Genomic DNA, 56,121 nt, shown 5'->3' with positions numbered 1-56,121 from the left:
CTGGACCAACAGGTGCGCGACACACTGGAAGAAGGCGCGACCTTGCTGCTGGGTGGAAAGAAGGTCGAAGGCACCGGCAACTACTACGAACCCACTGTACTGGGCGACGTGACCGATCAGATGACATCCTTCAGACAGGAGTTGTTTGGTCCCGTGGCTTCAATCATCACGGCCCGCGACGCCGCCCATGCGCTGGCGCTGGCCAATGACAGCGAGTTCGGCCTCACCGCCACTATTTATACGCGCAATGGCGAACTCGCCCGGCAGATGGCTGGCGAACTTGAAACCGGCGGAGTGTTCATCAACGGCTATAGCGCCAGCGATCCGCGTGTCAGTTTTGGTGGCGTGAAGAAGAGTGGCTTTGGCCGGGAACTTTCGCACTTCGGAGTGCGCGAATTCTGCAATGCACAGACGGTTTGGCTGGATCGGCGTTAAGGGCAATGCAGTGCTTTGAACTGGCTCAATCTGGCTCAACGAACGCAGCGCAGCAGTCAGCCTGACATCGCGATCCTCAGCGCCACTGCTGCTTCAAGCAGCTTGTTCGCCTGGGTCGAGACAGCTGCAGCCATTTCTTCATCCCCTGCTTCTCTGAGCGTTGCAGCCAGATCGAGCAGCTTCCCCACCTCGGCCTCGATAGTGCGGACGGATTCGCCTATTTGGTATTTAAGTGAATGAGCCATCTCGATCAGACCTCGGACCGGATTAAAGACAAATCCCACCTGGGCGAATACTCAAGCCATTCAGTGGCGCTTCACTGACCGCCATTCGATTGCCCCAAAACCATTGTGGAGTACTGAGCAGAGAGTATCGAAAGTTTTGATGTCGTGTCGTGCTCCAGCAGCACTTGGCCCAACGGTGACGCCACGGTATTTCGCATTCAGCTGTCACGCCTTCGTCATACCTATCAAGCACAATACGGTCAGCCAAAGGGATTTGGCCCATCTACAGAAAGCCCGGCCCAGCGCCGGGCTTTTTACTTTCTGGCCCATGTTCCCCAAGCCGGACGACTGATTCAGAGCGCAGGGTGGTTCGCTGGCTCAGCGCGGCTCTTTACACACCAGCCTAATGAGCAGCAAAACCAACAACACATTCAATACGGCCAGCGAGCTCAGGCCCGCAAGCACACCGCCAGCGCCCCAGGCCTGCAACAGGTAACCGCCCGCGAGCGGGGTCAAGGCTTGTCCAATGAGCGAAGGCCGAGCCATGCGCCCCATCAGCAACACATAATGGGTAGGCGACATGAGGGCCAGTGGAAGCAGGCCTCGAACGATCGCCCGCAAACCATTACCCGCGCCGTAGATCACCAGCCCCAGAGCGGTCATTGCCGGCGCGATAGTCACAAACAGCAGACCGATGGCCACGAACACCACGGAGATCAACGTCGTCCAGATCGGGTGACGCTTTCGTGAAAACACTTGTAGAACACGTGAACCGACCTGGCTCGGCCCCAGTAAAGCGCTCAGCCCGATGGCGGTTGCAAGCGAGTACCCCTGCCCCTGCAACAGTGAAATCAGCTGGACCGACATCGCCGTCATGATCACTGCACCCAACGCGAAAATCAGTGTGAGCAACAGGTAGATCCGCCGATCGATCAAGAGACTTTCATCACTCACTGCCTGGCTTTTTGTGAGTGCTCCCGCGCCCCGCGCCAGCACCCAGAGATATAGCGGTGCCACGGCAACGACCAATAACACCCCATAAGCCACGCACGTCGCGCGCCAGCCAAGGTGTTCGATGACCAGCGCAACCGCGGGCCATGACAGTGTTGTCGCAAACCCTGAAATGAGCGTAATCCCGGTAATCGCACTGCCCGCGCGCTCTCCATAGAGAGAACCTAAAGCGGCGAAAAGCGCTTCATACAGCCCCAGCGCCATACCGACGCCAATCACTGCCCACGACAAAAGAAACATCGGCAACGAGGTCGAACTGGCCATCAGAAACAACCCAATGGCGACGCCCAGGCCGCTACTGGCCAGGATGGGGCGGCCGCCGTACCGGGCGATAAGCCGGCTAGTCAACGGTGCCAGCATCGCGGAAACCAGGATGCTCAGGGACAGTGCGCCATACACCCATTGGCTGGCCCAGCCGGTCTCTTTCATGATCGGATCGGCCATGACGGCCATCAGGAAGAACGAACCTCCCCAGACCAGAACTTGCAGCATCCCCAAAATGAAGATGCCGAATACGCCAGGCAGTCGCGTTTGTTGGTTCAAGACAATGTCATCAGTAATCAGAAAAAAGCGGAAGTCGTGAGCAACCGCGCAACTGCGGATAATTGGGCGATTTGCACGGGGACGGGGCACTCGCAGCTAACAGATTCGCCGTTGACTCAAAGCATGTGTCCAGCCCAGATTTTGCGATTGACCAGATCGGCGGCAATTTCGATGAAGGCATCCCCGACAAATTTGGCGGCCGGACTGACACGCCTGTCGGCCGGGAAAACCTGAACAAGCTTGCGCATGGGAACGGGGTCGACCAAGGGGGCCGCACTGAGCACGCCTGCTTCGATTTGCGCGTAAATCGATGCCAAAGGCAAAGCGGTCAAACCGAAGCCATTACGGACCAGGTCGATCATGGCGCCGAAGGAGTCGGCTTCAACGCTGGTCTTGAGCTTGATCCCGACTTGACGCGCACAATCATCCAGAATCACGCGAAGGCTATGTCGAGCGCTTGGCAATACCAATTGCTGCTCAGCCAATGACTCGAACGACACCGGCGTATCAAGACGCAGGTTGGCGCTGGCGGGACCCACCAGCAGCAGATTTTCCATCATCACCGGCACGATACGCAGCGTATGCAGGGGTTGGGGATCGTAAGAAATCGCCAGCTCCAGTTCGCCACGCTGAACCCAATCGAGCAGATAGCCGCTGAAGGCCGAGGAAAACCTGACGGCGAGATTCGGATGCGCCTCCTTGATCTTGCGTACCAACGGAACGGTGATGATTTGCGCGACCGTCGGCGTCGTGCCGATGACGACCGTTCCCCGAAAAGACGACTTTGCGCCCACGACAGAACTTCTAATGGACTCCATTTCCTCCATGATTCGGGTGGCATGTGCCAGCACTTCACGGCCGGCATCGGTGATCTCCATGCCTCGCCCATGTCGGTCAAACAGGTAGGTGCCAAGCTCCTTTTCCAACAATCGAATTTGCCGGCTAAGTGCCGGTTGCGCGATGTGAAGACGATCCGAGGCCTTGCTGAGACTGCCCAGTTCGGCAACATGAATCAGGGTTTTGAGTTGAACGACATCCATTACCAGGCCAGTCAGCATCGGGCTCGACGCGTTATGCGGCGAAAGTGCTCTGAGTGTAATCGCATTTGTGCACCTTGGAATGACCCGCAACCCCCGTGTCGTGCGGCCCCGGGACTTTCAAGCCGGCTGTAACCCCCGGCCCGCCGGGGCTGTACGCCAAGCTATATAATTCAGGTATATCAGTTAGGCCTGCCTGACGGCTTATTACCCTCCCGACTCTGCGGTAGCGTGCAATCAACGTCGACGCCACAGAGCGCTCGACTCACTACAAGAATAAGATTCGAGGGTTCGCGCCATGATGTTCAATGCTTCGTCTCACCCGTCCGATTTCCCCGGGTCACTACCGCTCGCCACGCTCGTGCCTCCACCCTCCCCCTTCTCTACGGAAAACCGGCCGTGAGCGGGTTCACGCCTTTTCGTTAAACCCAAAACCCAACGAGTCAGTCTCGGACGCGCATCAGCGCGCTCCTCGTCTCTCCTCGCCTTGAAAAAAGGGTGAATCACATGTCCGCATCAATCCCAGACGCCAAAGACCACTCAGCCGAAACCGCTGCGATGAGAGCGCCGAACCGCGTCAAAGCCATCATGGGTGCCTGCTCGGGCAATCTGGTGGAGTGGTACGACTTTTTCATTTACGCCTATACCGCCATCTACTTTGCCGCTTCGTTTTTCCCCAAAGGCGACACCACCAGCCAGCTACTGGCGACCGCGGGCGTCTTCGCCGTCGGTTTTTTCATGCGCCCGCTCGGTGGCTGGATTTTCGGCTGGATCGCTGACACTCGTGGTCGCAAGGTCTCTATGATTATTTCGGTATTCATGATGTGCGCCGGCTCGCTGCTGATCGCCGTCATGCCGACCTACGCAACCATCGGCGTCGCGGCGCCGATCCTGCTGGTGGTTGCCAGGCTGATTCAGGGCCTGTCGGTCGGTGCGGAATACGGCACCGGCGCCACCTACATCAGCGAAATCGCGACACCGGGCCGCCGCTGCTTCTATGGCTCATTTCAGTACTTCACCATCATTGCCGGTCAGTTACTGGCCTTGATGACCGTAGTCATTCTTCAACAAACCCTGACCGGCGAAGAGTTGCGCGAGTGGGGCTGGAGGATTCCGTTCTTCATCGGCGCGCTGAGCTCGATCGTGGTGGTGTATCTGCGGCGCGCCATGCATGAAACCGCCAACAAGAAAGACATGAGTCGCAAGGATGCCGGCTCTCTGCGCGGCATGTTCAAACACAAACGCGCAGTTGCCCTGGTGGTGGCGTTCACCATCGGCGGTTCGCTGTATTTCTATACCTTCACTACCTACATGCAGAAGTTCCTGGTGATCTCCGCCGGTTTCAATCCGGAAACGGTCAGCTTCATCATGACGGCGGCCCTGATCGGCTTCATGCTTTGCCAACCGTTGTTCGGCTTGCTCGCCGACCGCATCGGTATCAAGGCGCACATGCTGATGTTTTCCGGGCTGGCCATGTTGCTGGTGATCCCCCTGCTCTACTCGCTACAGTCGGTCAGCAACCCGTTCATGGCATTCGTGCTGGTGTTTGGCGGCCTGGCCATTGCGTCGCTCTATACGCCGATTGCCGGGATCGTCAAAGCCGAACTGTTCCCGCCTGCCGTACGTGCATTGGGGGTTGGATTTCCCTATGCGGTGGGTAATGCCGCATTTGGCGGCACTGCCGAATACGTGGCCTTGTCGCTTCGCTCACAGGGCATCGAGGCGTATTTCTTCTTCTACGTAGCGGCGGTCGTGAGCATCACCTTCATTGCCGCGATGCTGATGCCAAACCTGTCGCGTTACGGCTATATCAGTGGCTCAGGCGAGATTGAAGAACGTACCGGCCTGAAGGGATGTGTAAAGCCGCATGCTGCGCGAGTCTGATTGACGGAGCATCCCCAGACGACCTTCAAGGGCCCATGATTTGTCATGGGCCCTTTTTTCATCATCGTATGGAAGGTGCAGGTGCTACCGGCGTTACAGATTCGGGGAAGCTGTTGCCGACCTTTTCTCGACGGGGCCATGCCTGCAAATCAAGATCAAGATCCGTGAACTGGCTGGAGTCGAAGATCGGCGTCTTGATGCCGGCCTTGCGCTGCCGGTCATAGTCACGCAGCAGGCGCATGCCGACATTGAACAACAGCGCCAGGGCGATCAGATTGACGAAGGCCAACAGCGTCATGGTGATATCGGCAAAGGCGAAGACCGTACCCAGGTTTTGCACGGTGCCCCAAAGGATCAACAGCAACACCAAGCCCCGATAGGCCATCACCGCCGCGCGATTATCACCCAATAGAAAGCGCAGGTTGTTTTCGCCCAGATAGTAGTTGTAGAGGATCGACGTGAAGACAAACAGCGCCAACGCCACGCTGATGAACGTGCGCCCCCAGTCCCCGACCACAGCTGCCAGTGCGTTCTGTGTCAGTACCAGGCCGTCGCCTTCGAAGCCTGGCGTGTAAAAACCCGACAACAGGATCAGCAGCGCCGTGCAGGTACAGATCACAAAGGTATCCAGGAAGACGCTGAACGCTTGAACCACCCCTTGGGCCGCCGGGTGATCGACTTTCGCCACGGCGGCTACGTTGGGCGCACTGCCCAGGCCCGCCTCATTGGCAAACACCCCGCGCTTGACGCCCATGACGATGGCACTGCCAACCAGACCGGCGAACGCTTGGTCCAGGCCAAAGGCACTTTTGAAAATGGTCACCAACATGCCGGGCACATGATCAAACTGAAGCACGATCACATAAACGGTCACGCCAATGTAAGCCAGTGTCTTGACCGGTACCAACAGGTCCGAAACGGCAGCGATGCGCTTGATGCCCCCCATGAATACCAGGCCGAGCAATACGGCAATCGCAATGCCGGAGTAAGTCGTAGAGAAGCCGAACGCATTGTTCAGCGAGTGAGTCACGGCATGGGACTGCAACCCGTTGAAGGCAAAACCGAAAGTCACCAGCAGCAACACGGCCATGACCTTGCCCAGCCACGCCTGTTTCAGTCCGTACTGGATGTAATACGACGGCCCACCCCGGAACTGTCCCTTGGCGTCGCATCGTTTGTACAACTGCCCCAGGCTGCACTCAAAGAAGCTGGTGGACATGCCTACCAGCGCGGTCACCCACATCCAGAACACCGCACCGGGCCCGCCCAACGTCACGGCCAACCCGACCCCGGCGATATTGCCCGCCCCTACGCGACCCGCCAGGCTAAGCATCAAGGCCTGGAACGAGCTGATCTGACCGGCGCTCTTCTGCACGCTATCGCGAAAGGCTCCGAACATGTGCAGGAAATGGCGAAACTGGACAAAGCGTGAACGAATCGTGAAATAGCCACCCAGGCCTACGATGAGCACGATCAGAAGCTTTCCGGAAAGAAAGCCGTTTATGACTTCGAGCATGATTTGCACCTCTTGTTGTTATGGATTACAGGCATGCACGCGCTCTCACACATCGCCGTGGCAGGCATGTGGGATGAAGCGCGTTGAATAGCAAGCGCGAGCCCCCCTGTCAGGCTCGCGCGATACATCGGGGAGCACTCGGGGCGATCGGACTTACCCGGTTCGACTGCCGGTCTGGAAATCGGCGATCTGTTTCCACATCGCAATGGGGTTGGAGTACATGGGGAAGTGGCCGCAGGCCGGAATTGGCGCCAAACGCACGCCTCGGGCCTCGATGTGCGAAAGGTAGGACAGTGAAGCGTTCTGCTCGCCGTACATGAACATTCGCGGGCACTTCAAGCCGAGAAACTTGCTCATCAGGTCGGCGTTATCGGAAAGGTCGACCATCGACTCGAATATCCCCCGCACGGCCCCGGCACGCACCTTGTGCCTGAGACTCGCCGAATAGAGTGCGCTGGCGTATGCCGGGGCCTGCCGGGCACGCTCGATGAAAGCCGTGAAGAATTTTTCTGGATCATCGCTTGGAAAATCGACGATCTGCCGGCTGAGAAAACAGTCTTCCGGGGCAATATTGCCCTCTATATCGACGAAACTGATTACCCGTTCCGGGAACTGATGGGCCAGCATCAGCGCAGTCAGTCCGCCCATGGAGTGGCCGACCAGATGGAAGCGCTCGATACCGAAATGCTCCAGCATCTGTAATGCGGTCTGCAGCAGAAAAGGAATAGAAATACTGGAAAGGTCGCTGCACTGGCTCTCACCGCAGCCCGGTGCGTCGTAGGCGAGGAAGGGATGCCCGGCGAATTCCGCGTGCTGCACGATGTCGGCGTAGTCCTCTTTGGTGGAACCAAAACCATGCAGAAACACGATCGGCGTCAGGTTGCCATCTCGATGAATGGCGGCGACGTTCAGCTGGACGCCCTCGACGGTCAACGGGACCTGCGTATGAGTGAACGTTTCGGATGCGGTCACGTAAATGACTCCTTGGACGATAAGTCTGCCGCCGAAACAGGTCATCGGCGACAGGCCCAATTTCAGCCGGTTGGAGTCTTATGTAAATTCCTAATTGTGGAAGGTTTCCATACGCCAAACCTATCGTTGATCGCCCACTCGCCGCCCTCGCCCGTCTCAGGCCTTTTTCCGCAATCGGGCAATGACTTCGGCTATGAGCGGATTGGGCCGATCCGCATTCCAGGCCACCGCCGTCGTCACCACGTTGAGCTTCTGACTCAATGATCGAAAGACCACGTTATCCGGTGCCATTTTTTTCAAGGATGCCGGTACCAGGGCGATGCCCTGCCCATAGCTGACAAAGGCGATTTGCGAAGCGACAGAACGCACTTCGTGCAGCACGCGAGGGGAAAATCCGCTGGCTCGGCAGGTTGCAATCAAGTTGTCGAAATACACCGGGCTGACCTTTCGCGAAAACATCACCAAAGGTTCGTTGGCCAGGCTGGACAAACTGATACGCGTGCGCGCAGCCAATGGGTGGTCACTGGGCAACGCCACTACCAGGCGATCTTCCAGCAATGGCAGTGACTGGATCGAGGCGCCCAGATCACCGTCCAGGCGGGCGAAGGCCAGGTCGATATCACCGGCTTCCAGCGCCGGAACGGCCTCTACGCTGTCGATTTCCCGCACGGATACGGTCAGGTTCGGGTAATCGACCTTCATCTGTTCGATCAGACCGGGCAGTACGTCGAACATGGCTGTGGAGATGGCGCCGATGGTCAACATCCCCGACTGTCCCGCTACCGCCTCCTCAACCGCCAGTTCCAGGCGCTCGAGTTGCTCGGCGAATTTACGCACCGCCGGCAGAATCGCCGCCCCCACGGGGGTCAGTTTCGCCCCGCGTCGCGAGCGCTCGAACAGTTGGACCTTGAGTGCCTGCTCCAGCACCTGAATCTGTTCGCTCAGGGGAGGCTGAGACATGCCAAGCCGCTTGGCTGCACGGCCGAAATTCTGCTCTTCGGCGACGGCCAGGAACAGCCAGAGGTGACGGATCAGACGGAAATTGATCATGATTTTTCCATAGGTTTAGCGTATCTAACGCTTCTGTGATTAGTAATATACCTATCAAATCGCCTCGTCGACACTGGTCGCCTCCGTCATCGCAGGGGCTACCCCATGAACAAAAAGAGTGTGCTCGATCGCTTGGCGGCGCTGGATACCAACACGGTATCCGACGCCCTAGACTTCCTCGGCCTGGCCGGTGCCACCGTGGGGCTACGCCCACTGTGGAACTGCCCGAAGATCGTCGGTCGCGCCAGCACCGTGTTGCTGGCGCCAAAAACCGACAGCGCACCCACCGTGCATCTGATCACCCCGGTAGTGGAGCAGATCGACAGCAACGACCGCGTGCTGGTGATCGCCGGCGGTATCGAGGGCATTTCCTGCTGGGGCGACATTCTTGCCAACGCCGCGGCCGGCAAACAGGTGCGCGGCACCGTCATCGACGGCTTCAGCCGCGACATCGATGGCAGCGAGTCGATTGGCTATCCGGTCTATGGCCGTGGCGTCACCATGATCAGCGCGCGCAATCGGGTAGTGCAGATCGATGCCGCCGTGACGATCAATGTGGCGGGTGTCGACGTCAGCGAAGACGACTATGTCATCGCCGATCGCTGCGGAACGGTGTTCGTGCCCCACGCGTACATCGAGAAGGTCGTCGATCTTGGCGAGCGTATTACCCGTCGCCAGGACGGCATGGTGGAAGCTGTTCGCAGCGGCCGCTCAGTGGCCGAAGTGATGCATGACACCCAATTCGAAGCTATCCAGGTGGAGCGTTCCTGATGAATCCTGAAGACCAAGCACTTGTGGCCCTGTTTGAAGGCCTGGACACCCCTGGCGTCTCCGATGCCCTGGACAAACTCGGCCTGCCAGGCCAATGCCTGGGCGTGGCACCGCTGGACAACTACTGCAAGGTCATCGTCGGACCGGCGTTCACCGTGCAGTACGTTTCGGCCAGCGTGCCGCCAGGGACCGTGGGCGATTTCATCGAAGACGTGCTCCCCGGTGACGTCGTGGTGATCGACAACAGTGGCCGCACCGACTGCACGGTATGGGGCGACATCATGACCCAGTACGCCGGCAGCCGGCAGATCGCCGCAACGGTCATCGACGGTGTATGCCGTGACGTGAACAAGGCGCTGGGTGACGGCTATCCGATCTTCAGCAAAGGCCGGTTCATGCGCACCGGCAAGGACCGCGTGCAGGTTCAATCCGTCAATCAGCCAGTGTCCGTCGGCACGGCCCGGGTGTGTGCCCGTGACATCGTGGTAGCCGACGCCAACGGCGTGGTGATTGTGCCTCGCGCCCGGGCAGCTGAGGTGGCCGCGTGCGCCCGCCAGATCGAGTCGGTCGAAGCCGATATCCGGGCCCTGATCGCTCAAGGAAAAACCCTCAAGGAAGCCCGGACCGCACTGGGTTACCACAGCCTGCAGAGGAAAGTCTGATGACCACGCTCCCCCTCCCGTTGAATTTCCACGAACGAGCAAAAGTCCTGGGCAGTTCGACGCTGTATGAAGCATCCCATCTGCCCTGTGCAGTCGACAGCGCGATCCGTCCCGTCTGGGACGGTGCTTTCATTGCCGCGCCGGCCTACCCGCTGGAATGCTCGCCGGGTGACAACCTGGCGTTGCACCTGGCCATGGAACGCGTGCCTCGCGGCAGCGTGCTGGTGGTGGGTACCGGAGGTTTCATCGCCGGTTACTGGGGCGAAGTGCTCACTGTGGCCGCCGAAGCGGCGGGTGTTGTCGGTTTGGTCATAGACGGCGGCGTTCGTGACATCGCCGCCCTGAAAAAACGCCACTTTCCGGTGTTTGCCCGAGGTATCTCGGTCAAAGGCACCGTAAAGGTCAGCGCTCCCTCGGTCGGGCAGGCATTCAATTTCAACGGTGCACACGTCTCGCCCGGTGATCTGGTAGTGGCGGACGATGATGGTGTGATCATCATTCCCAAGGAAGATGCGGCCCGTACCCTCGCTGAAGGTGAAGCCCGCGCAAGCAAGGAAGCACAGATGATGCAGGCGCTGACCGAAGGTCGTTCGACGCTCGAACTGATGAACCTGACAGCGTGGAGGACCCGGGCATGACCGCCGATATCCAACGACTCAATCAACGCCTGGCCAGTGCACAGCCGTCGGCGACCTATCGGATAATCGATCGGGTGGCTGAACGCCGGGCGCAAGGTGCGAAGATCATTTCGCTGTGCGCCGGCGAGCCAGACTTCGATACGCCCGGACATGTACGTGAAGCGGCTATTGAGGCCATCGAGAACGGGCACACGCGCTACACCCAGGTCGCCGGTGTACGCTCACTGCGAGAAGCGGTGGCCACCAAGTTCCGTCGCGAAAACGGCCTGGACGTCACCTGGCAAGACACCCTCGTCTGCAACGGTGGCAAGCAGGTGATCTACAACGCCCTGGCCGCGACCCTCAACGAGGGGGATCAAGTCATCATCCCGGCACCCTACTGGGTCAGTTATCCGGAGATGGTTCAGCTGTGCGGTGGCGAAGCCCGGATCGTGACCTGCGAGGCCAATACCGGCTTCAAATTGACGGCCGCGGCGCTGGCCGAGGCGATCACACCCCGGACGCGCTGGCTGATCCTCAACTCGCCGTCCAATCCGACCGGTGCGGTGTACAGCCGAGAGGAACTTCAAGCCCTGGCTGAAGTGCTATTGGCCAATCCTCACGTGTTGATTCTGGCCGATGACATCTACGAACACCTGATCTTCGACGATCAAGCGTTCCATACCCTCGCCCAGGTTGAACCACGGCTCGCCACGCGAACCCTGACCATGAACGGTGTTTCCAAGGCCTATGCCATGACTGGCTGGCGCATCGGTTTTGCCACCGGGCCACGCTGGCTGCTGGAAGCCATGGAAAAACTGCAAGGTCAGCAGACCTCAGGTGCAAGCTCGATCTCGCAACAGGCCGCACTCGCCGCGCTGGAGGGGCCCAAGGACTTCATCCGCGAAAGCCGTGCCGCGTTCCAGGGCCGTCGCGATTTGATGGTGGAGCTTTTGAACGCCACACCTGGTCTTGAATGCGTCAGCCCAGCCGGGGCGTTTTACGCGTTCGCCTCCTGCGCGGGGCTGATCGGTCGTGCCTCCGCGGGCGGTCGAGCGCTACTCACCGATGAAGATGTCGCCCACGCATTGCTTGACGAAGCGAATGTGGCGGTGGTGCATGGCAGCGCCTTTGGCCTTGGCCCCTACATTCGCATCGCCTACGCCCTGGATGACGCTTCATTGCGCAAGGCCTGCGAGGCCATCAGCACGTTCTGTAGCGCCCTGCGTTAACCCAAGTGTGTTTGAACGAACCCGGCCATTGCCGGGTTTCGTTTTTTCGGCACGGGTCAGACAGTCAGCGGTTTCTCCCCCACCTCACCCGAAGCGTCCAGCGCGGCGGCGTCTCGCTCGGCCTCATCCTCACTCATCAACTCGCCCTCCCATTTCGCCACCACTGCCGTGGCGATGGAATTGCCCACCGCGTTAGTGGCCGAGCGGCCCATATCGAGGAAGGTGTCGATCCCCAGAATCAGCAGCAAACCGGCTTCAGGAATATCGAACTGGGTCAGCGTCGCGGCGATGACCACCAGCGAAGCGCGCGGCACGCCGGCCATGCCTTTGGAGGTCAGCATCAACGTCAACAACATAGTGATCTGCGTGCCGATCGACATCTCGACGCCATAGGCCTGAGCGATGAACAGCACGGCAAACGTGCAGTACATCATCGAGCCGTCGAGGTTGAAGGAATACCCCATGGGCATGACGAAACTGGAGATCCTGCGCCTGACTCCGAAACGGTCCAGTGCGTGAAGAATCTTCGGGTAAGCCGACTCGGAGCTGGCTGTGGCGAAAGAAAGAAGGAAAGCCTCCCTGATCAGCACCACCAGCTTGAATACACGCCGCCCCAGGAACATCCAGCCGGCAAAAATCAACATCGCCCAGAGTACGATCAGGCCGAAATAGAAGTCTCGCATGAAGACGGCGAACTTGACCAGAATGGAGAGTCCGTTAATGGCCACGGTCGCGGCCATGGCTGCCATCACAGCCAGCGGCGCGAGTTTCATCACATAACCGGTGACTTTCAGCATCGCCTGGGACAGCTCCTCGATGACATTGATCAGCCCCTCGGCTTTCTTACCCAGGGAAGCTAATGCCACGCCGAAAAAAAGCGAGAACACCACGATCTGCAAAATCTCGTTAGTGGCCATGGCCTCCGCGAAAGACTTGGGCACCAGATGCGTCATAAAGTCCTTGAGGGTGAACACAGACGTTTGCAGATTGGTGGCGCTAGTGACGTCTGGTAACGGCAACCCCAGGTTGTGCCCTGGCTGCAGGATGTTGGCCATGACCAACCCCACCGACAATGATATCAATGAAGCGGTGACGAACCAGCCCAGCGCTTTGCCAAATACACGACCGACAGCGGATGCATCCCCCATGTGTGCGATGCCCACCACCAATGTCGAAAACACCAAAGGACCTATGAGCATCTTGATCAGGCGTAGAAAAATGTCAGAGATGATCGAGATGTACCCGGCGATCCGGGTCGCCGCCGCTTTGTCTGGAAAGTTCAGGAAAATCATGTAGCCGATAGCGATCCCCAGCAGCATGGCGATCAGAATGCCTGCCGCGGCCGGTAGCCTGTTTTTCATAACGCACCTGTTGTCGTATTTTCTGGAAAGTAGCTTGGGCAAACGCCCGCGTAATCACGCGATAACGTTGAAAAGCGCAAGGACAGCCACGGTGCTACGGAATGAAAAAGGCAAGTGCAAAGTGCCTGTAATGGCAGGCCGAGGATGGATGCGGGTGGAACAGGTCATGGACAGCGGACAGGACGGGGCAAGCCAACTGCAGGAGGCTGTCATACATAGGTGCAATCCTCGGATCTTATAGTTGTGGTTGCGTCGGTTACTTGCTGTACCGACGTGTCCCGAAAACTACGCTAGTCATGCTCCCCCAATAAGAGCCGATCACGCTCTACCAGATATGCCCAAATGCTATGACAGCGCGCTCAAGCCCGGCGCTTTCGTGAACGACGACTTGTCGGTTTCCCGCTGCCCATATTTTGTGGTTATCGCCGCTCACCACTGCGCCACGCATTCACCATCCAGCTATATAAAACGGGCATATCTCAAAGACAAAAACGGTAGTCGTCGTTCTCCTTCAGCGCTCCCAGAATGTGTGAAAACACAAAAGCAGCACTGCTTGGGAGATGGGCATGTCAACAGAAGCTGAACAAACCGCGGGACAGGATTGGCAGGAGGACGTATTCCGCGTGCTCAAGGCCCACGACGTCAAACACGTGGTCTTCGTACCGGATGCAGGTCACTCGGCGGCCATCCGCATGTCGTATGCCGACCCGGACATCAAGGCCGTAGTCCTCACCACCGAAGAAGAAGGCATCGGCTACCTCGCCGGCGCCTGGCTCGGCGGTGAGCGTGGCGCCCTCCTGATGCAATCCAGTGGTGTCGGCAACTGCATCAACACCCTGGCACTTCAGGTGTGTGCCGGTTTCCCGCTGTTGATGGTGGTCACCATGCGCGGCGACTGGGCCGAATTCAACGCGTGGCAGAACCCGATGGGCCAGGCCACCGAAGCTTCTTTGAACCTGATGAAGGTCATGACCTGGCGTGCGGACGTGCCTACAGATGTCGCCCCGCTGCTGCACGGTGCCGCGACCATGGCGTTCAACGGTGATTGCGCCACTGCCTTGCTGCTCGGCCAGCGCCTGATTGGAGAAAAGAAATGGGTCAAGTAAGCGCAAACCACACCCTGTGTCGCCGCGAAGTGGTCAAGGCCTTGCTGGCCGACCGCAAAGACGTGCTGGTCGTGACCGGCCTGGGCTCGGCGTCCTATGACGTCATGGCGGCCGGTGACAACGATCTGAATTACTACCTCTGGGCCGCCATGGGCAGCGCCATCACGGTCGGGCTGGGCCTGGCCAACGCTCAGCCGGACAAGTCTGTGGTGGTGGTCACCGGTGACGGTGAGTTGCTCATGGGCTTCGGCGCACTGGCCACGGTCGCGCTGCAAAAACCCGCCAACCTGACCATCGCCGTACTCGATAACGGGCACTTTGGCGAAACCGGCATGCAAGTCAGCCACGCCGGTTTCGGAATTTCCCTGGACCAGGTGGCGAAGACCTGCGGCTTCAGCTGGACCGACGAAATTCGCGACATGGAAGGCGTACACAACCTGCGCGAACGCTTCGCTACCCGCGACGGCGTCAAGCTAGCAACGATCAAGATCAAAGCGCAAAACCCGCCACGTGTACTGCCGCCACGTGATGGTCACTACATCAAGAATCGCTTTCGTGCCGCGCTGGGTTTCAACCCGATCTGATTGCGCCCTACCCGGATCCGGTCACGCAGGGCCGATGCCATGCGTGACGCGTTGAGGAAAATAATAAAATGACCGACCGCAACTCTGAAGAACTCAATGCCATCCGCGAGGGCGTACGCGCCCTGTGCGCTGAATTCGATGCCGCTTACTGGCGCAAAGTCGACGAAGAAAAAGGCTTTCCGGAAACCTTCGTCAAGGCACTGACCGACGCCGGCTGGCTGGCCGCGATGATTCCTGTCGAATATGGCGGCTCCGGCCTCGGGCTGGCCGAGGCGTCGGTGATCCTCGAGGAAGTGAACCGCTGTGGCGGTAACTCCGGCACCGTTCACGGCCAGATGTACAACATGTTCACCCTGCTGCGTCATGGCAGCGATGCACAGAAAAGCTACTATCTGCCGAAACTGGCCAGCGGTGAACTGCGTCTGCAATCGATGGGGGTGACCGAGCCCACCACCGGTACCGACACCACCAGGATCAAGACCACCGCGATCAAACGCGGCGACAAGTACGTGATCAACGGGCAGAAGGTGTGGATCTCGCGAATCCAGCATTCCGACCTGATGATCCTGCTGGCACGTACTACGCCCTTGGCCGAAGTGAAGAAGAAGTCTGAAGGCATGTCGATCTTCCTCGTGGATCTGCGTGAAGCCATCGGCAATGGCATGACCGTGCAGCCGATCGCCAACATGGTCAACCACGAGACCAACGAGTTGTTCTTCGACAACCTGGAAATCCCTGCGGACAGCCTGATTGGCGAGGAAGGCAAAGGCTTCCGCTACATCCTCGACGGGCTAAATGCCGAACGCACCCTGATCGCTGCCGAATGCATTGGCGACGGTCGCTGGTTTATCGAAAAGGCCAGCGCCTACGCCCGTGATCGTGTGGTGTTCGGGCGCCCGATCGGGCAGAACCAGGGCGTGCAGTTCCCCATCGCCGAAGCCTATATCGAAATCGAAGCGGCTGACCTGATGCGCTGGCGTGCCTGCGAAGAATACGACAGCGGCCTCAACGCCGGGGCCAGCGCCAACATGGCCAAGTACCTGGCAGCGAAAGCGTCCTGGGAAGCGGCTAACGCCTGCTTGCAGACCCACGGCGGATTCGGCTTTGCCTGCGAATACGACGTCGAGCGCAAATTCCGCGAAACCCGTCTGTATCAGGTCGCGCCAATCTCCACCAACCTGATCCTGTCCTACGTGGCGGAACACCTGCTCGAGCTGCCGCGCTCTTTCTAATAACAAGAGAGATACCCTCATGAGCCAGCCCAAAGGCCTCCGTCCGCTCGATGGCATGACCGTCGTCAGCCTTGAGCACGCTATTGCTGCGCCCTTCTGTACCCGACAACTGGCCGATCTCGGCGCCCGGGTGATCAAGGTCGAACGTCCAGGCACGGGCGATTTCGCCCGGGGCTACGATCAACGCGTCAACGGTCTGGCCTCGCACTTTGTCTGGACCAATCGTTCGAAAGAAAGCCTGACCCTGGACCTGAAGCAAGGTTCGGCCACTGAGGTGCTGGACCGTTTGCTGGCCACCACCGATGTGCTGGTGCAGAACCTGGCACCCGGTGCCGCTGCGCGAATGGGACTGTCATTTGAGGTGTTGCACCAGCGATTTCCGCGCCTGATCGTCTGCGACATTTCAGGCTATGGCGCCGGTGGCCCCTATGAGAAGAAGAAAGCCTACGACCTGCTGATCCAGAGTGAAGGCGGATTCCTGTCGGTCACCGGCGGCCCCAGCGATGAAGAAATGGCCAAGGCTGGTTGCTCGATCGCCGACATCGCGGCCGGCATGTACGCCTACACCGGGATTCTGTCTGCCCTGCTGTTGCGCGAACGTACCGGCGAAGGCAGTCACCTTGATGTGTCGATGCTGGAAAGCCTGGTCGAGTGGATGAACTACCCGATGTACTACGCCTACAACGGCGCACCGCCGCCGCCTCGCGCTGGTGCCGCGCACGCCACCATTTATCCCTATGGCCCCTTCCCCATTGGTGACGGCACCACCGTGATGCTGGGCTTACAGAACGAGCGTGAATGGCAGCTGTTTTGCGAGAAGGTTCTGCTTGCGCCTGAACTGGCAAAAGACCCGCGTTTCTCGGCCAACTTCAAACGTGTTGAGAACCGCAATGCGCTACGGGAACTGATCATTGAGTCGTTCTCCACACTCAACTTCGATGCGGTGATTGATCGCCTGGACCATGCGCAAATCGCTAACGCTCGAGTGAACGATATGCAAGGTGTCTGGGACCATCCGCAACTTCAGGCCCGTGACCGTTGGCGAGCAGTCGAAACCTCTGCCGGCCCCATTCCAAGCTTGATCCCGCCCGGTAGCAACAGTGCGTTCGAGCCTCGTATGGATGCCGTGCCGGGCCTTGGCCAGCACACCGAACAGGTGCTCAAGGAACTGGGGCTAGGGACGGAGCGCATTGAAGAGATGCGTGCCGCCGGGGCCATCTGACTGCAACGAACAACTATTTCCGAGTGAACACTGCCCCATGAAGATCCTGGTAGCTGTGAAACGCGTGGTCGATTACAACGTGAAAGTTCGCGTCAAGGCGGACCATTCCGGCGTCGATCTTGCCAACGTCAAGATGTCGATGAACCCGTTCTGCGAGATCGCCGTGGAAGAAGCCGTACGCCTGAAGGAGAAGGATATAGCGAACGAAATCGTCGTGGTTTCGATTGGCCCGTCCACCGCTCAAGAGCAACTGCGCACCGCGCTGGCTCTGGGTGCCGACCGCGCCATCCTCGTCGAGTCCGCCGAAGACCTGACTTCCCTGGCCGTTGCCAAACTGTTGAAGGCCGTTGTCGACAAGGAACAGCCTCAGCTGGTGATCCTTGGCAAACAAGCCATCGACAGCGACAACAACCAGACTGGTCAGATGCTCGCTGCCTTGAGCGGCTATGGTCAGGGCACCTTCGCTTCGAAAGTCGAAATCAGCGGTGACAGCGTGGCTGTGACTCGCGAAATCGACGGCGGCGCGCAGACCGTTTCCCTGAAACTGCCAGCCATCGTTACCACCGACCTGCGTTTGAACGAGCCGCGCTACGCGTCTCTGCCAAACATCATGAAAGCCAAGAAGAAGCCTCTCGAAGTAGTGACTGCGGACGCTTTGGGCGTTTCCACCGCCTCCACCAACAAGACCGTGAAAGTCGAAGCGCCAGCTGCACGCAGCGCGGGTATCAAGGTCAAGTCGGTGGCTGAACTGGTCGAGAAACTGAAAAACGAAGCGAAGGTGCTTTGAGTTAAGGAGTCGGATCATGACTATCTTGGTAATCGCCGAACACGACAACAAAGTGCTGGCTCCGGCCACGCTGAACACTGTGGCTGCCGCCGCCAAAATCGGTGGTGACATCCACGTTCTGGTTGCAGGCCAGGGCTCTGGCGCCGTGGCGGAAGCCGCTGCGAAAGTCGCTGGCGTGGCGAAAGTGCTGGTGGCCGATAACGCTGCCTACGCTCACCAGCTGCCGGAAAACGTTGCTCCACTGGTCGCTGCTCTCGTTCAAGAAGCGGGCGGCAAGGGCTACAGCCACATCCTGGCTGCCGCCACTTCCAACGGCAAAAACATCCTGCCGCGCGTTGCCGCTGCCCTGGACGTTGACCAGATCTCCGAGATCATCTCGGTTGAAAGCGCTGACACCTTCAAGCGTCCGATCTACGCCGGTAACGCTATCGCTACCGTTCAGTCCAACGCTTCGGTGAAAGTCATCACCGTGCGTACCACCGGTTTCGACCCGGTTGCCGCCACCGGTGGTTCGGCTGCTGTTGAGGCCGTAGGCGCTGCCCACGACGCTGGCATCTCCAGCTTCGTCGGCGAAGAACTGGCCAAGTCCGATCGTCCGGAACTGACTGCTGCCAAGATCGTCGTTTCCGGCGGCCGTGGCATGCAGAACGGCGACAACTTCAAACACCTGTACGCCCTGGCCGACAAGCTGGGCGCTGCTGTGGGTGCTTCGCGCGCCGCGGTCGACGCAGGTTTTGTTCCGAACGACATGCAGGTCGGTCAGACCGGCAAGATCGTTGCGCCACAGCTGTACATCGCCGTCGGTATCTCCGGCGCAATCCAGCACCTGGCCGGCATGAAAGACTCCAAAGTGATCGTTGCGATCAACAAGGACGAAGAAGCGCCGATCTTCCAGGTGGCCGATTACGGCCTGGTGGCGGATTTGTTTGAAGCGATTCCGGAAATGGCCGCCCTGGCCTGATTATCGACCGACGGGAGCGATAAATATGAGCAGTTCCGATTTTTCCGCCTGGATTGGACGTCGTCAGGAAAGCCAGGACCGGATCAGTTTTACATTGGTCAAACGTATTGCCGCAACATTGGGCGAGCCGGCACCCCGGTCGGGTGAATCGCTGCCGCCTTTGTGGCACTGGGCGTTTTTTCAGGAACCGGTTACCGCCGATGAACTGGGTCCGGACGGTCATCCGGCGCTTGGTGGATTCCTGCCGCCCGCCCACAATCGCAACCGCATGTGGGCGGGCAGTCGACTCGAGTTTTACCAGCCGTTGACGGTGGAGGCTGACGTGACCTGCGTGTCAACCATTCTCAACGTTGAAGAGAAGCACGGGCGCACGGGTTCCTTGTTGTTCGTCACGGTGCGCCATGAGTATTTTCAGGACGGCAAACGCGCCCTGCAGGATGAGCAGGACATCGTCTATCGCGAACCCACTCCACCCAAACTGAGCGGCACCGAAGCGATCCCGCAAGGCCAATGGCGGGACCTGGTCGTCCCCTCCCCAACCTTGCTGTTCCGTTACTCGGCCGTCACCTTCAATGGCCACCGGATTCACTACGACTGGCCATACGTCACGCAGACCGAGGGTTACCCTGGATTGGTGGTGCATGGTCCCCTGATCGCCACTCTGAATTTGCGCGCGTTTACCAAAGCGCACCCGAACGCTCGCTTGAAGCGCTTCACCTTCCGAGGCGTCCGCCCCTTGATTTCGCCTCAGCCCTTCGAAGTCGGCGGACGCCTGATCGATAGCGGCAAGGCACAGCTGTGGGCAGGCAATCAGGACGGTACGGCGCAGATCGGCGAAGTCGAGTTCAGCTTGGGAGAAACACCATGAATACCTCCATTGTTCGCACCGCGCTGTTTGTCCCGGCCACGCGCGCCGAGCGCATACCCAAAGCCATCGCTACCGGTGCGGACCGGGTCATTGTCGATCTGGAAGATGCCGTGCAGGAGAACCTCAAGGAACAAGCGAGGGATAACCTGGAGTGCTTCTTGAGTGACCATCCGCAAGCCCGGATTCTGGTACGAGTCAATGCTCCGGATCACTGGGCCCACGCGGCGGATCTAGAGATTTGTCGACGACACGCTGGCGTGATCGGCATTTTGCTGCCCAAAACGGAAAGCGCAGAGCACGTCCTCACGGCTGCCAATACTCAAAAGCCGATCTGGCCCATCATCGAAAGCGCCCAGGGCCTGGCCGAACTCCAGGCGATTGCCCAGGCCCAGGGCGTTGAGCGCTTGTCATTCGGAAGTCTTGACCTGGGCCTGGACCTGAATTTGACCACCGGTAGCCCTGCCGCCAAAGAGTTTCTGAGTCACGCTCGATACGCAGTACTGCTCGCGACTCGAGTGGCCGGTCTCGCTCCGGCGCTGGATGGTGTATTTCCGGCGATACAGGACACCGTCGGCCTGCACAGCGCCGTTCAGTTTGCCCGCGACATGGGATTTGGTGGCGCGTTATGTATCCATCCGAGCCAAGTGGCGATTATCCATCAAGCGCTGAAACCCGGCCTGGAGGAACTGCTCTGGGCACAACGCATCATGGACGCCGCCCGTTCGGGAGAAGGTGTGTTCGTACTCGATGGGCAAATGGTCGATGCGCCTGTCATAGGCCGTGCGCAGGCGATCCTGGCGCGCGCGACCTGACTCAACCGCAGCACGCTCCATGACCTCGGGATGAACTGAAGACTTCACCCGTAACGCGCCTACACTAAAAGGTACAGCGATTGAGAGGACATGGAGCTCCACGCATGCGCCCTAGCGCCCTTGTGATACTCCTCATCAGCTATGCCGTGCTGATGGTGGTTTTTTTCAAGCTCAATGCTCGAAACAATCGAGGCCGCAGAGAAGGTCTTTACGAGGCCTTTGAAACTGCAATGCGACAGCATGGGATCAAGTCTTTCGAGATCATCAAGGAAAGCATTCATATCGGTAACAACTTTCGGCCATCAGAACTGCACCGGATATTGTTGGACGATTCAGGGCACTACTTTCTTTACTCGCACGCCAGTAACGCGCAGCCAACTTTAATGCCGCTGACCGAAGAGCGAGCGTTACAAGCCGCACAGGGTGAGATGGGAATTCAGGCATAGACCATCGCAACCGCGGCCACCAGGGACCATGAAGAAGCGGGGGATGGTGGTTAAAACAACTCGTACCAAAACAGAATCATGCTCGTAGCCAAGCCGCTGGTAACGATCCCGACTCCAAACATGACGCCCAGAAGCAGAGTTTTTGCCCACATGGCTCGAATCTCCGGATACCGCATTCAATGAATGCTTCAGTATCAGCACCCGAGCAAAATCCAAGCCATTTGGCACAGGTAAAGCCCGGGCCCAGCGATTGCACTGAAAAAGGTCTATTCGGGTCGTGAAACATTCCCCAACAAGGGGTTCGCTTACCCTACATTTTGGGCTGAAACACCCAATGACTGGGGCTCGGTTTGATCTAGGCTTGAATGAGATCACGCGGAAGAAAAACACCATGTCCCTCTCTCTCAGAAATCCATTGGCCTTTGCTTTGGCGGTGTTCTTTTGCACAGCCGCGCGCGGTGAAGGAGCCACAGACACCTACCACCCACCGGCAATACTTCCCCTGGAATCCGAGACGGCGCCAAGACTCATTGCCGAACCGCCGCTTGCCGAGCCCCTTGCCCGCGGAGTCGTCATTATCCAATACCGCACAGAGCACGCGAGGATCATGCCGGTATTTGGTAAAGCGGCGGCTGATGTATCACCCCGCCTCGGGCACCTTCACGTGACCGTCGACGACTGGAAAGGTACATGGGCGCACACCAGCGAAGACCCGATAATCCTGGTCGGACTGCCCCCCGGCACTCACCAGGTTCTTCTTGAAGTGGCCGACCCGACTCACAAAGTCCTTACCAGTACGACAGTGCGTTTCATCGTTCCGGAAAAGAAACCGGCTGACGCCCCTCATTAGTCGCCACTTCGCTTCAGTTGTCTTTTTGCCGCAATCGAAGAAGTTTGCCTCCAATACTGGCTGTTCCCCAGTCAATAGCGGAGGTTTGCTTAATGGCCTACGCTCAGATACGGCAGTAAACCAGCTGGAGTCTCGGCGTGTTCAAACGCTGATCAAGACGTCCAGGGCAGAGAGGATCTTGGTCGGGAGCGACAAAGGATGAAACCGGAATATTCATGCATCAAATGGATCGCCATCGCTGCCGTTTCGGTGGCGCTTGTATCAGGCTGTGCCAGCAAAAACGACCCCGTGGCCCAGGCCGAGAAAGCCGATGCAGCCAAGGGCATCGCCGCGCCCAGCCTCACGGAAACGAAGGCCATCGCCGAGGAAGCCTTCATCTATGGACTGCCGATCGTAATGAACTATGCGGTGATGTATGAGTACGCCGTGGACAAAAGCGGCCCGCAGTTCAAGGCCCCCTTCAACCAGATCAAGAACGAACCCCGTGTCTTCACTTACCAGGATACGGCCATCGTCACGCCCAACAGCGATACCCCCTACTCCTTCCTCTGGCTGGATCTGCGCGCCGAGCCCATGGTGCTCACGGTACCTGCAGTAGAAAAGAAACGTTATTACTCGGTGCAACTGATCGACGGCAACACCTACAACTACGGCTACATCGGCAGCCGCACCACGGGGAACGGCCCGGGTAACTATATGGTGGTCGGGCCTGACTGGAAGGGCTCCATGCCACCCGGCATCAGCAAAGTCTTCTATTCGACAACGCCCTTCACGGTGGCCGGCTACCGAACCCAGCTCTTCAATCCCAAGGACATGCCGAATGTGATCAAGGTCCAGTCCGGCTACAAAGTCCAGCCGCTGTCGGCGTTTTTGAAGCAACCGGCGGCGCCTGCTTCGCCGGTTATCAATTTCCCTCCAAGCACCACCGCGGGGATCAAGGAGAACTTCTTCGAGTATCTTGACGCCGCACTCCAGTACGTACCGCCAACACCGGAAGACCGGGAAATTCGGGCTCGAATCGCGAAAATCGGCATTGGACCGGGCAAGAGCTTCAAGCTCCAGGACCTCTCGCTCGAGCACAAGGCCGCTGTCCTGCTGGGCATGAAGGAAGGTGACGAGAAGGTGGACAAGTGGTCGTCCGACGGACTCAAGAACGTCAATGGCTGGGGCATCGGTTCGTACTTTGGCGACCGCCATTTCTACAATGGCGACTGGTTGAAGCGCGCCGGCGCCGCCAAAGGTGGCATTTACGGCAACGATGCCGTGGAAGCCACTTACCCCATCACCCGCACAACCGCGACCGGCGAGCCACTGGATGGCAGCAAGCATAACTACACACTCACCTTCCCGGCGGGGCAACTACCTCCAGTGAACGCCTTCTGGTCGGTGACCCTGTACGACGGCAAGACACAGCTCCTTATCAAGAACCCGATCGACCGCTATCTACTGAACTCGCCCATGCTGCCTGGCATGAAAAAGAACGCCGACGGATCGCTGACCCTCTACATCCAACGGAACTCGCCCGGCAAGGCGCTGGAAAGCAATTGGCTGCCCGCCCCCGACGGCCCGATTTACCTGGTGATGCGCCTCTATTGGCCCAAGGAGGCACCGCCTTCAGTCCTGCCGGCTGGCGAAGGCACCTGGAAGCCAGCAGGCATCGTGGTATCGAAATAGAACACGCGCCAGATCGCGCAGCCCCCCGGCATTTGTCGGGGGGTTTACCGTTCCAGTACAAGCCTGTCTTCGCTGACAGGCAACAGGTGCGGTGCATTTATCCGGCCTTCCAATCTGCTCACGAACGCCAAGGCTTCGGCATAGCTGCGAAACGTGACGCACCACGCGTTCATCCAGACATTCCAGTCTTGCGGTGTCCGCGCTTTTTCGATTTTTATCAGCATCCTGCAATCCCTCCCTTTTTGCGGTTTAACTCAGTCTCTAACCTGGAAAAACCGAAATACGGCGTGTGAACTTTCGTCTGCGTGTCCCGGCTGAAGGCGTGGGGAAAACAGTACACAAGGTGAGGAGGAGCAGACTCTACAGATGCGGAATTTGCAGTATTAGAAGCTTGCGTCAAAGCGAACTGCAGGACCTGCCTTTGCTTACCTTCCTCGAGGCGCATTTAAAACGGCTGAAGGGGGGATTAGAAAATCAATAATCATCAAAAATATGTCTATGGGAGCCTTGGCGGGACTTGCAGGGACAAGCTGGGGGGGCAAGGCGATCACGCAATTGCTTATCGGAACACAGAGCGTGGTGTTTGATCGTATCGAGCTGGATGAGTGGGTGGACGCCTACAGCATGGTCAGAGGACTGGCTTTTTCCGTACAACGGCTATGCGATGCACCGAATGAATGATTCGGCCTGGAAGAAAGCGCGGGTGAGAGCAGCGAATCTCTGTCGGGAGGAAAACCTTCGCCCCGCTATGGCGAGCGACCTTGCTCAATTGCGGCGCAAGAGTGTATGAGGAGCCATACCAAAAGCCTTGCGAAAAGCATGACTGTAATGGGAAAAATCGGAGAATCCGAAATCCAGTGCAGCTTGAGAAATGCTGCGTACCTGACCGCGTTCTATAGCCTCACGACTGGCGATCAGACGCTCCTTCCAGATCTCCGCGACTGGCGTTTTCTGATAACGGGCGAACGCGCGCGTGACGGTTCGCGTGGACACATAATGCACTTGAGCGATGCGTTCGATCGACAGGTCCGGATCGGTCAGATGCTGGCGGATGTAGTTCATGATCCGACCATAAAGATCCAGCTCGTCATGAGTCGTCCTCAAGTCCTGGAGTTCCAGGCTAATCGCGAGCAGGTCAAGCAAGGTGTTGGAAAAACGGCTGGATAACCCCTCACCTTGAAAACTCGCAGGAATGCTCGCCGCTTGATGCAACATCTCGCGCAACGGAATCACCCCTGGACGGCGATCGTCCAGAACTACGGCGGTGCAACCTGCTACGCCTGGCAACCGTTGGCTGAGCAACTGTCGCGGAATGCGGACCAGGTGGTTCTCGGTACCACCCAGACTGAATCGGAACGTTTGGGATGCGTCATAAAGAAACAAACTATCCGCCGCCAGCGTTGCCTTGCGCCCTGCCTGCTCCAGTTCACCATAGCCTCGCCGGGTGAAACCCAGCCACAGATCCTCATCCGGACCGCTGCGCAAGTGCCGGGGGGCGCGCTCCCAATAATGCAGTGGCGAGGACAGCGTACAGATGTCCAGCGGCCCCATGCCGTGCACCTCCAGCACCCCGTCGAAATCGCTCTGCGCCAACGGTTTGCTGTCCGCCGCCAGGCAATGACGGCACACCACTTCCTTCCAGTAATCAAAGCGACGTGGAGCCGCAACGGCGAGAGTTGAATACTGATTGCTATGGCTCATGGCATTCACCTCACGGCGGCGACTGAACAATAAGGGCGACGGTAACGTTGATTCCCTGCTTAGCAAATAGCAGGCCACTCCCCCTTTCGGGTTGCCAACGTCATGTGCGCCTGAAATGCCAGACGCTCGCATGCTCGGGATAGAGGCTGCGTGAGCGAATCCCGCTAACGCTTCACAAGGATGACGCCTGCCCGTTATCAATACATGCATTCGCCGCCTGACGGAGTGCGCGCACCAATTCAGCGCATCGTATTCCTGTTTTCAGAGCCTGTCCTTTCTAGCCAAACGGTTGTCCGTACGAGCCAAGCGTACTGCGTCGTCCCCGCCTAACTTCTACCCCACACCGTGCCCCTCCAACCACAACTGATGAGGTGTCCCATGCATCTGCCAGAGCAGCAGCAGCGACAGTCCGATTCATCCTGGCTTTTGCAGATGCGCGACTTGGCACCTGAAGAGTTCGCCACCTACCTGTTAGAGCTGGGGACTCTGGCGCTGCGGCGTCGACTGGTTGCGCCAACCTCCAGGTACCCGCGCCCGTCGAAACGTTGAACAGATAACCGCATACCAACAATAAAACCAAAGGAGCCCACCATGGAATCTGCGATCGATAAGCACCTCAAATGCCCACGGACGTTGTCTCGTCGCGTCCCCGATGAATACCAACCCCCCTTCCCCATGTGGGTCGCACGCGCCGATGAGCGAGTGGAACAAGTGGTGATGGGGTATTGGGGTGTGCAATACCGCGGGGAGGACCAGCGTGAAGCAGCTCTGCACGCGATGCGCCACATTGCCGCCAGCCTGAGTTTACCCGATGGCCCTCTGAGCCATGACCTGACCCACCACACCGACAACAGCGGTTACGACAACCTGATGATCGTCGGTTACTGGAAAGACCCCGCCGCATATTGCCGTTGGCTGCGCACGCCTGAGGTAATCGAATGGTGGTCCTCGCAGGATCGCCTGAGCGACGGTCTCGGTTACTTTCGGGAAATTGTCGCGCCGAGGGCCGAGCAGTTCGAGACACTGTATGGCTTTCGCGATGAGTTGCCCGGCGTTGGCGCCGTAATGGACACCATCAGTGACGACATCGAAGAACACGGTTACTGGGGATCGATGCGTGACCGCTTCCCGATTTCCCAGACCGACTGGATGGCTCCTTCCGGTGAACTGACGGTCATCGCCGGCGACCCGGCCACAGGTGGGCGCGTGGTCGTGCAAGGCCACGACAATGTCGCGCTGATCCGCTCCGGCCAGGACTGGGCGGATGCCGGCGAAGAAGAACGATCGCTCTATCTCAACGAAATTCTGCCGACGCTGCAGGCGGGTATGGACTTCCTGCGTGACAATGGCAAGGACCTGGGTTGCTACAGCAATCGCTTCGTGAACTACATCGACCTGGACGGCAACTTTCTGAACCTGAGCTACAACATCGGTCACTGGCGCTCCCTGGAAAAACTCGAGCGCTGGGCCGAATCCCATCCGACCCATCTGCGGATCTTCGTGACCTTCTTTCGCGTGGCCACCAGCCTGTCGAAGCTACGGCTCTATCACGAAGTCTCGGTATCCGACGCCAAGGATCAAGTGTTCGAGTACATCAACTGCCACCCGCAGACCGGCATGTTGCGTGACGCGGTGATCCCTAAAACCTGACGTCTGGCGCTACCCGGCGTCCATGGGCGGTCTTGATCCGGATCCGCCCTGACACAGACCTCCCAAACATCTTTTGGCCCTCCATCTCTAGCGGATGGGGTTGGGGGCCCTTTTGTCAGGAAATCGATCATGAAGTTGAGTCACTCTTTACTCGTGCTGTGCATGCTGCCCTTTGTCAAAAGCCATGCCATCGAGGTAGCTCCCGGTGATTTCGAACCTTTGCCAGCCGGCGCCAACGCCTTGCTGCTCTACTACCAGCACGCCGACCGCTCGGATCTGTATCAGAACGGCCACAAGGTCTCCGACGACGCCAGGCTCAGTTCGGACATCGGCATCCTGCGGTATGTGCACGCCATCGGCTTGTCAGAAAACCTCTCATGGGAACCGCAGATTCTGTTGCCTTTCGGCCAATTGAACGCTTCTGGAGATATCGGCGCCTTGGGCGATACCCGAGGCATCGGCGACCCGATCATCACTGCGCCGCTGAAGTGGACGCTGCCCACAGCGAACAAGGACATCTTCGCTTTGGCACCCTACCTGTCCTTTCCGGTGGGGAGCTACGATAAAAACGATGCCCTGAACCTCGGTGAGAACCGCTGGCGCGCCACGCTACAGGCGGCGTACATCCACCATTTCTCACCGAAATGGGCGCTGGACACGGTGGCTGAAGCCTCATGGGTGTCGGCCAACAATAACTTCGGCTCGACCGGGGCGAAGCTGGAAGAAAACACCCGTTACGAGTACCAGACCGCCGTGCGCTACAACTGGACGCCGAGCACCACCTTCGCCGTTGGCGGCGGCTACATCACCGGCTCGGCGACCACCGTCAACGGGGTCGATCAGCACGACGGGGTCTCCACCTCCTATGGGCGTTTCACCGTCACGCACTTCATCGAGCCCACGCTGCAGATTCAGGCCCAGATCGGCACCGACATTGAGGTCGAACAAGGCTTCAAGGAAGGCGCACGCCTGAACCTGCGCGTCTTGAAAGTGTTCTGAGCGCGCCACGCTCGGCAGGTTGTCCTTTACAACCAAGTGGCTGTCCTTCTCAGCCAAGCAAATGTCGAGAGGGATGCCTAACTTGAACCCTGTTACCCACATCGATTGACGTCGCTCCAGGTACCCGACGCGAGGTGTTTGCGAACACCATCGAACGCTCCCGTCCGGGCTGAACCGTCGTCGATCACAGACAAAAAGAATAGGAAAATCATGGCCATTGTTCGCCCTACCCTCGACCAACTGCAGGACATCGCTGGCCGGCTGAATATGCAGCTGACCCACGAGCAGGCAGCGGAATACCTGGCACTTATGCAGCCAAGTTTCGATGCATATGACCTGGTCGACGAGTTGCCGGATTTCACCCCGCCGGTGCGCTACGACCGCAGTTCGGGCTACCGCCCGTCAAACTCGCAAAACCTGCTCAATGCCTGGTATTACAGGACTGAGGTGAATGGCGCCCGTGAGGGCAAACTTGCTGGCAAGACTGTTGCGCTCAAGGACAACATCTCCCTGGCTGGCGTCCCGATGATGAACGGCGCCGCCCCACTGGAAGGCTTCGTACCGAAATTCGACGCTACCGTGGTGACCCGTTTGCTGGACGACGGGGTCACCATTCTGGGCAAGGCGACCTGTGAACACTACTGCCTCTCCGGTGGCAGCCACACGTCTGATCCGGCGCCCGTACATAACCCGTATCGGTACGGTTTCGCTGCTGGCGGATCCTCCTCGGGCAGCGCTGCGTTAGTAGCAGCCGGCGTGGTGGACCTGGCAGTTGGCGGTGATCAGGGCGGCTCCATCCGCATCCCTTCAGCGTTCTGCGGCACCTATGGTATGAAGCCGACTCACGGTTTGGTGCCTTACACCGGCATCATGGCGATCGAAGCCACCATCGACCATGCCGGTCCCATCACCCGCAACGTGCGTGACAACGCACTGATGCTGGAAGTCATGGCCGGTGCCGACGGACTCGACCCTCGCCAGGCCGCTCCTCAGGTCGACGCCTACTGCGATTATCTGGAGCGAGGTGTGAGCGGGCTGCGGATCGGCATCCTGCAGGAAGGCTTCCAGTTGGCCAATCAGGATCCACGTGTTGCCGACAAGGTGCGCAGCGCCATCGCCCGGCTTGAGATCTTGGGCGCTCGCGTCGAGGAAGTCTCCGTCCCCGAGCACAACCTGGCGGGTTCGCTGTGGCACCCCATCGGCTGCGAAGGCCTGACCATGCAGATGATGCATGGCAATGGCGCAGGCTTTAACTGGAAAGGTCTCTATGACGTCGGCCTGCTGGATAAACAGGCCGGCTGGCGCGAACAAGCGGACGCATTGTCCGCGTCGCTCAAGCTGTGCATGTTCGTCGGCCAATACGGCCTGGAACATTACAACGGTCGCTTCTACGCCAAGGCTCAGAACATCGCACGCTTCGCCCGGGCCGGTTACGACAAGGCACTGGAAACCTATGACCTTCTGGTCATGCCGACCGTGCCGATCATTGCCCAGCCTCACCCCGAACCCGATTGTTCGATCACCGAGTACGTGGCCCGTGCGCTGGAAATGATCGGCAACACCGCGCCGCAAGACATTACCGGCCATCCGGCCATGTCAATCCCGTGTGGTCTGGTGGACGACCTGCCCGTGGGGCTGATGTTCGTTGGCAAGCACTATGCCGAAGGCACGATTTACCAGGCGGCGGCAGCGTTCGAGGCCACTGTCGACTGGAAGACGTTGTAAGCCCACCTCACCCGACCCTCCGGACATCAATAAAAAACCGGGGGTTTTTCTTCACTTTTTTGACCGTGCTAAACCGATGAGGAGTTACACCATGAGCGCCACTGTATCCCCAGCATCCACTTCGACGCCCAGCGAGCGGGCCTGGGCCTTGTTCAAGGTCATGAAAGACAAAGAGCTGATTCCAGAGGGCTATATCGAACAGCTAACCGAATTGATGGTGCACCAATGGAGTCCGGAAAACGGCGCCCGTGTAGTCGCCAAGGCGTGGGTCGATCCGCAGTTCCGGGAGCTGTTGCTCAAAGACGGCACCGCAGCGTGTGCGCAGTTCGGTTTCACCGGTCCGCAAGGCGAATACATCGTCGCCCTGGAGGATTTGCCCCAGCTGAAAAATGTCATCGTCTGCAGCCTGTGCTCCTGCACCAACTGGCCGGTCCTGGGGTTGCCGCCGGAGTGGTACAAGGGTTTTGAGTTCCGGGCACGCCTGGTTCGTGAAGGACGCACCGTGCTGCGTGAGATGGGCACAGAGTTACCAAGCGATGTGGTCGTCAAAGTCTGGGATACCAGCGCAGAAAGCCGCTACCTGGTCCTGCCCTTAAGGCCCGAAGGCTCCGAGCACATGAGTGAAGAAGAGCTTCAGAAACTGGTGACCAAGGATGTGCTGATCGGGGTTGCCCTGCCCCGCGTACGTTGACCCAAAAGACTCTTCATCTACTAATTCTCGGAGGTTTTCATTATGGATGGCTTTCACGATCTCGGCGGTTTTCAAGGCTTTGGCAAGGTTCCCCATGTCATCAATAGCCAGGATTACAAGCAAGTATTCAAACAGGAATGGGAGCACCTGGCTTATAGCCTGATGTTTATCGGCGCCGACCAGTTGAAAAAATTCAGCGTCGACGAAATCCGTCACGCCGTCGAACGACTTGATGTCCGCCAGCACGTTGGCACGCAATATTACGAACGCTACGTCATTGCCACGGCCACCTTGCTGGTCGAAACCGGCGTTATTACCCAGGACGAACTCGATCAGGCGCTGGGTTCACCCTTCAAATTGGCCAACCCTTCCCACGACAAGGGCCGCCACGCCATCACCGGCCGTCCGCCATTTGAAGTTGGCGACCGGGTAGTGGTTCGCGACGAATACGTGGCCGGCCACATACGCATGCCGGCCTATGTACGCGGCAAGGAAGGCATCGTCCGACACCGCACCTCGGAAAAATGGCCGTTCCCGGATGCCATCGGTCACGGCGATTTGAGCGCGGCGCATCAGCCGACCTATCACGTTGAATTCCAGGTAAAGGACCTGTGGGGTGATGCCGCGGACGATGGCTTCGTGGTCGTCGACCTGTTCGAAAGCTACCTGGACAAGGCCGTCGACGCGAAAACGGTGGCCGCATGATTGACGGGGCCCTATCGGGCCGGTTGCCGGTGACGGTCCTTTCGGGCTTCCTCGGCTCCGGCAAGACGACACTGCTCAACCACATCCTGCGCAACCGCGCAGGCATGCGGGTGGCGGTCATCGTCAACGACATGAGCGAAGTCAACATCGACGCCGAGGACGTGGCACGCAACGTGTCGCTGCACCGCGGCAGCGATGAACTGGTCGAGATGAGCAACGGCTGCATCTGCTGCACGCTACGCGCTGATCTGCTTGAGCAGATCAGCCTGCTGGCGCGTCAGCAGCGCTTCGATTACCTGCTGATCGAGTCCACCGGAATCTCCGAACCGATGCCGGTCGCCGAGACCTTCGCCTTCCTCGACTCGCAAGGTTTCAGTCTGAGCGAACTGGCGCGGCTCGACACCTTGGTCACCGTTGTCGATGGCAGCAACTTCCAGGCGCTGCTGACCTCCCGGGACACGGTCGGCGACGAGGACGAAACGGGCACGCCATTACGCCACTTGTCCGACCTGCTGATCGAACAGGTGGAGTACGCCAACATCATCCTCGTCAGCCGGCTGGACCTGATAGGCGAGAAAGGCTTTCTGGAACTGAGCGCCGTTCTCGCGGGCCTCAATCCGCAGGCCGAAATTCTGCCCATGACCTACGGTGCCGTCGATCTGTCGAAGATCCTCGACACCGGTCGCTTCGATTTGCCGAGTCTGGTGCAGTCACCCGGCTGGATGAAAAGCCTGGAATCGAGTGACGATCATCCTCCCGAGTCGGACACCTATGGAATTGCTTCGTGGGTGTATCAGGAGCGTGCGCCATTCCATCCGCAACGTCTGCTGGAGTTCCTGCAGCGGCCGTGGCAAAACGGGCGGCTACTGCGTTGCAAAGGCTACTTCTGGGTTGCCAGTCGGCATCTGGACATTGGCATGCTGGTGCAAAGTGGTGGGCAATTTCGTTGGGACTATGTCGGGCGCTGGTGGACATTCATTGCGCAATCGCAATGGCCTCAGGATGACTATCGCCGCGAAGGGATAATGGCAAAATGGGACGAGATCACCGGGGATTGCCGACAGGAAATAGTCTTCATCGGCCAGGGTATCGACCTGGATATTTTGAAGCGGCAATTGGACGCCTGTCTGCTGACCCCGCAAGAGATCATGGAAGGTCCACACACGTGGCCAACCTTGCCAGGCGCAACATCCTTCGACCTCAAAACATTGTCACCCTGATCGCTCGGCAACCCGCCTATCAATGCACAACCATAGCGAGGCCGCACTAGCCTCGTTATGACCTGCAACCTCATCTTCACAGACTGAGATGCCCTGTATGTTGTTCTTCAGCACAACGAACCGTCGGACACTGGCCACAATCGCCGACAGGCTGGATCGACCCGAGATCGCTGAAGTTCGGATCGTTCTTGTTCCAGCAGCTGAACTCGTACTTGGCCTGACAGACACCGGCGTTGCCCTCATCCCACCAAGACTTGGTCTTACCGTCATTCACAGGATTGCGAATGGTCCAGACCACTGCGATCTGACCTGCGAGCGATTCACCACGGCTTGCCCCAGAGTGTACGCGCGAGGATATCGCGAACTTTTTCAGTTTCGGTCATATGTTTCACCGGGCGTAAAAAAGCCCGCTCTTGGCAGGTCTGGGGCATACCTCAGCTACTTGTTTACTCAGCACAGATTTTTAGAAAAAAGAATCGCTCCAGGACGTACTTTTGAAGCTTGAAATCGATAGTTGGACATCCATCCCCCCGAGCTACCACCAGGGAATGGATGATACTGACCAGGGCAAAGTATGAGCACCGAACCTAAGCACGGATGGAAATGGGCTTACCAAAAACTGCGTGGGCTAAACTGTTCACGCGGGACAGCCTTCTACAGAGCAACGCTTTATTCCCTTCGGGGTGATACGGGGTCGTTTTACGTTGATCGCAGCTGGGAGAAGGTTCGCCTTCGACGCTGATTGCATCACTCGTTTTGGGACTGCTGATCGATATTTTCAACCACACCGCGCCAAAGGGGCTGTGCCCGGACATCCCGGCCGCCAGTACGATCAATCGCATCGAGAAGAAACAGCGCAAACGCCATACCGTCGAAGGTCTTCAAGCGATCAGGGAAAAGGCGCCAGCCTGGCTACAGAACGCGATTGGTTTTGTGCAGGCACAAAAAAGCCGATCTACTTGATCGGCTTAAGTGTCTGATTTTACTCAGGAATAATGGTCGGGACGGAGTGATTCGAACACTCGACCCCTAGCACCCCATGCAAGCTGACACCTCGGAAACCCGCCAAATACAAGGCTTCGCGCTTGGCGCTCGCTGCAACGATGCTCAACAGTGCGCAACCGTGTTTTACAAAGTCACTCGAAAAGTCACTGACCCTTTTCGCCCCCTCCCCGGCATCCAATGTGGGTACATAAGGCCGGGTATGGGGAGTCAGGAGATGAGAGATCATGCCCCGAGCCATCGAAACTCAAGCGGCTTGTTTATTGATCAAGGTTTTCTGCCAAACCGTCGAATATAGAGTCGCCACAGAAATGGCATAAATCACGGAGTAGACTATTGCGCCTCCAGCCGCTACAAGAAGAAGACCTACGACCGACACAAGCTGAATATTGATGTAAAGACTCATCAATGGCGAAACACCCTTCTCCTTGATCCGATACAGGGCAAGTCCGATTCCTGCCATGTAAACAGCGCTGAATAGCACCCAGATCCTAAATGTTTCGTACAAAATCTTGTCCGCGCCGCGGTAGTATTCAATCTGACTAGACCCAAAAAGCCAAAACACCAAAATTGAGATTGCGACCACCCCGCCGAGCCCAAATACAAAAAAGGTTCGGAAGAACCCCAGCTCTCCCGAACAGAGTTTGCTGTTCAAAAATGGCTTAGTGAAAAAGGCCAAGGCCAAAACCAAGAGATACGTCACTATCAATGCTCCTCCCAAATGATGCCATAACAATATCACGCATCTAGGATCACACTCTATGCCCTCATACAGAGGCTTCTGCGACTTCTAAGCAACATGCCCCCGGCGTCCTGCCGAACGTACCCTTCCCCCGTCCCTCACGATTGATGACTGCTACGCTGAAATCTCCACGGAGGATTCGCGATGCCAAACTCTGACCTGCTCCCTTCCCTGCTGTACAAAATCAACGAAAACCAGCTCGCCCTGGAAGCAGCCATCATGGAGCTCTCGAACTGGGTCGAGCAGCGCGGCTCGGCCGACGTCGCCGACAACGTGAGGGGCGCCCTGGAAGCCTTCGACAAGAATGAAGAGTTCGTCAAGATGACGCTCTCCCACAGGTAGCTTCAGCGCAATTCCAGAGCTGTTGAAACCTAAAGATTTATGACATCCCGCCGATCCTCTGGTGACTCCTAGCGCATTCAAGCACCAATTTGGTTGTTTGAAAGCGTCCTGAAATCATCGACTGGCCGCATGGAGAATTGCCAGCCGCACTCTCTCAAGGATGCCTCATGTTTCGATTGTTTTTATCGTCCTGCCTGCTGTCACTGTGTACTTTCGCTCAAGCAGATCAACCCGCCGCTCCTTTGAATATGGCCGCATCGCAAAAGATCGTGAACGCCTTCAAGGATTACTATGAAGATGACTTCAAGAGTGAAATGGCTAGGGTACCAACATCTGCATTCCCCACGCCTGAGCAATCGTATGTTTATGCAAAATACATGAATGAAGCGTTCGCGAAGGCAGGTTACAGCCTAGACAAAACCCTTTATATGTTTTTCAAAACCGGCGGAATAGCTGGTGGTACTGCTGGCGCTCCGAATGTCTTATTTATGCAAAAATTGAATCTTACACAATATGCCATTTCCCTCAAAAATGCCGGTACTGCTAATGCATTTATTAAGGCAGATGCTGTTTCTGAAAAAACACTATCGTATGCGAAGGATGTTGCGATCGAAATCCCAATCACTAATAGTGACTATGTGATTGACGCAAACCCTGGATATGTGATGCAGGGTCTAGAGCAATACAAGCGGGAGAACGGACGGTTCATAGGTTATATCAAGCCAGGTGTAGGCCCTTGGAAGGACTGGTTATATTTTGAGTCGGAAGATCGAAGGGGTGAACAATACGGAATTGGACTAGTACAAATCTCTGGCGTTGACGGAAAAGAACTGGAGATCTTTAAAGCTTTGAATGGGAAAAGAGTGAAAATGGAGGGTACTTATTTCATGGCTAAAGGGCAGCAACTAGGTGACAGTAATTCAAAGTCAATAATCTCAGACCCAAGGGTTTTTGATCTGAGCTATAAATTGGCATTCAAAGTTCTATAACAAATTTAGCCGAGCCCGCTTTCACCCCCCCCACAAATTCAAAGATGGAGCCGTTGCTCATGCGCAACTACATTATCGCACCAGTTTTTCTTGCAGTTTTCTCGACTTCCTGCGCTTTTGCAAAAAGCGAATATTCTCCTGAATATCGTGTTTGCACTGAGAACTCTGGAGGCAATACAGCTTCGCTAAGCGACTGCAGCCAGGAAGAGTTAGTCAAGCAAAATGCCAGGATGAATAAGGCATATAACTCAGCGATTACTGTGTTACCCGTTAGCAAGATGAGAAAGCTACAAGAAGGCCAAGCTTTATGGATCAAATTTCGAGATGCTGATTGCGGCATGTACTATTCCCTCACGGGTGGCACGATGGATCTCCTAGAGGGGGCAGGGTGTGAACTGAACATGACCTTGGAGCGAGCGGATTCGCTGGAATGGTTTGCTGAAAATGGCGCCTCGGAGGATGAACAGGGGGGTGAGCAAGACGCGTTGTGAGTGATCACTAGCCTGCAATAACAGGCGTTAAACTTGCTCAACTTGGCTACCCTGCAAAATATGAAGGCCCCGCTCAGAGAAATCTAAAGCAGGGCCTTCTTCGTTTGGAGCGCTGGCAGACGATTGTCATCACCTCGCATTTGCCGCTACCTATTTTTACTTACCTTTGAACTGACGCGCGCCGGCTTTCGACGGGTAAGAACGTCGACAAAACAATTACAAATGCCCGCACATCAATGTGTTAGTTCCCGAACATAAGCCTGGCACGCCGCGAGCGCAATCAATCCTCGATCTCCGTTGTCGGTGATTCCGATAATTCGTTGAGCATGCGCTGGATCAAGTCGGGCGCGCGTTCCTCCATGAACCATGCCGCCGACGCTGGTAGTGGAAGGCACTGAAAGGAGCGAAAAACGAGTCGTCACCCTTCACTCGTTCGCAGACCAACGTCTATCAACCGATGATCACTACGCAGCTGCTGCACCCAATTGCTCTAACAAATCATTAACCTTTTGCTCCGCCACGCCTTGATTGCACGTCAGCGTCTCAAGGTTCGGCTCGATACAGCGAAGATAGTAGCGGCACTTCTTTTTATTGAACGTCTCCACATTTTTCTGGACGTAATCCGCCAAGGCCACTGCATCACTAATACATTGCTCCAAATGATCGCGGTGACTGCTCAGAAACTCGAGCGTTGAAGCGGCCAGTGGCGATCCATCAGGTAAGCAAAGAAGGACTCGTTGCATCAATGAGTTATTCTCGTGATTGAGTTTGCATCCCGCAGATCGCGCAATTTCCGCCTTAAGCAGCACGTTTTGACGTAGAGCAAAAAGCTCAGAGGCTCTCGACCGCTTCGAAGCACGCAAGGAGGTCCACAAGCTCAGTAAGGCCCCGAGCATGGCCACGAGCTCAAATTTAGAAGCGTCTTCCAAGCCAATCATGCTTACCCCATCAGATACGTCTAGAAAATCAAGGCCGATTCACACACCAGATCGCCGTTTCAACGCGATGTCAAAATTGACAACGCACCACCATGCCAGATGCTAATTTTAGAGCTCCCGCCACGAGTCAAAGTGTAAAGTCCGAGGTCGTCAGGGTAGTGATACCGGTGATCTGGATGGCGAACTCGGCGGCGTTGTCCGCATCGGTGTTGCCGTAGAGCACGCCCCCTGCAAACTTCAACTGCCCGGCCGCACTGAAGGCCGCGGTACTGCCGATGACCGTATGAAAGGCTTCATTGGTGGCCGTCGCCGTGTTGGCATCGAGTGTCAACAGATCAATCTTGTCGGCGCCCCGGGTGAAGTCGGTGATGATGTCCCAGGTGGCGCTGGTCAGCCCCGTTTCAGTGAGGGCATTGAAATCGAAGATATCGTTGCCGGCGCCGCCGGTGAGAACATCCTTGCCCGTACCGCCGATTAGGATGTCGTTCCCGCCCCCACCGTTGAGCGTGTTGGCGGCGGCGTTGCCCGTGAGCCTGTCGTTGTAGTTGGAGCCGGTGAGGTTTTCGATGGCGACCAGGGTGTCGGCGCCTGAGCCACCGGTGGCCTGGGCCGTGGTCACGGCCAGGCTGGCATTGACGGCACTGTCGGCATAGACGTAGGAGGCCGTGTCGACGCCGGTGCTGCCGTTGAGCACGTTGTTGCCGGCCCCGGCATAGAGGGTGTTGTTGAGACTGTTGCCCGTCAGGCTGGCGACTCCGGTGGCGAGGAGGCGACCACTCTCGACATTGGCGCCGAGGGTGTAGGCGCTGAGCGAGCTGAAGACCGTGTCGCTGCCGCCAATGCTGGCCGTCGCATTGGTTTCAATGACGACGTCACCGGTGTTGTCAACGTAGTAGATGTCAGCCCCATCACCGCCCGTCATCCGGTCGAGGCCTGCGCCGCCCTCCAAAACGTCATTGCCCGCCATACCGTCGAGCGTATCGTTACCGACGCCACCGTTGAGCGTGTTGGCGGCGGCGTTGCCCGTGAGCTTGTCGTTGTAGTTCGAGCCGGTGAGGTTCTCGAAATTCAACAGGGTGTCTGTGCCAGAACCACCGGTGGCTTGCGCGGTGGTCAGCCCCAGGTTGACCGTGACTGCAGCAGTGGCAAAGGCATAGGACAAGGTATCGGTCCCGATGCCGCCATTTAGGACGTTATTGCCCGCCCCGGCATAGAGGGTGTTGTTGAGGCTGTTGCCCGTCAGGGCGGCGACCCCGGTGGCGAGAATGCTACCGTTCTCGACATTGGCGCCGAGGGTGTAGGCACTGAGGTAGCTGTAGATCGTGTCGCTGCCGCCGGTGCTGGCCGTCGCATTGGTTTCAATGACGACATCGCCCGCGTTGTCGACATGGTAGGCGTCAGAGCCATCGCCCCCCGTCATCCGGTCGAGGCCTGTGCCACCATCGAAAACGTCATTGCCCGCCCCACCGTTGAGCGTATCGTTACCGGCGCCACCGCTCAGCAGGTTGGCGGCAGCGTTACCCGTGAGCGTGTCGTTGTAATTGGACCCCGTGAGGTTTTCGATGGCGATCAAGGTGTCGGCGCCTGAGCCGCCGGTAGTCTGTGCGGTGGTCACGGCCAGGCTGACGGTGACGGCGCTGGTGGCATAGAGGTAGGAGGCCGAGTCGATACCGGTACTGCCATCGAGGACGTTGTTGCCGACCCCGGCGTAGAGGGTGTTGTTGAGGCTGTTGCCCGTAAGGTTGGCGACCCCGGTCGAAAGGAGGCGACCCTTCTCGACATTGGCGCCGAGGGTGTAGGCGCTGAGAAAGCTGTAGACCGTGTCGCTGCCGCCGGTGCTGGTCGTGGCATTGGTTTCGCTAACGACATCGCCGATGTTGTCGACGTAGTAGGTGTCGTCGCCGAGTCCGCCGACCAGAGTGTCCGCACCCGCCCCGCCGTTGAGGGAATTGGCCGTATGATCGCCCATCAGAAAATCGCCGAACCTGCTGCCAACGATGTTCTCGATACTGACCAGATGGTCGGCAAAGTCGAAGATGGCTTGATCCACGGAGGAAATGAAATCCCCGCTACTGGTGACCAGAGGGTCGCCCCGGCTGTCGAGCAGAGTAATGGCACCCGTTGCATACCCAAGGCCGCTGGCCAGGTTCACGACTACGCCAGTTTGGGTATTGGCATAACTGACGCTATCGCTGCCAGTGCCACCGTCGAGGGTTTCGCCTAAGTAGTAATAAACAATGGGATCGAAACTAAGGGGGCTCGGGGGGTGCAGGGGGGTCAACGACGCCGAATATCCCCCTTCAGCCATCAGGGTATCGTTGCCGCCTAGTCCCGCGACAATATCCCAGCCGCCATTGCCATCCAGGGTGTTGGCATCCGCGTTACCTATCAGGGTGTCGTTTTGCACACTACCGATCACCGACTCGATATCTATCAGAGTGTCCACGCCGGCGCCGCCGGAGACTTGTTCAAAGAACTGGTTCAGAAAGATGGCGACAGGGCCCGCATGCTCGTATGAAACGGTATCGAAGCCTGCTCCACCGTCGAGAATATTGTTACCCCAACCTGCGTAGAGTACGTTGTTGAGAGCGTTGCCAGTCAGATTGGAGCTCCCCTCCGATATAATGCGGCCATTCTCGATATAGTCGCCGAGCGTGTAGTTGGCGAGGGAAGTGCGGACCTGGTCAACGCCTCCCGTGCTGATTTCGCTGACCACATCGCCGACATTGTCGACGAAATAGATGTCGGCCCCATCGCCGCCCTGCATCAAGTCGGCACCCACGCCTCCGTCCAGGACATCGTCGCCACCGTAGCCCACCAGGGTATTGGCGCCGCTGTTACCGAGAATATAGTTATCCAGGTTGTTTCCATAGCCCTTGATATTTTCGCTGCCTGTCAGCCACAGAATTTCTAGTGTGCTGCCTAGGGTATAGCTGTCCAGGCTGGACTTGACCCAATCGCTACCACCACTGTCCGGCAGTATTTGGTCTATGTGGTAGTTGTAGAAAAAGCTTTCAGTGATGCCCTGCTCGGAGGCTACTCCCCCAACAGACGCAAAGGAAAACCACTGGGTGACAAAGCTGCCGGCAGCGGTGTAGTAACTGCCTTGGCCCCAATACAGTCCGGATGATTCGGAAAAGAAGATGGCGTCGATTGGCAGTGAATTGGTTCCAGGCCAGAGGTTGAACATGGAGTAGGTGGGGGTCGTGAAGCCGGTAATCCCCGAGACAATGGTAAAGTCAGACTTCAGCTCGGGGATCTTGTCGAGAATGTAGGTGTCATTCCCACTGCCGCCGTCCAGAGTGTCTAGGCCTGCACCGCCGTTGAGAGTGTCATCTCCAGCCAAGCCAGTGATGCTGTCGGGCCCACTTGTCCCCAATAGAACATCGTTGCTCGTTGTGCCTGTTATCACGGCCATGACTGATTTCCTTGATTCAGAGCCGCAAGTGGTAATCCATGCAGCAGCGCCATTCATTGTCATCAATGACCTGCGGCTGAAACCGCCGGACATTTAATCGGTATTCGTCGAGGCCGCGCAGGTCAGCACTCATTTTTTACGCAAACACATCGCTCATGGCTAAATTGCTTACACAGGTGAGCTGGACAGCGAACCCGGCTGTGCCGTGTGTGCATCGGTGTTGCCGTAGGGCACCCCGCTTGCAATCTTCAACTACCGGCCGCACAGATGGTGGCATTCATTGTATATAGCCATTTGCCATTTCGCTTGTCCGGTTGTCGCCTTGAGTTACTGGGCGACAGGTAAACCCAGCACCAGTGCCCGCACATAGGCCTGACAGGCCGCGAGTGCGATCAGTCCTTGGTCGCCGGCGTCGGTGATGGCGACAATTCGTTGAGCATGCGCGGGGTCAAGTCGGGCGCGTGTTCCTCCATGAACCACGCCGCCGGCGCTGGAGGTGGCAGGCACTGCACAACCACTGGCTGAGTCCGTGGTGTCGAGAAGGACTGACAGCCGCAGATCAGCAGTGGCAAGGCGATCGCGCAGGCGAGCCTGGTCTTTTTGTGCATTGGTCAAAGCCTCATGATGGGTTTGGTCGCTGACCGACAAGCGCTGCTCGAGCGCCAGGCGCCTGTCCTGATCGGCGCGAACCTGGGCAGCGGCGGCATTGCTGATAGTGTTCAGGTCGGACTGGTGCAGCCCGGCCTGCTCGGCCAGTTGCTTGCCGTAGCGCCAGTCCTGAACCTTCCAGGTGCCACACGCAGTAGCCAGCACCAGCGCCAGCACTCCGACCAGCGCAAACTTCAGCGAAGCGGGTGTCATAGTTAATCCTCCCAAGGTGGAAGGTCCACCGTCTGGCCTGCAAGGGCATGAGTACAGTCGCCCAGGAACTGGATTCGGCCATCGGTCACGAACGAATGGCAGACTCGATCACCATCAGACCAGCGCTACTGCACCAGCACCGAAGGGGTGAAGGTCGGTTTCTCGACGTTCCCATTCCACCCCCAGCGCGGGCCTGGCCCATGGCCGTGCATGACTCGATGCATCATCGTGCAGCCAGGGCATTCAAACCAAAGGCTGCCTTCCTCGGCAGTGGCCAAAACACGGGACAATCTGCTGAAGGCTGTCATGGCACATCCTTGAAGAACACGTGACGACCAAGGGCCAGCTTCTGCTTGGCGCCTTTCGCCCAGGCCGGCGCCTTCGGCATGGTGGTCGCGTAGTAATGGGTGGCACCGCCGGCAGGATCCGGCACCTTGCCATCGATCATCTGGTCAGCAGCAATCCGCGCCTGCGCAAGCTCACGGAACGGGATCTGCTTGGCCCGGCTCGCAGATTCTTTTGCCCTAACAATCCGCTAATGTTCCATGCAACCCTGCAGATACATTGGGTATAACTCGGGGGTTCAGCATGAAAAGTTTTGATCTTACAGACTCAGCATCGATTTTAAATGTATTGAAAAAGCTCGCTGTTACACCAAGCCCTGCCGCGTGGTTACTGCGCAAGGGACTAGATGCTGTTGGTGCCGCCGTGGCAACTCCGGAAAATCAGGCAGAGGCGGCAGCCAAGGTTATCCGAGAAGGCAAAGATGCAGGTGTAGATGAAATGGAAATAATCATGAGCCACGAAGCTGGATTGAACTTTAAGGCGCCGATAGAAGGCGTAAATATTTCGGTGAAAGCTGGCGCTGAGGGAACGATCAAGATGAAAGTAAAATATAAATAAGTCGCTTAGACGGCAGACGCATTGATATAAGCGTCATGCCAAAGTCTTCGTAGCCTTCAGCCACAGTTTCATTCGGTCTTGCCGCCCATTGAGTCCACCATTGACGCGCTGGGTGATCCGATCGAAGTCGCCGGCATCGGCCAAGGGGTTCAGCCCCTTGGTCGCCCAGTACCAGGCGGCTGACAGGCAAGCATACTGAGGCTGCTCTAATAGCTCGGGCTGATTGATCAGGTCCACTCCCAGCGCTTCGCCGCACGCGGCATAGTTCGCCCGGCCGGTAATCTGGATCAGACCCCGACCGCGATACTTGAATCCGTCGCCTGTCGCGGTGTTGCCCAAGTCCACCCGCCTCTCATACTTGGCTTGGGCCGGAGTCGGTCCCCAAATCTCACGTACGTAACGCAGCTGACCGGACTCATGCCCAATCTGGGCGACGAACGCTGCGATGCGCTTCCTACCGACAATCTGGTATCGCCCCATTGCCGTATTCAATGCAGGAACAAAAACGCCGACTTTGGTGCCGGCGTTCGGAAGGATCAGCAGCAATTGCTGCGCAGTGATCGGCATAGTTTTCTCCAGGCAAAAAAATACCCGCACTTGGCGGGCCTGTATTGCGCTAAGCGCTTAGGCTTCGTTGATCTCAGACGCTTCGGCACTCACCGGCAACGGGTACCGGGCTTTGATGGCTGCCACCGAGGCAAGCCACTCCGTGTAGTCAGGCTCCAGACCTTGCGACAGAGCATCGTAGTCAGCCTCCAAGCGCAGCGGATCTGACTCGGAAAGGTAGGCGGTCCGGCGCGCATTGAGCGCAGCTTCCAGCTCTGCATTCTTGCGTTCTTCCAGCTGCTGCTCGGCGGTGATCATTTGGCTAAAGTCGATGTTCATTCTGGAAGCCTCACTTCACCATCGGGTGGATTAACAATGTCACTGGGGAAGCGAACCGCGAGACTTGAATCCGCGTCGCAAGGAATCCCCAGGGCGATAATGAGGTCACCATTGCGACGGGTCACATCGCCCACCAGGTGCTGGCAGTGAACTGCCGACCAGGGCAGAACCGCCCCCTCTGGCAGCTGCCGAAAGTCGAACGACTCCCCGTTGATGATCAGCACATCACCGGATTTTTGAATTGAAAGCGGGACCCGGCCGCCCTGCGGTGAAAGCTTGATAATCATCAGAACCACCTCCCGATTGCTAGATACGTACCACTGCCAATTGTTTGCGCAACCGGACCGTTACGGAAGAGCGCGGTGGCCGACCAGTTCGCCTTTGAGTTGGCTCTGGTGTAGCCATAAACGTCATTACTCGTATTGGGGCTACCAAAGGCCTGAAAGGTGTACGCGGTGTCGACAAACAGAACCGGGAACACGCCCAAAGGCGAAACCGTTGCGACGGCGCCGGCGGCAACGGTGAAGTCCGCAATCGGCCCGGTACAAATCAGCCGGCCGTCTGCAAATTTCGTGGCCTCGCCGTTCGCGTTCACCACCTTTTCAAAAATGGCGCCGGTAGGTACGCCGCCGCCTTGCGAGACGGTTCCGAGAATGGCCGCGACAGCAGCGGCGCCAAGACCCAAGCCGGCACGGGCCAAAGCCGGGGTGTTGCCACCCGTCCCGCCTTTTGAAACGGGCACCACGTTTTCGACAGAGACCGATCCGAGCCCGGCCAACGTGGCGCCCCATTGGTCGACCAATTGCCGCAGGCGGTCGGCGGACTCTTTCACGTAACCCTGCACCGGCACCAGGGCATACGTCCCGCCAGAGGCGGTAGCCCCTTGATACGCGGGAAGGATCGAAAGCACCGTCGTGCTGGCAATGTTCGAGACTTCGTACCAGCGCCCATCCGGGCCTTGAAAGGCATCGCCCACGCGAGCGTTGGCGGCAAAGGCTGTACCGGTGCCGGTCACTGTAGTGCCGCCGCTGGTGACGGCGACTGTTCCTGATCTGTACCAGGGCATGGTTGTTCCTTATCCGAAGGGAAATGGGAGGTTTGCAGTTCTGATGATCAGTGCCGTTGGGAGCAGGGTTGGAATGTTCTGCCACTGATAACCGTTCACGGCTAGGATCTGGGTGTCGTAGGTTGACGCGGCAGAATTCGCCATCATGAAGGTTATAAAGCCCGTTCCCCCATATACGCCCTCAACACACCCCGAGTTTGATGCCTGGGCAATAGGACTCAGGTCAGTGCCGATTGTAAGACCACACCCGCGAGACCATGGCAGGTGGGCCGCGTACTCGACGCCAGCAGTTAAGTTGTAGGTGAAAGTGCATTGCGCACGGGGATAAATGATCCTACCAGATGCACTAGTCCCCGCAGTCTGCAGCATCTGGTTAGTACCACCAGTGTAGGGGAGGCTGGATGGCGCGGGGGGAGGCTGTGTCCCAATGATGTTCAAGGCGGGCTGGAGTGAGTTGAACGTGCAGTTACCCGAGGTATCAAACGTCTTCAGGTACGGAGACCCGGCGATGTTATCCGCCATCAGGTCAAAGCAGTAGTACTTAGTCGAGGGGCTCGCATTGACATAGTAGAATGTAATACTTGTCCCCGACTGCGTGGACCCATTCAAGCAGCCAGGCCCGACCAGGAACACGATGGGTGACTTGAAGTTGGCCAGCGTGAACCCGTGCATGATATCGAGTGAGTTGTCGTTTGCAACAATCTCGGTAGGTGCCGTCCAACTTGCACCATCGTTCTTATCTAGCCCAGGCGACTTGAGCCCCCTCCGTCCCCAATTGCTGATGTAGGCAAGGTTCCCGCTCTTCACCAACCCATATGTGATCTTGCTGGTATCGAAGAGCAGGCTACCGTCCAGCTTCTTAACGATAAGGCCAGTCATCAGTAGTACCCGTAGTAGATTCTAGCGTTGGCCGCGAAGAATCCCCAACCGTTTGTGGGAAAGGAGTAGACCCAGGTCAACGACGTGCCCGATAGAGTCACGCCGGGTATCTTCCCGTAGAGGCCTACGCTCACGATGGGCACGACGATGAAGTATGCGGTCTTTCCAGCGGGGGGCGCCGGTATGGTTGTCCCACCATTTACAGCGCCCGTTGTAACCGACCCCATTGTCTGGCTGATGTTCATGGTCATATCGACCATTACTTGATCAGCCGCGTTTTTGATTGTAATTCCCGTCATTGCTATAGGCTCAAGTCAATACCAAGTACCCCATTAGGATGGTAAAACTTCAAGGCGTTACTTGTGAGCTGCATCCTCCCCCCGCCATAGGTTCCGTTCATTTCAAAACCACCATCCTTGTTGATGATCCAACCACTTGTGTTGGACACATAGTTGTTGGACTGAATGTAGTTACCAATCTTGGCGTTGGTGATGGTCCCGTCCTGAATGAAGGCCGAGTTCATGAACACCTGTCCGCCAGTGACAGCAAACGGCGAAGACAACGTGCCGTTGATGCCGTTAACCACGGCAAAAAGATCAGCGCTCACCAGGAACTTGCTTTGCAATCCAGCCGGGCCGTTCTCAATGCCCAGGCCGATGCCCGCCGCCACATACTGGCCCTGGCTATTCAGCTGCATTTTGACCGACCACATCGTGCTGGCCTTGCCGTCGAGCGCTACCACCGCCTGACTGACTGTCTGCACGGCTGCGTTCGTGCTGCCGATAGACACTTCCAACTGTTCCGAGCGCCGTGCCTGGGCTGTGTCACCGTCAGCCCTGACGCGGGTTTCCTCAGCAAACTTCGCCGTAGATCCCCACGCCTCCAGTGCTCCGGCCAGATCGCCCTCCGCGTCGTCATCCCGCCCGGCCGTGTATACGGCCTCGACGGTTGTCCGCATCGAAGCCACCGCCGCATCGGTATTCACCTGAGCGTCCTGTACGTCCTGGATCTTCGCCGTGCTGTCATCGACCTCCAATTCAATCGTGTTGATCCTTCGCCCCAGCGCGTCATCAGCTCCAACGCGGGCCTCGGATTCAGTGCCGATGTCTGCGGTATTCTTGCCGACCGATGCGCTCAACAAATCCAGGCGGCCCGCTGTTGCAGAGCGGTCGGTGGCCAGCACAGTCTCCAGGGTGCGGATTCCGGCTTGGTTGCCCGCAACCTGCGCATCGAGCGTGGTCAAGCGGATGGCCGATGCCTCGCTTTCCGTAGCGCGGGTTCGCACTTCCTCCGCAAACTTCGCGGCGCTATCCCACTCATTCAGGGCCCCGGCCAAGTCCCCTTCCCCATCATCAGCGCGATACGACGCCTGCAGTGATTGCAGGGAAGTCGACGTAGCCGTGACCTTGCCGTCCACCGTTTCGATGTCGGTCGTGTTTTGTTCGATCTGCACAGCCTGGGCGTTGACCGTCGACACGATGCCGCCGATGTCGAGCCAGTAGGTCGGATTAGGCGGCCCATTGGCCCCGCCAGCATTGGCGGGTACGGCCTGAAGAGCGGTGTACAGGCGCTGCCCTTTACGCACGTTGTCGTCTTTCAGGTAACTCTTCGTCGGAACGTATTCCAGGGCGTCGGTGATTTGGTCGATCCGGTCGTTAAGCGCATCCTTGGCCGCTTCAATTCGACCATTGACAGACTCAGGGCCGTCGCCGGAGATTTTGTCGATTTCGCCAAGCAGATGTTCGCCAAGCTCGGACTCGGTGATCTGGCCGGCGATCATGTCCAGGATCGGGCCGGCCTCAGAGCTGGCCTGTCCCATCACGCCGTTTACCACTGGATAGAACGGGCCGATGTTGCCGATCCGGTCTACCAGGCGCGCCCAAAAGAAGAATGTGGAGCCCGCCAGCAGGCTCTGCATCGAGTAATCGCTTTGCGGGTACGCCAAGTCTGCCAGCTTGGTTGCAGCTCCCAGGTTATTGGCCGGCCCGTACCAGAGCTCCGTGCGCTGAGTGTCCTCGGCGCCAGCGGGGAAGCCCCACTTAAGGCCGATGCCGAACAGCAGAGAAGTGGCAGTCAGAAAGGACACCGCCGGCGGTAAGCCTTCCTTGCCCTTGAGGTCAGTCAGAATCGAGTTGCGCCAGACCGACGAGATGTCGAAAGCGCTCACGGCACGAACGCGGGCCACATACGCGCCAGCATAGATACCGGTAACGTCGACGCTGGTCAGCCCGGTGCGTTGCACTTTGATCCAGTTGCCGCTGTCCTTGCGCCACTCCACGTCATAGCCGACCGCACCGGGCACCGCTGGCCAAGTGATCGTCATGGTGGCGACGGCAATGCCCTGGGAGACTACTGAGCTTGCAGTCAGGGTGACGCTCGCCGGCGCCGGTACCACTGTGATCGGAATCACGCTGATCGGCCGCTCTTCGAGGCGAGCACCGGTGTCGATGAAGGCGAACTTGCTGGGTTCATACTGCAGCGCGCTGATCTCGAAGTCGCCCTCGGCCGTGCGCTTGGTCCGCAGCACACGGTACAGCGGGATCGCCAAGTCATCGGCGTCCAGCGCCCATTGCAGTTGCGGTAACGGTGGCTCGCTGTAGCTGGTGGTCACGGTCACTGCGCGGCCGGCAACGCTCTGCACGGTACGGCCTTCGGCACGGCCACCGGGCAGATTGATGATCAATCGGTCACCGGCCTTGGCTTGGGTGTCGCGGTCGAGCGTCACCACGCGGCCGGCCACTGCCGAGATGCGACCGCCCAACTCACGCCCCGCCAGCAGCGAGTCAGCCACCGGAATGATGTGGCCAGGCAGCGGGAGCACGCCCTCCATGCCGGTCTTGAACGACACGGTGCGGTCCTGGTTGTTGCTCAGGATGGCCCACTTTCCGCGGCGCTGGGCTTCAGACGCACGCGTGCAACCGATGGCACTCAGTTCGGTTGGTCGGTCGCCGTACCGCCGTTGCAGATCTAGGTCAGCAAACGGAATAACGTCGGTGTCGTAGTTGTTCGCCGGGTTGTCGTAGCTGACCAATGCCCGGGTGTAGCGGGTCTTCGCCGACGCGCTGCCATAGGAAAACTTGCCGTCAATGACGTTGGCCCGGGTGAAGACGTAGTCGAAGTCCTGCGCGCGCGGCATATCGGCCTGCATCACCAGCTGCCCCTGCGCCCAGTAGGTCATGCCTCGGTAGATACCGGCGATATCGCGCAGCAGTGACCATGCATCGGCCTTGCCTTGCAGGTTCATGTCGCAGAGAAAGCGCGGCTCGGTACCGCCCAAGCCGTTCGGCACCAGCTGGTCGCAGTACTGGGCGATCCGGTACAGCTCCCATTTGTCGACCATGAACGACTTGATCCGCTTGCCCAGGCCGAAACGGTCTTCGGTACACACGCCGTAGGTGATCCACGCCGGGTTATTGGTCCAGGCCGACTTCATGCTGCCGTCCCAGGTGCCTGCGTACGTGCGGGCGACCGGGTCATAGTTGCTCGGCACCATCCAGCGCCGCGCCTTGCACTTCACGGTCACGGCTGGAATGTTGGTGAACTGCTCGGCGTCGAACTCGATGTAGAGCAGTGCGGTATTCGGGTAGCGCAGCTTGGCGTCGATTACCTCGGTGTAACCAGCCACCAGCATGGTGTCGGCGATCTTGTTGGTGTTCTGGTTTGGGGTCAGGCGGCGCACGCGGATCTGCCAGCCGGTGGTAGCGTCCGGCAGATCAATCCGGCGCGAGCGTTCGTAACGAGTGGTGGTCTTGCCGTCGACGGCATCCACCAGCACCTGCTGGTAGGCGCCGCCGTCGATGGCCACGTCGATGGCGTACTCAATGCGGTACCCGCCCACGTTGCCTTGGTCATCCTGGCGCTGCAGGGCCGGCCACGCAAAACGCAGGCGCACTGCCGACAGTTGAATGTTGCTGATCGAACGCACCCACGGCGCGTCGCCACGCAGCTCAATATTCAGCGAGGCTTCGTTCTCCACGGACGGAATGCCCGGGATGTAGGCCTGATCCACCGAACCCGGCCGCCAGTCCCACTTCACGTTGGGGAAGTTGTAGTTGCCGCTGGCATCGCGGATTGGCGTGTTATCCAGGTAGATGTCGTAATCGGTCGGGGTGCCGTCGAACTCGCCCTCACCCACGGCGATCAACAGTTTGGCCAGGTTGGTGGAGCGCAGGCTGTCGCTGGCTTCGGTCGGCGACTTTGGCTTGCTGCTGCCGCCCTTCTCGCCGTGGATCTCGATCTGTGCTGCTGCGCCCATGCTTTCCTCCAGGCATAAAAAAACCGCCTCTTGGGCGGTCTGTGTGCTTCGTGCTAATTACGTCTTGTCTTCAGCGTTGATCGAGGCAGAAATGATCATGCCGCCCCACCGGCGTTCGCCGATGCAGATCGGCACCGGGTTGCCGCTGGCGGTGGTGTTCTTGGCGCTGCCGAAGGCATAGGACGGAGCGTTTTCGGGGGATGAGCTGTACGAGAGACCACCCTGCTGGGGGCTGAGCATCTGAATCACGCCGCCAGCGGTTGATGCAATACCTGCCGCGTAAAGAGCAGACACTGCCGACCCAGTGAAAGCACCGAATGGGTTGAAATATGCGGCAGCAATCAGCACCGCCCCCACAACTGTTTGAAGTACGCCTGCGCGCTTGCTACCAGAGATTACTGGGACGATTTTGAGAACCCGCGTTCCAGATAGATTCAGGTCAGTTAGCCCTGCATTTTTCCCATTTCTGTAAATTGCAAAACACATCCCGAGCCGATCGAGTCGTTTAATCTCCTCCTGAAAGCCTGGGATCGTCGCATTGAGTGCTTTGAAAACCTCCAAGCCTTGTCCGGAATCCAAGAGCAAGTGATGGACTTCGCCAAATTTATTGGCAAGCTGCCTGGTCAACTGAACCCGAGTGCGTGGTGAGTAATGCGCTACCGTTGCCGCCATACTTTTCTCCGGACAATAAAAAACCGCCAAAAGGCGGTTTAGCAAAAGGCACACGCTCTATCTTGCGCAGCTCTCAACAACGCTTGTCACCTTCGTAGAAGGGTCCTGCCATGTACGAAAGAAATGGTAGGCAACAGTTGAGCCGCTTGGAGCGGGGGTGATATCAACAACATGCCAAGGGGATTCCGGATCCGGCGCAATCACTGAATATCGCTCACCGGTGGACTGTAAAACGCCCCCGACGCTCCCACCTATTAACGATGTGGATTGCCATCCGTCACGAATACACTCAGCTACATTTTTCGCTTTTTTCTCAGAGGAAAGCGTCAAAAGTGGCGCGTTTTTCCGGATATCGCTAGCAGTAGAACATCCCGCCAACAACGCGACAGCCAACGCTCCTACGATCAATTTCATGCAGGTCACTCCTGTGGAAAAGGCCATAACCTTATCACTGAGCATCGCGATGACGCAGCACTAGGCGCGTCCGGTCGAGCCAAGGGCCGCCGAACACAATGACCTCCGACGGTCTGCCGTACAGGTGGTGCAACAGAAAAGGACCAGGACCGAAGGTCGCCGCATCTTCGCCGGGTAGTGCCGGATCGCTCCCGAGGAAAATCCCGGCGTGATTGGGGAAAACAGTCCGCCCCACCTCCATCACGATCATGTCGCCGCGCTGTGGCTGGTCGACCCGATAGAAGCCGGCAGCCTCGTAATTGGCTTCGTACAGACTGGTGTTTTCTTTGCTCTCCCACCAGCCATCGGCACGCTTGAAAGCTTCGAACTCCAGCCCCCACTCCCGCTTGTACCAGTCGGCGCAGACCTGCCAGCAATCCCAAGCCCCGTGCACGAATGGACGCTTGAGCAGCGGTACCTCGCCGGATGGCATCACCGTTCGTAGGTCGCCCTCGGGCCAGCTCAGAATGTGCCAAGGCAGCGCCGTAGCCTCGCACATTGCCAGGTCGCGCGGCGATGGCCGGCTTGTAGCATCCGGGTGCGAATGAACCACGCCGATCACTTCGCCGATGTCCTCGGCCGCGGCGTATTCCTCCGGATCGATCCGAAACTCCTCGTTCGGTTCGGTGGAGACGTTGCGGCACGGGTAGTACTGCTGTTTGCGTCCGACCGCCAGCAGCAGCCCGCAGCACTCTTTCGGGTACTCGGCAACGGCGTGCGCCTGGATCGCGCTGAAGATGTACTTGCGCATGGTCAGCTCCGGGCTATCAGGGAAACGGCGGGGAAGCCACCAAACGGCAGTGGGTTGCCCTCGCCGAAACGCGGGATGCAGCCTCGGCCCAGTGTGGCGTCACACTCGTCTAGTTCAGGGTTGTCAGTCGGCACGCCATCCTTTGTGACGTAGCCGCCGGTGTAACCACAGTTCGGCCCCCGATAGCTACCGGTGAGACACCAGTGGCACAACGTTGTGGCCTGCCGACCAACGAACTCGCCGCCCACATCGCCCGGGCTGGCCAACTCCCAACTGACTGTCTCGCCGTCCTCGTTGGTTTTCTGGTCGATGTACCAGACCTCGATCGTCTCCTGAGTTGGATCTGCCGTCGGATTGCCGGCCGGGAAGTTCTGCGCATCCAGATACGTGCCCAGCGTGTGGCGCATCGTCAGCTTAAAATCCGCAAGGTCTTGGAACGCCAGGCAAAGCGCGGTGATGCGCCCGTAGACGTTGCCGACGGACAACGTCGGCCGCACGGCTATGCCGTCGCCATTCGCCTCGATGCCGTCGATCTGCATCGGCCAGGCGCCGTATTCCACGCCCTGCCACCAGATCGCTTTCGCAGGCAGTTGATCGGCATCGGCGCCCGCGGCGATCAGCTCTGCCGGCGTGTGCGGGATGGCGTGACCATGGAAGCGCAACACATCAGCCCCGTAGTCCGTGCCATCCAATTCGAAGAGCAACACTTCGCTGCCAGGCTCAAGTATCTGGATATCACTGATCAGCGGCATGATTGCCCCTTATGGTTGGAATGCACGTTCGAACGTGGCCGTGAGTTTGAAAACTCCGCCACCCATCGGTGTGGGAGCGGGATTTTTGCAAGTGAACAGACCGAGCTGGCCGAGTGGGGTTGTCCAGAGGAAAGCCTTTGCCCCAGCGTGCCGGTCGAGGAAGTCCATAATCTGCAACACCTTGGCCTCTTGGCCGGTGAAGGTGATCGGATAGGAGTCCTCTTTGTTGTTCGGACCGTCTCCGACACTCTGCGCGTAGCCGCCGCCGAACTTCGAAGTGCGCACCCGATAATTGATATCGGGTGTCCCCCCGCGCTCGGTTGGCCAGGTGAATTTCTCGATGGCCATCAGCCCCTCCCATTTGTCAGGCGCCAGATTGATCCGCCCGGCTGAAGCGCTCGTGCAATCGCAGTTTCCGCTTCGGTTTTGGCTGCCTGCTGGATGCTTTTTCCAAGCTGGTTGATTGTCTCTTGCGAACCTCCCGCCCCGTCGCTCCCAGAGGTCTGCACCGAGACCGCCACCGGAAAGTTGTACGTGTTGCCGCCACCGCCGGACATTGCGGCCAGTGCAGGCCCGCCGCCGGTCGTCAACGGCGTGACGCTACCGCCGTTGGCACCGGTCATCAGGAACGACCGGCCGCCCTCGTTGTAGAGTTCCGGACCGAGCTCGTTGACCTCGTACAGGGAGTTGGGCGCCACAGGACCGCCGGCTGCCCGGTAGCCTGAGAAGTCGACGCCTTGATAACCCGCCTGAGATGCCCCGGCGTTTGACGACACCGCGCCCGCAGAACCAGCGGCGAGACCATTGCCGCTGCCGCCGGTGAAGTAACCGGTAGCCGCGCCGACCAAACTACCCAGTAGCGCCGAGCTGGCTTGCCGCGTAGCGATCCGCGCCATGTCCGCCAGAATCGACTTGGTGAAGTCAGCAAACGACAGCTTCCCGGTCATGGCGAAGTTGACGACTGCGTCTTCCATCGAGCTGAAGGCATTGCCGAATAGGGTTTTCGTCTGGCCAGCAATGTTGCTGGCCGAATCCAGGTAATTGGCCCAAGCCGAAGTCGCGCCTCTTGTCCAATCGCCCTGCGCCTTTTCCACGTCCGCATAGTTCTGCCGGATTTGGTCGGTGGCAGCCTTGTTCGCGCCGGCGAGAGCCTGTGATTTGCGGGTGAATTCCTCCTCCGACATATTTCGCGACGGGTCGGACTTCTGGCTTGCCAACTCCAACGACTGCTGAGCGAACCGATCTTGCTGGCTGTTCAGTTCGTTGTTGAGTGCGTTCTGGCGATCACCCTGGCCGACGCCGAGTACGGCACGCTGCCCTGCCAGTTCCAGCGCTCGCTGTTGCTGGGCCAAGGCCTGAACATAGGTGGTGATTGCCCGCTCTTGTCGGGCAAGACGCCCTGTCTCGTTCGTGGCCAATACCTCGAGCTGACTATCCGCATCCTTCTGAGTCTTGACCATCCCGGCGCGCGCATCGGCGATTTTCTGGTCCAGCTGGATGCTTTGCGCAGCAGTGGTGGTCTTCTTCTCCTTGGTGGCTTCCAGTGCGGCAATCTCTGCCTCGTAGGCGGAGGTGATTTCGTCTCGCTCGTTGCCGATCAAGGCTTCGCGCTTCAGGGCGTAGTCGGCCTGAGAAACAAGCCCAGCCTTCTGCGCTGCGTCCAGTTCCTTCTGGGCGTTTTTGTACTCCTCGCTGATGGCTGCCAGGTTGTTCTTCGCGTTGTTGTACCCGGTCAGATCGACCTGCGAACCGGCCGCTTTCGGATCCTTGAACTGGTCGTTGATGTTCGCCAGGCTCTTATCGATGGCCGCTTGGTTTAGGCGCGGATCGTTCGGCGCGACCTTGCGGATGTCTTCGAGCTGCCGCTTGTACTCCTTGATCGCCTCGGTGCGTTTCTGCTCATTCGTCCATGAAGACTTGGTCAGAGCATCGATTTTCGCCATCGACGAAACGGCATTACTCTGGGCTTTCGCCTGCTCCCCTTCCCATTTGGCGATGTCGGCTTCCGCAGCCTTCTGATCCTCCAGCATGTTGAGGCGATTCTGATAGAGATCGACCATCTCCCGCTTGTTTTGGAACAAGCCAATATCACCGGATTGTGCGCGGGCCAAATCCCGTCGCGCTTGTTCGATATCGGCGCCGATATCACTGCGGCCAATGTTCTTCAGCCCATCAGCAGCGCGGGCAACTGCGTTGTAACCCTTCTCCCAAAAGCTCAGGTTCTCCAGGATTCGCGGTGTTCGCTCATTGATCGCATCGGCGAACGACTCGGTAGCCAGCTTCACGGCACCAGCATGGTCGCCCTGCTGTTCCAGCGCGGCAATCTGCGAGTAAACCGACGCAGTCAAATAGTGGTACTGCTCATTCAGCGCGGCAGACGCCTTTACCGGGTCGTCTGCGAGCTTGGAGAACTCGGAGACCGTCTCGCTTATGGCCTTGCCGGTCGCTTCCTGCATCGACACAGCGGCCTGGGTGATGCTCGTGAAGCTTTCACCGGCGATCTTGCCGTTGTCGGCCAGCAGTGCCAACACAGCTGCCGCTTGCCCGGTGGTGCCAACTGTTGCACTGACCTGACGAGCCATGTCGCCAAGCTGCCCAGCACTCACACCGGCGTAGTTGCCGGTCAGTATCAGTGACTTGTTGTAGCTGTCCTGCTCCTCGCTACCTTTGTAAAACGCGTATGCGAGACCACCTACAGCCGCGGTTGCCAGCGCAAGTGGGCCGAGGATCGCGAGCAATCCGGCAGCCCCCTCGCCCGCGCCGGCGCCCAACTGAGCGACCGCACGAACACCGCTACCCCAATCACCCGAGGACAGCGCATTTCCCAACTGAACGACGTTTTCCTGTGCTTGCCGTGTCCCGAGGCGCAGCTTGTCGAAACCGGTGGTGGTTTTGTTGAGCTTGTCGTAGTCCTTGTCGATCTTGCCCAGGGCGGAGTTGTACTCCTCCTGACTGATCCGGCCGGCATCCAGATGTTTGCCCAACTGCTCGACCTGGGTATCCAGCTTCGCCAGTGCGGCGCGGACCGGGTCAATTGCACCCAGCAGGCTGTTCAGCGCCTTCTGCTCGTCCATGGCCGACTTGGCCAGCGCCACCTGCTGCTTATCGAGTTGCGCCGAGATCTTCGCGGCCTCAGCCTCGCCATAAGCACCAGTCTTGGTAAGCTTCGCCAACGCGTCTCGCTGTTTAGCGAGGTCCTGTGTGGTCTTGGCGCTGGTAGAAAGCGACTTCTCCAGCGCCTGCATTTCGTTCATCAGCGAAACAGCAGACTGCTCGGCCCGACCGCCAGCCTTCGCCATCTCATCCAGGCTCGTTTTTGCCTGGATTGCATCGGCCGAGTCGATCTTGACGCCGAGTTCTGCAATGTTCATCGACTCACCTTGAATAAGTGCCCGTGGTTACGGGCGGTTTTCCCGTTCCTCCGCCATCACGCGCAGGGCTTCGCCTTCCAGCACCTGAAGGTCAGGAAAGATTTCAGCGAGTTTCTTTTTCTTGATACCGAGGAAGCCGGCTACATCGCGAATGCAGTTGTAATCGAGGCCGACGGCGCCACCGGTGCCGACCCGCCACTGCGTGGACATTCGGTTGAACAGCAGAAAGGCCGGCCAGTTACATGGCCAGACCTCCGTCTCTTCTTCCAGATCACCTGATGAGAGGCCGAACATACTCATCAACTCGACCGGCGCCGCAGGCGCATACAGCGCGCGCGCGGCGTCGGTTAGTTTCCCAGACGGGCCCGGTTGAATGCGCCCTGATAGGCGTTAACCACCGCTTCGGCAGCGCCATGGCAGGACTTCACGAAAGCACGGATGCTCTTGTCGTCGAACTTATCGTCGAAGCCCCAGCCGATCACCAGATCCTTGATCTGCTGCGATTGCTGTTCGGTGTCAGCCGCTACGATTTCAGACCACGTAGGTTTGTCGCCCAGGCCAGCCTTGAACTCGTCGCGCTTGGCGTTCCATTCATCAAACAGTGCTGCAAGCTCCTCCCGGTCGCGGTATTTGAAGGTGAACTCGATCTTCTCGGGCTCACTGCCCACGATAGGGATCAGCACCATGGCCTTGAACGTCGGATTTTGGGCGATTCTGATCTTTGCCATGGGTTACACCACCGCAGTCAGGTATCGGGTTGGCTCAGCCTGAAGCGCCAGATTGACGGTGCGGGTCAGCAGGTT

At 58.2% G+C, this 56,121-nt stretch carries 55 protein-coding genes and 6 pseudogenes (2 of these 61 cut by a window edge); 29 read left to right on the top strand and 32 right to left on the bottom strand.

The features are described from left to right. Nucleotides 1–435, top strand: the 3' end of a protein-coding gene (locus tag ACXX83_RS06820; RefSeq protein WP_458547927.1) for an aldehyde dehydrogenase family protein. The gene continues 957 nt to the left of window position 1, outside the view; 435 of the gene's 1,392 nt are visible here — the last part of the coding sequence; its start codon lies off the left edge, out of view; it ends in the stop codon at nt 433–435. A gap of 56 nt (nt 436–491) precedes the next feature. On the opposite strand, the gene ACXX83_RS06815 is transcribed toward ACXX83_RS06820, so the two are convergent. The 3 genes from ACXX83_RS06815 to ACXX83_RS06805 all read right to left on the bottom strand — a co-directional run bounded on the left by ACXX83_RS06815 (nt 492) and on the right by ACXX83_RS06805 (nt 3,271). Beyond that, the gene (locus ACXX83_RS06815) at nt 492–680 is read right to left on the bottom strand and encodes a hypothetical protein (RefSeq protein WP_015095786.1); all 189 of its coding nucleotides are present in this window, start codon (nt 678–680) and stop codon (nt 492–494) included. A gap of 357 nt (nt 681–1,037) precedes the next feature. Beyond that, on the bottom strand, nt 1,038–2,162 hold the full coding sequence (locus ACXX83_RS06810) for an MFS transporter (protein ID WP_458550164.1): 1,125 nt from the start codon (nt 2,160–2,162) through the stop codon (nt 1,038–1,040). A gap of 167 nt (nt 2,163–2,329) precedes the next feature. Further along, nucleotides 2,330–3,271 carry a LysR family transcriptional regulator gene (locus ACXX83_RS06805; protein ID WP_218486438.1) on the bottom strand — a complete coding sequence of 314 codons (942 nt, stop codon included), beginning with the start codon at nt 3,269–3,271 and terminating at the stop codon, nt 2,330–2,332. Between the two features lie 486 nt (nt 3,272–3,757). Here ACXX83_RS06805 and ACXX83_RS06800 point away from each other — a divergent pair, with 486 nt between their 5' ends. Beyond that, nucleotides 3,758–5,134: an MFS family transporter gene (locus ACXX83_RS06800; protein WP_407800372.1), complete on the top strand. Its 1,377-nt coding sequence runs from the start codon at nt 3,758–3,760 to the stop codon at nt 5,132–5,134. 61 nt (nt 5,135–5,195) lie between these two features. Here ACXX83_RS06800 and ACXX83_RS06795 read toward each other — a convergent pair whose 3' ends face one another. The 3 genes from ACXX83_RS06795 to ACXX83_RS06785 form a co-directional block, all read right to left on the bottom strand. Continuing rightward, nucleotides 5,196–6,650: an alanine/glycine:cation symporter family protein gene (locus tag ACXX83_RS06795; protein ID WP_458547926.1), complete on the bottom strand. Its 1,455-nt coding sequence runs from the start codon at nt 6,648–6,650 to the stop codon at nt 5,196–5,198. Between the two features lie 153 nt (nt 6,651–6,803). After that, complete coding sequence (locus ACXX83_RS06790; RefSeq protein WP_458547925.1) at nt 6,804–7,622, bottom strand: alpha/beta fold hydrolase; 819 nt, start codon at nt 7,620–7,622, stop codon at nt 6,804–6,806. Between the two features lie 156 nt (nt 7,623–7,778). Beyond that, entirely contained in the window at nt 7,779–8,672 is an 894-nt protein-coding gene (locus ACXX83_RS06785; protein ID WP_007980868.1) for a LysR family transcriptional regulator, read from the bottom strand. Nucleotides 8,673–8,777: 105 nt separating this feature from the next. Between ACXX83_RS06785 and ACXX83_RS06780 the strand changes: the two genes are divergently transcribed. From ACXX83_RS06780 to ACXX83_RS06765, 4 genes are read left to right on the top strand one after another with little or no spacing between them, the layout of a single operon-like run. Beyond that, the gene (locus ACXX83_RS06780; protein WP_458547924.1) at nt 8,778–9,443 is read left to right on the top strand and encodes an RraA family protein; all 666 of its coding nucleotides are present in this window, start codon (nt 8,778–8,780) and stop codon (nt 9,441–9,443) included. After that, nucleotides 9,443–10,105 carry an RraA family protein gene (locus ACXX83_RS06775; RefSeq protein WP_458547923.1) on the top strand — a complete coding sequence of 221 codons (663 nt, stop codon included), beginning with the start codon at nt 9,443–9,445 and terminating at the stop codon, nt 10,103–10,105. The genes ACXX83_RS06780 and ACXX83_RS06775 overlap by 1 nt, the downstream gene beginning before the upstream one ends. Further along, nucleotides 10,105–10,743, top strand: a complete 639-nt coding sequence (locus ACXX83_RS06770; RefSeq protein ID WP_126052986.1) for an RraA family protein — start codon at nt 10,105–10,107, stop codon at nt 10,741–10,743. Before ACXX83_RS06775 ends, ACXX83_RS06770 begins: the two co-directional genes overlap by 1 nt. After that, on the top strand, nt 10,740–11,954 hold the full coding sequence (locus tag ACXX83_RS06765) for a pyridoxal phosphate-dependent aminotransferase (RefSeq protein ID WP_458547921.1): 1,215 nt from the start codon (nt 10,740–10,742) through the stop codon (nt 11,952–11,954). Before ACXX83_RS06770 ends, ACXX83_RS06765 begins: the two co-directional genes overlap by 4 nt. Before the next feature lie 56 nt (nt 11,955–12,010). Here the strand turns inward: ACXX83_RS06765 and ACXX83_RS06760 are convergent, their stop codons facing one another. Beyond that, nucleotides 12,011–13,315 carry a dicarboxylate/amino acid:cation symporter gene (locus ACXX83_RS06760; RefSeq protein ID WP_015095796.1) on the bottom strand — a complete coding sequence of 435 codons (1,305 nt, stop codon included), beginning with the start codon at nt 13,313–13,315 and terminating at the stop codon, nt 12,011–12,013. A 566-nt stretch (nt 13,316–13,881) separates the two neighbouring features. Here ACXX83_RS06760 and ACXX83_RS06755 point away from each other — a divergent pair. From ACXX83_RS06755 to ACXX83_RS06705, 11 genes are all read left to right on the top strand, one after another. Next, a complete protein-coding gene (locus tag ACXX83_RS06755; RefSeq protein WP_015095797.1) occupies nt 13,882–14,421 on the top strand; it encodes a thiamine pyrophosphate-binding protein in 540 nt (179 codons plus the stop codon). After that, nucleotides 14,409–15,005: a thiamine pyrophosphate-dependent enzyme gene (locus tag ACXX83_RS06750; RefSeq protein ID WP_126050607.1), complete on the top strand. Its 597-nt coding sequence runs from the start codon at nt 14,409–14,411 to the stop codon at nt 15,003–15,005. Before ACXX83_RS06755 ends, ACXX83_RS06750 begins: the two co-directional genes overlap by 13 nt. Nucleotides 15,006–15,073: 68 nt before the next feature. After that, entirely contained in the window at nt 15,074–16,237 is a 1,164-nt protein-coding gene (locus tag ACXX83_RS06745) for an acyl-CoA dehydrogenase family protein (RefSeq protein ID WP_458547920.1), read from the top strand. Between the two features lie 19 nt (nt 16,238–16,256). Further along, nucleotides 16,257–17,459, top strand: coding sequence for a CaiB/BaiF CoA transferase family protein (locus tag ACXX83_RS06740; RefSeq protein ID WP_458547919.1), 1,203 nt, complete (start codon nt 16,257–16,259; stop codon nt 17,457–17,459). A 37-nt stretch (nt 17,460–17,496) separates the two neighbouring features. Next, nucleotides 17,497–18,246 (top strand): electron transfer flavoprotein subunit beta/FixA family protein, encoded by a 750-nt coding sequence (locus ACXX83_RS06735; RefSeq protein ID WP_458547918.1) that lies wholly within the window; start codon nt 17,497–17,499, stop codon nt 18,244–18,246. A 16-nt stretch (nt 18,247–18,262) separates the two neighbouring features. Next, nucleotides 18,263–19,207 carry an electron transfer flavoprotein subunit alpha/FixB family protein gene (locus ACXX83_RS06730; RefSeq protein WP_458547916.1) on the top strand — a complete coding sequence of 315 codons (945 nt, stop codon included), beginning with the start codon at nt 18,263–18,265 and terminating at the stop codon, nt 19,205–19,207. A gap of 25 nt (nt 19,208–19,232) precedes the next feature. After that, nucleotides 19,233–20,075, top strand: a complete 843-nt coding sequence (locus ACXX83_RS06725; RefSeq protein ID WP_007975735.1) for an HTD2 family dehydratase — start codon at nt 19,233–19,235, stop codon at nt 20,073–20,075. Then, entirely contained in the window at nt 20,072–20,887 is an 816-nt protein-coding gene (locus tag ACXX83_RS06720; protein ID WP_458547915.1) for an HpcH/HpaI aldolase/citrate lyase family protein, read from the top strand. Before ACXX83_RS06725 ends, ACXX83_RS06720 begins: the two co-directional genes overlap by 4 nt. Before the next feature lie 104 nt (nt 20,888–20,991). Further along, nucleotides 20,992–21,333 (top strand): hypothetical protein, encoded by a 342-nt coding sequence (locus tag ACXX83_RS06715; protein ID WP_102699313.1) that lies wholly within the window; start codon nt 20,992–20,994, stop codon nt 21,331–21,333. Between the two features lie 391 nt (nt 21,334–21,724). After that, a complete protein-coding gene (locus tag ACXX83_RS06710) occupies nt 21,725–22,183 on the top strand; it encodes a DUF6130 family protein (protein ID WP_458550163.1) in 459 nt (152 codons plus the stop codon). A gap of 198 nt (nt 22,184–22,381) precedes the next feature. Then, nucleotides 22,382–23,857: a DUF1254 domain-containing protein gene (locus ACXX83_RS06705; protein ID WP_458547914.1), complete on the top strand. Its 1,476-nt coding sequence runs from the start codon at nt 22,382–22,384 to the stop codon at nt 23,855–23,857. Between the two features lie 44 nt (nt 23,858–23,901). Here the strand turns inward: ACXX83_RS06705 and ACXX83_RS06700 are convergent, their stop codons facing one another. Further along, entirely contained in the window at nt 23,902–24,081 is a 180-nt protein-coding gene (locus ACXX83_RS06700) for a hypothetical protein (RefSeq protein ID WP_217837828.1), read from the bottom strand. Between the two features lie 404 nt (nt 24,082–24,485). Here ACXX83_RS06700 and ACXX83_RS06695 point away from each other — a divergent pair. After that, a pseudogene (locus ACXX83_RS06695) lies at nt 24,486–24,605 on the top strand (tyrosine-type recombinase/integrase); the annotation flags it as partial. Nucleotides 24,606–24,622: 17 nt separating this feature from the next. On the opposite strand, the gene ACXX83_RS06690 reads toward ACXX83_RS06695, so the two are convergent. Beyond that, the gene (locus ACXX83_RS06690) at nt 24,623–25,558 is read right to left on the bottom strand and encodes an AraC-like ligand-binding domain-containing protein (RefSeq protein WP_015095807.1); all 936 of its coding nucleotides are present in this window, start codon (nt 25,556–25,558) and stop codon (nt 24,623–24,625) included. 591 nt (nt 25,559–26,149) lie between these two features. Between ACXX83_RS06690 and oxdA the strand changes: the two genes are divergently transcribed. The 6 genes from oxdA to ACXX83_RS06660 all read left to right on the top strand — a co-directional run bounded on the left by oxdA (nt 26,150) and on the right by ACXX83_RS06660 (nt 32,548). Further along, a complete protein-coding gene (oxdA, locus tag ACXX83_RS06685; RefSeq protein ID WP_458547912.1) occupies nt 26,150–27,208 on the top strand; it encodes an aliphatic aldoxime dehydratase in 1,059 nt (352 codons plus the stop codon). A 129-nt stretch (nt 27,209–27,337) separates the two neighbouring features. After that, nucleotides 27,338–28,207: a transporter gene (locus ACXX83_RS06680; protein ID WP_458547910.1), complete on the top strand. Its 870-nt coding sequence runs from the start codon at nt 27,338–27,340 to the stop codon at nt 28,205–28,207. A gap of 210 nt (nt 28,208–28,417) precedes the next feature. Beyond that, nucleotides 28,418–29,932: an amidase gene (locus ACXX83_RS06675; protein WP_458547909.1), complete on the top strand. Its 1,515-nt coding sequence runs from the start codon at nt 28,418–28,420 to the stop codon at nt 29,930–29,932. A 91-nt stretch (nt 29,933–30,023) separates the two neighbouring features. After that, nucleotides 30,024–30,623 (top strand): nitrile hydratase subunit alpha, encoded by a 600-nt coding sequence (nthA, locus tag ACXX83_RS06670; protein WP_007975717.1) that lies wholly within the window; start codon nt 30,024–30,026, stop codon nt 30,621–30,623. A gap of 42 nt (nt 30,624–30,665) precedes the next feature. After that, complete coding sequence (nthB, locus tag ACXX83_RS06665; protein ID WP_458547908.1) at nt 30,666–31,328, top strand: nitrile hydratase subunit beta; 663 nt, start codon at nt 30,666–30,668, stop codon at nt 31,326–31,328. Further along, entirely contained in the window at nt 31,325–32,548 is a 1,224-nt protein-coding gene (locus ACXX83_RS06660) for a GTP-binding protein (RefSeq protein WP_458547906.1), read from the top strand. Before nthB ends, ACXX83_RS06660 begins: the two co-directional genes overlap by 4 nt. A 145-nt stretch (nt 32,549–32,693) precedes the next feature. Here ACXX83_RS06660 and ACXX83_RS06655 read toward each other — a convergent pair. Beyond that, nucleotides 32,694–32,931 (bottom strand): annotated as a pseudogene (locus tag ACXX83_RS06655) (cell wall hydrolase); the annotation flags it as partial. Between the two features lie 379 nt (nt 32,932–33,310). Here ACXX83_RS06655 and ACXX83_RS06650 point away from each other — a divergent pair. Then, a pseudogene (locus ACXX83_RS06650) lies at nt 33,311–33,508 on the top strand (integrase); the annotation flags it as partial. 289 nt (nt 33,509–33,797) lie between these two features. Here ACXX83_RS06650 and ACXX83_RS06645 read toward each other — a convergent pair. Then, on the bottom strand, nt 33,798–34,253 hold the full coding sequence (locus tag ACXX83_RS06645) for a hypothetical protein (RefSeq protein WP_458547905.1): 456 nt from the start codon (nt 34,251–34,253) through the stop codon (nt 33,798–33,800). A 183-nt stretch (nt 34,254–34,436) separates the two neighbouring features. Here ACXX83_RS06645 and ACXX83_RS06640 point away from each other — a divergent pair, with 183 nt between their 5' ends. From ACXX83_RS06640 to ACXX83_RS06630, 3 genes are all read left to right on the top strand, one after another. After that, nucleotides 34,437–34,634, top strand: a complete 198-nt coding sequence (locus ACXX83_RS06640; RefSeq protein WP_458547904.1) for a hypothetical protein — start codon at nt 34,437–34,439, stop codon at nt 34,632–34,634. A gap of 167 nt (nt 34,635–34,801) precedes the next feature. After that, a complete protein-coding gene (locus ACXX83_RS06635) occupies nt 34,802–35,623 on the top strand; it encodes a hypothetical protein (protein ID WP_458547903.1) in 822 nt (273 codons plus the stop codon). Nucleotides 35,624–35,682: 59 nt separating this feature from the next. Next, nucleotides 35,683–36,114 (top strand): lysozyme inhibitor LprI family protein, encoded by a 432-nt coding sequence (locus tag ACXX83_RS06630; RefSeq protein ID WP_458547902.1) that lies wholly within the window; start codon nt 35,683–35,685, stop codon nt 36,112–36,114. A gap of 233 nt (nt 36,115–36,347) precedes the next feature. On the opposite strand, the pseudogene ACXX83_RS06625 reads toward ACXX83_RS06630, so the two are convergent. The 6 genes and pseudogenes from ACXX83_RS06625 to ACXX83_RS06600 all read right to left on the bottom strand — a co-directional run. Next, a pseudogene (locus tag ACXX83_RS06625) lies at nt 36,348–36,512 on the bottom strand (lysis protein); the annotation flags it as partial. Nucleotides 36,513–36,578: 66 nt separating this feature from the next. Next, on the bottom strand, nt 36,579–37,052 hold the full coding sequence (locus ACXX83_RS06620; RefSeq protein WP_458547901.1) for a hypothetical protein: 474 nt from the start codon (nt 37,050–37,052) through the stop codon (nt 36,579–36,581). A 127-nt stretch (nt 37,053–37,179) separates the two neighbouring features. Continuing rightward, nucleotides 37,180–40,431 carry a beta strand repeat-containing protein gene (locus ACXX83_RS06615; RefSeq protein WP_458547900.1) on the bottom strand — a complete coding sequence of 1,084 codons (3,252 nt, stop codon included), beginning with the start codon at nt 40,429–40,431 and terminating at the stop codon, nt 37,180–37,182. Between the two features lie 366 nt (nt 40,432–40,797). Further along, on the bottom strand, nt 40,798–41,331 hold the full coding sequence (locus ACXX83_RS06610; RefSeq protein WP_458547899.1) for a lysis system spanin subunit: 534 nt from the start codon (nt 41,329–41,331) through the stop codon (nt 40,798–40,800). A 2-nt stretch (nt 41,332–41,333) separates the two neighbouring features. Beyond that, a pseudogene (locus tag ACXX83_RS06605) lies at nt 41,334–41,639 on the bottom strand (ubiquitination-like system serine protease family protein). Next, nucleotides 41,636–41,839: pseudogene (locus tag ACXX83_RS06600) on the bottom strand (cell wall hydrolase); the annotation flags it as partial. The pseudogenes ACXX83_RS06600 and ACXX83_RS06605, both read right to left, overlap by 4 nt. 80 nt (nt 41,840–41,919) lie before the next feature. Here ACXX83_RS06600 and ACXX83_RS06595 point away from each other — a divergent pair. After that, the gene (locus ACXX83_RS06595; RefSeq protein WP_458547898.1) at nt 41,920–42,234 is read left to right on the top strand and encodes a hypothetical protein; all 315 of its coding nucleotides are present in this window, start codon (nt 41,920–41,922) and stop codon (nt 42,232–42,234) included. A 33-nt stretch (nt 42,235–42,267) separates the two neighbouring features. Here ACXX83_RS06595 and ACXX83_RS06590 read toward each other — a convergent pair whose 3' ends face one another. The 15 genes from ACXX83_RS06590 to ACXX83_RS06520 all read right to left on the bottom strand — a co-directional run. Beyond that, the gene (locus ACXX83_RS06590) at nt 42,268–42,801 is read right to left on the bottom strand and encodes a glycoside hydrolase family 19 protein (protein ID WP_458547897.1); all 534 of its coding nucleotides are present in this window, start codon (nt 42,799–42,801) and stop codon (nt 42,268–42,270) included. 57 nt (nt 42,802–42,858) lie between these two features. Beyond that, nucleotides 42,859–43,119, bottom strand: a complete 261-nt coding sequence (locus ACXX83_RS06585; protein ID WP_458547896.1) for a hypothetical protein — start codon at nt 43,117–43,119, stop codon at nt 42,859–42,861. Next, nucleotides 43,116–43,406, bottom strand: a complete 291-nt coding sequence (locus ACXX83_RS06580; protein WP_458547895.1) for a hypothetical protein — start codon at nt 43,404–43,406, stop codon at nt 43,116–43,118. Before ACXX83_RS06580 ends, ACXX83_RS06585 begins: the two co-directional genes overlap by 4 nt. Next, nucleotides 43,406–44,185: a phage tail protein gene (locus ACXX83_RS06575; RefSeq protein WP_458547894.1), complete on the bottom strand. Its 780-nt coding sequence runs from the start codon at nt 44,183–44,185 to the stop codon at nt 43,406–43,408. Before ACXX83_RS06575 ends, ACXX83_RS06580 begins: the two co-directional genes overlap by 1 nt. A gap of 9 nt (nt 44,186–44,194) precedes the next feature. Continuing rightward, nucleotides 44,195–45,064: a hypothetical protein gene (locus ACXX83_RS06570; protein WP_458547892.1), complete on the bottom strand. Its 870-nt coding sequence runs from the start codon at nt 45,062–45,064 to the stop codon at nt 44,195–44,197. A 301-nt stretch (nt 45,065–45,365) separates the two neighbouring features. Next, nucleotides 45,366–49,319 (bottom strand): TipJ family phage tail tip protein, encoded by a 3,954-nt coding sequence (locus ACXX83_RS06565; RefSeq protein ID WP_458547891.1) that lies wholly within the window; start codon nt 49,317–49,319, stop codon nt 45,366–45,368. 57 nt (nt 49,320–49,376) lie between these two features. Next, nucleotides 49,377–49,991, bottom strand: a complete 615-nt coding sequence (locus ACXX83_RS06560; RefSeq protein WP_458547890.1) for a tail assembly protein — start codon at nt 49,989–49,991, stop codon at nt 49,377–49,379. 57 nt (nt 49,992–50,048) lie between these two features. After that, nucleotides 50,049–50,405 carry a hypothetical protein gene (locus ACXX83_RS06555; RefSeq protein ID WP_458547889.1) on the bottom strand — a complete coding sequence of 119 codons (357 nt, stop codon included), beginning with the start codon at nt 50,403–50,405 and terminating at the stop codon, nt 50,049–50,051. A 34-nt stretch (nt 50,406–50,439) separates the two neighbouring features. After that, nucleotides 50,440–51,195 (bottom strand): C40 family peptidase, encoded by a 756-nt coding sequence (locus ACXX83_RS06550; protein ID WP_458547888.1) that lies wholly within the window; start codon nt 51,193–51,195, stop codon nt 50,440–50,442. A gap of 2 nt (nt 51,196–51,197) precedes the next feature. Then, nucleotides 51,198–51,947, bottom strand: a complete 750-nt coding sequence (locus ACXX83_RS06545; protein WP_458547887.1) for a phage minor tail protein L — start codon at nt 51,945–51,947, stop codon at nt 51,198–51,200. Nucleotides 51,948–51,956: 9 nt separating this feature from the next. Beyond that, entirely contained in the window at nt 51,957–52,295 is a 339-nt protein-coding gene (locus ACXX83_RS06540) for a phage tail protein (protein ID WP_458547886.1), read from the bottom strand. Further along, on the bottom strand, nt 52,295–55,318 hold the full coding sequence (locus ACXX83_RS06535) for a phage tail tape measure protein (RefSeq protein WP_458547885.1): 3,024 nt from the start codon (nt 55,316–55,318) through the stop codon (nt 52,295–52,297). The genes ACXX83_RS06540 and ACXX83_RS06535 overlap by 1 nt, the downstream gene beginning before the upstream one ends. Before the next feature lie 27 nt (nt 55,319–55,345). After that, the gene (locus ACXX83_RS06530) at nt 55,346–55,618 is read right to left on the bottom strand and encodes a DUF1799 domain-containing protein (protein ID WP_458547884.1); all 273 of its coding nucleotides are present in this window, start codon (nt 55,616–55,618) and stop codon (nt 55,346–55,348) included. Between the two features lie 47 nt (nt 55,619–55,665). Then, entirely contained in the window at nt 55,666–56,046 is a 381-nt protein-coding gene (locus ACXX83_RS06525; protein WP_458547883.1) for a phage tail assembly chaperone, read from the bottom strand. Between the two features lie 3 nt (nt 56,047–56,049). Next, on the bottom strand, nt 56,050–56,121 hold the end of the coding sequence (locus ACXX83_RS06520) for a phage tail protein (protein WP_458547882.1). Its footprint extends 585 nt past the window's final position; only the last 72 of its 657 coding nucleotides appear in the window; the start codon falls outside the window, past its right edge; its stop codon occupies nt 56,050–56,052.

The organism is Pseudomonas sp. GNP012 (assembly GCF_054343835.1).
The sequence above is the reverse complement of the archived record's forward strand: the minus strand, read 5'-3'. Positions and strand labels throughout refer to the sequence as shown.

Excerpts from the sequence above, each read along its gene's own strand:
- ACXX83_RS06640 (WP_458547904.1), top strand. The coding sequence starts at position 34,437 with ATGCCAAACTCTGACCTGCTCCCTTCCCTGCTGTACAAAATCAACGAA.
- ACXX83_RS06805 (WP_218486438.1), bottom strand. The coding sequence starts at position 3,271 with ATGCTGACTGGCCTGGTAATGGATGTCGTTCAACTCAAAACCCTGATT.
- ACXX83_RS06530 (WP_458547884.1), bottom strand. The coding sequence starts at position 55,618 with ATGAGTATGTTCGGCCTCTCATCAGGTGATCTGGAAGAAGAGACGGAG.
- ACXX83_RS06575 (WP_458547894.1), bottom strand. The coding sequence starts at position 44,185 with ATGCCCTGGTACAGATCAGGAACAGTCGCCGTCACCAGCGGCGGCACT.
- ACXX83_RS06705 (WP_458547914.1), top strand. The coding sequence starts at position 22,382 with ATGAAACCGGAATATTCATGCATCAAATGGATCGCCATCGCTGCCGTT.
- nthB (WP_458547908.1), top strand. The coding sequence starts at position 30,666 with ATGGATGGCTTTCACGATCTCGGCGGTTTTCAAGGCTTTGGCAAGGTT.
- ACXX83_RS06675 (WP_458547909.1), top strand. The coding sequence starts at position 28,418 with ATGGCCATTGTTCGCCCTACCCTCGACCAACTGCAGGACATCGCTGGC.
- ACXX83_RS06565 (WP_458547891.1), bottom strand. The coding sequence starts at position 49,319 with ATGGGCGCAGCAGCACAGATCGAGATCCACGGCGAGAAGGGCGGCAGC.
- ACXX83_RS06570 (WP_458547892.1), bottom strand. The coding sequence starts at position 45,064 with ATGACTGGCCTTATCGTTAAGAAGCTGGACGGTAGCCTGCTCTTCGAT.
- oxdA (WP_458547912.1), top strand. The coding sequence starts at position 26,150 with ATGGAATCTGCGATCGATAAGCACCTCAAATGCCCACGGACGTTGTCT.
- ACXX83_RS06765 (WP_458547921.1), top strand. The coding sequence starts at position 10,740 with ATGACCGCCGATATCCAACGACTCAATCAACGCCTGGCCAGTGCACAG.
- nthA (WP_007975717.1), top strand. The coding sequence starts at position 30,024 with ATGAGCGCCACTGTATCCCCAGCATCCACTTCGACGCCCAGCGAGCGG.
- ACXX83_RS06725 (WP_007975735.1), top strand. The coding sequence starts at position 19,233 with ATGAGCAGTTCCGATTTTTCCGCCTGGATTGGACGTCGTCAGGAAAGC.
- ACXX83_RS06690 (WP_015095807.1), bottom strand. The coding sequence starts at position 25,558 with ATGAGCCATAGCAATCAGTATTCAACTCTCGCCGTTGCGGCTCCACGT.
- ACXX83_RS06525 (WP_458547883.1), bottom strand. The coding sequence starts at position 56,046 with ATGGCAAAGATCAGAATCGCCCAAAATCCGACGTTCAAGGCCATGGTG.
- ACXX83_RS06740 (WP_458547919.1), top strand. The coding sequence starts at position 16,257 with ATGAGCCAGCCCAAAGGCCTCCGTCCGCTCGATGGCATGACCGTCGTC.
- ACXX83_RS06700 (WP_217837828.1), bottom strand. The coding sequence starts at position 24,081 with ATGCTGATAAAAATCGAAAAAGCGCGGACACCGCAAGACTGGAATGTC.
- ACXX83_RS06545 (WP_458547887.1), bottom strand. The coding sequence starts at position 51,947 with ATGCCGCTGATCAGTGATATCCAGATACTTGAGCCTGGCAGCGAAGTG.
- ACXX83_RS06775 (WP_458547923.1), top strand. The coding sequence starts at position 9,443 with ATGAATCCTGAAGACCAAGCACTTGTGGCCCTGTTTGAAGGCCTGGAC.
- ACXX83_RS06810 (WP_458550164.1), bottom strand. The coding sequence starts at position 2,162 with ATGCTGCAAGTTCTGGTCTGGGGAGGTTCGTTCTTCCTGATGGCCGTC.
- ACXX83_RS06595 (WP_458547898.1), top strand. The coding sequence starts at position 41,920 with ATGAAAAGTTTTGATCTTACAGACTCAGCATCGATTTTAAATGTATTG.
- ACXX83_RS06780 (WP_458547924.1), top strand. The coding sequence starts at position 8,778 with ATGAACAAAAAGAGTGTGCTCGATCGCTTGGCGGCGCTGGATACCAAC.
- ACXX83_RS06735 (WP_458547918.1), top strand. The coding sequence starts at position 17,497 with ATGAAGATCCTGGTAGCTGTGAAACGCGTGGTCGATTACAACGTGAAA.
- ACXX83_RS06585 (WP_458547896.1), bottom strand. The coding sequence starts at position 43,119 with ATGAACATCGACTTTAGCCAAATGATCACCGCCGAGCAGCAGCTGGAA.
- ACXX83_RS06720 (WP_458547915.1), top strand. The coding sequence starts at position 20,072 with ATGAATACCTCCATTGTTCGCACCGCGCTGTTTGTCCCGGCCACGCGC.
- ACXX83_RS06610 (WP_458547899.1), bottom strand. The coding sequence starts at position 41,331 with ATGACACCCGCTTCGCTGAAGTTTGCGCTGGTCGGAGTGCTGGCGCTG.
- ACXX83_RS06680 (WP_458547910.1), top strand. The coding sequence starts at position 27,338 with ATGAAGTTGAGTCACTCTTTACTCGTGCTGTGCATGCTGCCCTTTGTC.
- ACXX83_RS06800 (WP_407800372.1), top strand. The coding sequence starts at position 3,758 with ATGTCCGCATCAATCCCAGACGCCAAAGACCACTCAGCCGAAACCGCT.
- ACXX83_RS06770 (WP_126052986.1), top strand. The coding sequence starts at position 10,105 with ATGACCACGCTCCCCCTCCCGTTGAATTTCCACGAACGAGCAAAAGTC.
- ACXX83_RS06785 (WP_007980868.1), bottom strand. The coding sequence starts at position 8,672 with ATGATCAATTTCCGTCTGATCCGTCACCTCTGGCTGTTCCTGGCCGTC.
- ACXX83_RS06710 (WP_458550163.1), top strand. The coding sequence starts at position 21,725 with ATGTCCCTCTCTCTCAGAAATCCATTGGCCTTTGCTTTGGCGGTGTTC.
- ACXX83_RS06580 (WP_458547895.1), bottom strand. The coding sequence starts at position 43,406 with ATGATTATCAAGCTTTCACCGCAGGGCGGCCGGGTCCCGCTTTCAATT.
- ACXX83_RS06730 (WP_458547916.1), top strand. The coding sequence starts at position 18,263 with ATGACTATCTTGGTAATCGCCGAACACGACAACAAAGTGCTGGCTCCG.
- ACXX83_RS06620 (WP_458547901.1), bottom strand. The coding sequence starts at position 37,052 with ATGATTGGCTTGGAAGACGCTTCTAAATTTGAGCTCGTGGCCATGCTC.
- ACXX83_RS06560 (WP_458547890.1), bottom strand. The coding sequence starts at position 49,991 with ATGGCGGCAACGGTAGCGCATTACTCACCACGCACTCGGGTTCAGTTG.
- ACXX83_RS06795 (WP_458547926.1), bottom strand. The coding sequence starts at position 6,650 with ATGCTCGAAGTCATAAACGGCTTTCTTTCCGGAAAGCTTCTGATCGTG.
- ACXX83_RS06590 (WP_458547897.1), bottom strand. The coding sequence starts at position 42,801 with ATGCCGATCACTGCGCAGCAATTGCTGCTGATCCTTCCGAACGCCGGC.
- ACXX83_RS06630 (WP_458547902.1), top strand. The coding sequence starts at position 35,683 with ATGCGCAACTACATTATCGCACCAGTTTTTCTTGCAGTTTTCTCGACT.
- ACXX83_RS06535 (WP_458547885.1), bottom strand. The coding sequence starts at position 55,318 with ATGAACATTGCAGAACTCGGCGTCAAGATCGACTCGGCCGATGCAATC.
- ACXX83_RS06815 (WP_015095786.1), bottom strand. The coding sequence starts at position 680 with ATGGCTCATTCACTTAAATACCAAATAGGCGAATCCGTCCGCACTATC.
- ACXX83_RS06555 (WP_458547889.1), bottom strand. The coding sequence starts at position 50,405 with ATGAAATTGATCGTAGGAGCGTTGGCTGTCGCGTTGTTGGCGGGATGT.
- ACXX83_RS06755 (WP_015095797.1), top strand. The coding sequence starts at position 13,882 with ATGTCAACAGAAGCTGAACAAACCGCGGGACAGGATTGGCAGGAGGAC.
- ACXX83_RS06750 (WP_126050607.1), top strand. The coding sequence starts at position 14,409 with ATGGGTCAAGTAAGCGCAAACCACACCCTGTGTCGCCGCGAAGTGGTC.
- ACXX83_RS06745 (WP_458547920.1), top strand. The coding sequence starts at position 15,074 with ATGACCGACCGCAACTCTGAAGAACTCAATGCCATCCGCGAGGGCGTA.
- ACXX83_RS06715 (WP_102699313.1), top strand. The coding sequence starts at position 20,992 with ATGCGCCCTAGCGCCCTTGTGATACTCCTCATCAGCTATGCCGTGCTG.
- ACXX83_RS06540 (WP_458547886.1), bottom strand. The coding sequence starts at position 52,295 with ATGGCCATCGAGAAATTCACCTGGCCAACCGAGCGCGGGGGGACACCC.
- ACXX83_RS06635 (WP_458547903.1), top strand. The coding sequence starts at position 34,802 with ATGTTTCGATTGTTTTTATCGTCCTGCCTGCTGTCACTGTGTACTTTC.
- ACXX83_RS06550 (WP_458547888.1), bottom strand. The coding sequence starts at position 51,195 with ATGCGCAAGTACATCTTCAGCGCGATCCAGGCGCACGCCGTTGCCGAG.
- ACXX83_RS06760 (WP_015095796.1), bottom strand. The coding sequence starts at position 13,315 with ATGAAAAACAGGCTACCGGCCGCGGCAGGCATTCTGATCGCCATGCTG.
- ACXX83_RS06660 (WP_458547906.1), top strand. The coding sequence starts at position 31,325 with ATGATTGACGGGGCCCTATCGGGCCGGTTGCCGGTGACGGTCCTTTCG.